50 protein-coding genes, 1 tRNA gene and 1 pseudogene (1 of these 52 cut by a window edge) are annotated in these 57151 nt (G+C 61.4%); 31 read left to right on the forward strand and 21 right to left on the reverse strand.

From position 1 onward, the window contains the following. Positions 1-108: 108 nt before the first annotated feature. Genes J3489_RS17305 through J3489_RS17315 form a run of 3 tightly spaced genes read right to left on the reverse strand, consistent with a single transcriptional unit; the run spans position 109 to position 982 of the window. Complete coding sequence (locus J3489_RS17305; RefSeq protein ID WP_206999978.1) at positions 109-456, reverse strand: hypothetical protein; 348 nt, start codon at positions 454-456, stop codon at positions 109-111. Beyond that, positions 453-761: a DUF6402 family protein gene (locus tag J3489_RS17310; protein ID WP_206999979.1), complete on the reverse strand. Its 309-nt coding sequence runs from the start codon at positions 759-761 to the stop codon at positions 453-455. Before J3489_RS17310 ends, J3489_RS17305 begins: the two co-directional genes overlap by 4 nt. Further along, positions 758-982, reverse strand: a complete 225-nt coding sequence (locus J3489_RS17315; RefSeq protein WP_206999980.1) for a hypothetical protein — start codon at positions 980-982, stop codon at positions 758-760. The genes J3489_RS17310 and J3489_RS17315 overlap by 4 nt, the downstream gene beginning before the upstream one ends. Positions 983-1153: 171 nt before the next feature. Between J3489_RS17315 and J3489_RS17320 the strand changes: the two genes are divergently transcribed. From J3489_RS17320 to J3489_RS17345, 6 genes are all read left to right on the forward strand, one after another. Next, a complete protein-coding gene (locus J3489_RS17320; RefSeq protein WP_206999981.1) occupies positions 1154-1339 on the forward strand; it encodes a hypothetical protein in 186 nt (61 codons plus the stop codon). Between the two features lie 11 nt (positions 1340-1350). Beyond that, the gene (gene dbpA / locus J3489_RS17325; protein ID WP_206999982.1) at positions 1351-2754 is read left to right on the forward strand and encodes an ATP-dependent RNA helicase DbpA; all 1404 of its coding nucleotides are present in this window, start codon (positions 1351-1353) and stop codon (positions 2752-2754) included. 216 nt (positions 2755-2970) lie between these two features. Beyond that, complete coding sequence (locus J3489_RS17330; RefSeq protein ID WP_206999984.1) at positions 2971-4125, forward strand: pyridoxal phosphate-dependent aminotransferase; 1155 nt, start codon at positions 2971-2973, stop codon at positions 4123-4125. A gap of 10 nt (positions 4126-4135) precedes the next feature. Beyond that, positions 4136-4993, forward strand: coding sequence for a carbon-nitrogen hydrolase family protein (locus J3489_RS17335; RefSeq protein WP_206999986.1), 858 nt, complete (start codon positions 4136-4138; stop codon positions 4991-4993). A gap of 104 nt (positions 4994-5097) precedes the next feature. Beyond that, on the forward strand, positions 5098-5877 hold the full coding sequence (locus tag J3489_RS17340) for an ABC transporter substrate-binding protein (RefSeq protein WP_206999988.1): 780 nt from the start codon (positions 5098-5100) through the stop codon (positions 5875-5877). A 25-nt stretch (positions 5878-5902) separates the two neighbouring features. Next, positions 5903-7327: an FAD-binding oxidoreductase gene (locus J3489_RS17345; protein ID WP_242540082.1), complete on the forward strand. Its 1425-nt coding sequence runs from the start codon at positions 5903-5905 to the stop codon at positions 7325-7327. Positions 7328-7583: 256 nt separating this feature from the next. Here the strand turns inward: J3489_RS17345 and cadR are convergent, their stop codons facing one another. Then, positions 7584-8015: a Cd(II)/Pb(II)-responsive transcriptional regulator gene (cadR, locus tag J3489_RS17350; protein ID WP_206999989.1), complete on the reverse strand. Its 432-nt coding sequence runs from the start codon at positions 8013-8015 to the stop codon at positions 7584-7586. An 81-nt stretch (positions 8016-8096) separates the two neighbouring features. On the opposite strand from cadR, the gene J3489_RS17355 reads away from it, so the two are divergent. Then, a complete protein-coding gene (locus J3489_RS17355; RefSeq protein WP_206999990.1) occupies positions 8097-10469 on the forward strand; it encodes a heavy metal translocating P-type ATPase in 2373 nt (790 codons plus the stop codon). Between the two features lie 101 nt (positions 10470-10570). Here the strand turns inward: J3489_RS17355 and J3489_RS17360 are convergent, their stop codons facing one another. Continuing rightward, the gene (locus tag J3489_RS17360) at positions 10571-11749 is read right to left on the reverse strand and encodes a porin (RefSeq protein ID WP_206999991.1); all 1179 of its coding nucleotides are present in this window, start codon (positions 11747-11749) and stop codon (positions 10571-10573) included. Between the two features lie 296 nt (positions 11750-12045). Here J3489_RS17360 and J3489_RS17365 point away from each other — a divergent pair, with 296 nt between their 5' ends. From J3489_RS17365 to J3489_RS17395, 7 genes are all read left to right on the forward strand, one after another. After that, positions 12046-12846: a GntR family transcriptional regulator gene (locus tag J3489_RS17365; protein ID WP_206999992.1), complete on the forward strand. Its 801-nt coding sequence runs from the start codon at positions 12046-12048 to the stop codon at positions 12844-12846. 243 nt (positions 12847-13089) lie between these two features. Next, complete coding sequence (locus tag J3489_RS17370; RefSeq protein WP_206999993.1) at positions 13090-14247, forward strand: M24 family metallopeptidase; 1158 nt, start codon at positions 13090-13092, stop codon at positions 14245-14247. 225 nt (positions 14248-14472) lie between these two features. After that, positions 14473-15894 carry an ABC transporter substrate-binding protein gene (locus J3489_RS17375; RefSeq protein ID WP_206999995.1) on the forward strand — a complete coding sequence of 474 codons (1422 nt, stop codon included), beginning with the start codon at positions 14473-14475 and terminating at the stop codon, positions 15892-15894. Between the two features lie 24 nt (positions 15895-15918). Next, complete coding sequence (locus J3489_RS17380) at positions 15919-16866, forward strand: ABC transporter permease (RefSeq protein WP_206999997.1); 948 nt, start codon at positions 15919-15921, stop codon at positions 16864-16866. Then, positions 16859-17683, forward strand: coding sequence for an ABC transporter permease (locus J3489_RS17385; protein ID WP_206999998.1), 825 nt, complete (start codon positions 16859-16861; stop codon positions 17681-17683). Before J3489_RS17380 ends, J3489_RS17385 begins: the two co-directional genes overlap by 8 nt. A 9-nt stretch (positions 17684-17692) precedes the next feature. Further along, positions 17693-19330, forward strand: a complete 1638-nt coding sequence (locus tag J3489_RS17390) for a dipeptide ABC transporter ATP-binding protein (RefSeq protein ID WP_207000000.1) — start codon at positions 17693-17695, stop codon at positions 19328-19330. A gap of 115 nt (positions 19331-19445) precedes the next feature. Continuing rightward, positions 19446-20561, forward strand: a complete 1116-nt coding sequence (locus J3489_RS17395) for a M20 family metallopeptidase (protein ID WP_207000003.1) — start codon at positions 19446-19448, stop codon at positions 20559-20561. Between the two features lie 109 nt (positions 20562-20670). On the opposite strand, the gene J3489_RS17400 is transcribed toward J3489_RS17395, so the two are convergent. From J3489_RS17400 to cuyB, 3 genes are all read right to left on the reverse strand, one after another. Beyond that, positions 20671-21993, reverse strand: coding sequence for a dicarboxylate/amino acid:cation symporter (locus tag J3489_RS17400; protein WP_207000005.1), 1323 nt, complete (start codon positions 21991-21993; stop codon positions 20671-20673). Positions 21994-22121: 128 nt separating this feature from the next. Then, on the reverse strand, positions 22122-23156 hold the full coding sequence (gene cuyA, locus J3489_RS17405) for a D-cysteate sulfo-lyase (RefSeq protein ID WP_207000006.1): 1035 nt from the start codon (positions 23154-23156) through the stop codon (positions 22122-22124). Between the two features lie 9 nt (positions 23157-23165). Next, positions 23166-23915, reverse strand: coding sequence for a cysteate racemase (gene cuyB / locus J3489_RS17410; RefSeq protein WP_207000008.1), 750 nt, complete (start codon positions 23913-23915; stop codon positions 23166-23168). A 336-nt stretch (positions 23916-24251) separates the two neighbouring features. On the opposite strand from cuyB, the pseudogene J3489_RS38845 reads away from it, so the two are divergent. Further along, a pseudogene (locus J3489_RS38845) lies at positions 24252-24374 on the forward strand (LysR family transcriptional regulator); the annotation flags it as partial. A gap of 165 nt (positions 24375-24539) precedes the next feature. Then, a complete protein-coding gene (locus J3489_RS17415; protein ID WP_242540084.1) occupies positions 24540-25205 on the forward strand; it encodes a LysR substrate-binding domain-containing protein in 666 nt (221 codons plus the stop codon). A gap of 385 nt (positions 25206-25590) precedes the next feature. Here the strand turns inward: J3489_RS17415 and J3489_RS17420 are convergent, their stop codons facing one another. From J3489_RS17420 to J3489_RS17430, 3 genes are all read right to left on the reverse strand, one after another. Continuing rightward, a complete protein-coding gene (locus tag J3489_RS17420) occupies positions 25591-25896 on the reverse strand; it encodes a helix-turn-helix domain-containing protein (RefSeq protein WP_207000013.1) in 306 nt (101 codons plus the stop codon). A gap of 1 nt (position 25897) precedes the next feature. Further along, positions 25898-27178 carry a type II toxin-antitoxin system HipA family toxin gene (locus J3489_RS17425; protein WP_207000015.1) on the reverse strand — a complete coding sequence of 427 codons (1281 nt, stop codon included), beginning with the start codon at positions 27176-27178 and terminating at the stop codon, positions 25898-25900. A gap of 419 nt (positions 27179-27597) precedes the next feature. Then, positions 27598-28272 carry a hypothetical protein gene (locus J3489_RS17430; protein ID WP_207000017.1) on the reverse strand — a complete coding sequence of 225 codons (675 nt, stop codon included), beginning with the start codon at positions 28270-28272 and terminating at the stop codon, positions 27598-27600. 1639 nt (positions 28273-29911) lie between these two features. On the opposite strand from J3489_RS17430, the gene traJ reads away from it, so the two are divergent. The 3 genes from traJ (at position 29912) to J3489_RS17445 (ending at position 33291) form a co-directional block, all read left to right on the forward strand. Continuing rightward, positions 29912-30286: a conjugal transfer transcriptional regulator TraJ gene (gene traJ, locus J3489_RS17435; RefSeq protein ID WP_207000019.1), complete on the forward strand. Its 375-nt coding sequence runs from the start codon at positions 29912-29914 to the stop codon at positions 30284-30286. An 843-nt stretch (positions 30287-31129) separates the two neighbouring features. Continuing rightward, complete coding sequence (locus J3489_RS17440) at positions 31130-31981, forward strand: DUF5131 family protein (protein WP_207000021.1); 852 nt, start codon at positions 31130-31132, stop codon at positions 31979-31981. Positions 31982-32019: 38 nt separating this feature from the next. Next, positions 32020-33291, forward strand: a complete 1272-nt coding sequence (locus J3489_RS17445) for a three-Cys-motif partner protein TcmP (protein WP_207000024.1) — start codon at positions 32020-32022, stop codon at positions 33289-33291. A 566-nt stretch (positions 33292-33857) separates the two neighbouring features. On the opposite strand, the gene J3489_RS17450 is transcribed toward J3489_RS17445, so the two are convergent. From J3489_RS17450 to J3489_RS17465, 4 genes are read right to left on the reverse strand one after another with little or no spacing between them, the layout of a single operon-like run. Beyond that, on the reverse strand, positions 33858-35402 hold the full coding sequence (locus tag J3489_RS17450; protein WP_207000026.1) for a ThiF family adenylyltransferase: 1545 nt from the start codon (positions 35400-35402) through the stop codon (positions 33858-33860). Further along, positions 35399-35905, reverse strand: a complete 507-nt coding sequence (locus tag J3489_RS17455; protein WP_207000028.1) for a hypothetical protein — start codon at positions 35903-35905, stop codon at positions 35399-35401. The genes J3489_RS17450 and J3489_RS17455 overlap by 4 nt, the downstream gene beginning before the upstream one ends. A 2-nt stretch (positions 35906-35907) precedes the next feature. Beyond that, a complete protein-coding gene (locus tag J3489_RS17460; RefSeq protein WP_207000030.1) occupies positions 35908-36345 on the reverse strand; it encodes a hypothetical protein in 438 nt (145 codons plus the stop codon). Between the two features lie 4 nt (positions 36346-36349). After that, entirely contained in the window at positions 36350-36829 is a 480-nt protein-coding gene (locus J3489_RS17465; protein WP_207000032.1) for a hypothetical protein, read from the reverse strand. A gap of 124 nt (positions 36830-36953) precedes the next feature. On the opposite strand from J3489_RS17465, the gene J3489_RS17470 reads away from it, so the two are divergent. Beyond that, complete coding sequence (locus J3489_RS17470) at positions 36954-37889, forward strand: WYL domain-containing protein (protein WP_207000034.1); 936 nt, start codon at positions 36954-36956, stop codon at positions 37887-37889. A gap of 163 nt (positions 37890-38052) precedes the next feature. On the opposite strand, the gene J3489_RS17475 is transcribed toward J3489_RS17470, so the two are convergent. Both J3489_RS17475 and J3489_RS17480 read right to left on the reverse strand, forming a co-directional pair. Next, positions 38053-39132, reverse strand: coding sequence for a tyrosine-type recombinase/integrase (locus tag J3489_RS17475; protein ID WP_207000037.1), 1080 nt, complete (start codon positions 39130-39132; stop codon positions 38053-38055). A 164-nt stretch (positions 39133-39296) separates the two neighbouring features. Continuing rightward, positions 39297-39372 (reverse strand) — tRNA-Lys (locus tag J3489_RS17480). Positions 39373-39587: 215 nt separating this feature from the next. Here J3489_RS17480 and J3489_RS17485 point away from each other — a divergent pair. Both J3489_RS17485 and J3489_RS17490 read left to right on the forward strand, forming a co-directional pair. Then, positions 39588-39992 carry a PaaI family thioesterase gene (locus J3489_RS17485; RefSeq protein WP_207000038.1) on the forward strand — a complete coding sequence of 135 codons (405 nt, stop codon included), beginning with the start codon at positions 39588-39590 and terminating at the stop codon, positions 39990-39992. A 103-nt stretch (positions 39993-40095) separates the two neighbouring features. Further along, positions 40096-40965, forward strand: a complete 870-nt coding sequence (locus J3489_RS17490) for a patatin-like phospholipase family protein (protein WP_207000040.1) — start codon at positions 40096-40098, stop codon at positions 40963-40965. 131 nt (positions 40966-41096) lie between these two features. Here the strand turns inward: J3489_RS17490 and J3489_RS17495 are convergent, their stop codons facing one another. Continuing rightward, positions 41097-42137 carry a D-2-hydroxyacid dehydrogenase family protein gene (locus J3489_RS17495; RefSeq protein ID WP_207000043.1) on the reverse strand — a complete coding sequence of 347 codons (1041 nt, stop codon included), beginning with the start codon at positions 42135-42137 and terminating at the stop codon, positions 41097-41099. Between the two features lie 345 nt (positions 42138-42482). Between J3489_RS17495 and J3489_RS17500 the strand changes: the two genes are divergently transcribed. After that, the gene (locus J3489_RS17500) at positions 42483-44339 is read left to right on the forward strand and encodes a phosphoenolpyruvate carboxykinase (GTP) (protein ID WP_207000045.1); all 1857 of its coding nucleotides are present in this window, start codon (positions 42483-42485) and stop codon (positions 44337-44339) included. A 342-nt stretch (positions 44340-44681) separates the two neighbouring features. After that, positions 44682-45791 carry a transcriptional regulator GvmR gene (gene gvmR, locus J3489_RS17505; protein ID WP_207000047.1) on the forward strand — a complete coding sequence of 370 codons (1110 nt, stop codon included), beginning with the start codon at positions 44682-44684 and terminating at the stop codon, positions 45789-45791. Between the two features lie 175 nt (positions 45792-45966). Here the strand turns inward: gvmR and J3489_RS17510 are convergent, their stop codons facing one another. The 3 genes from J3489_RS17510 to dprA form a co-directional block, all read right to left on the reverse strand. Beyond that, a complete protein-coding gene (locus J3489_RS17510; protein WP_207000049.1) occupies positions 45967-48627 on the reverse strand; it encodes a DNA topoisomerase III in 2661 nt (886 codons plus the stop codon). 208 nt (positions 48628-48835) lie between these two features. Beyond that, positions 48836-49213 carry a thioredoxin family protein gene (locus J3489_RS17515; protein WP_207000051.1) on the reverse strand — a complete coding sequence of 126 codons (378 nt, stop codon included), beginning with the start codon at positions 49211-49213 and terminating at the stop codon, positions 48836-48838. An 88-nt stretch (positions 49214-49301) separates the two neighbouring features. Beyond that, entirely contained in the window at positions 49302-50507 is a 1206-nt protein-coding gene (gene dprA / locus J3489_RS17520; protein ID WP_207000187.1) for a DNA-processing protein DprA, read from the reverse strand. 263 nt (positions 50508-50770) lie between these two features. On the opposite strand from dprA, the gene def reads away from it, so the two are divergent. The 7 genes from def to J3489_RS17555 form a co-directional block, all read left to right on the forward strand. Continuing rightward, positions 50771-51274: a peptide deformylase gene (gene def, locus J3489_RS17525; RefSeq protein WP_207000053.1), complete on the forward strand. Its 504-nt coding sequence runs from the start codon at positions 50771-50773 to the stop codon at positions 51272-51274. Positions 51275-51357: 83 nt separating this feature from the next. After that, entirely contained in the window at positions 51358-52350 is a 993-nt protein-coding gene (gene fmt, locus J3489_RS17530; protein WP_207000055.1) for a methionyl-tRNA formyltransferase, read from the forward strand. Between the two features lie 120 nt (positions 52351-52470). Next, positions 52471-53112, forward strand: coding sequence for a LysE family translocator (locus J3489_RS17535; RefSeq protein WP_207000057.1), 642 nt, complete (start codon positions 52471-52473; stop codon positions 53110-53112). A 104-nt stretch (positions 53113-53216) separates the two neighbouring features. Beyond that, positions 53217-54074 (forward strand): zinc metalloprotease HtpX, encoded by an 858-nt coding sequence (gene htpX, locus J3489_RS17540; RefSeq protein ID WP_207000059.1) that lies wholly within the window; start codon positions 53217-53219, stop codon positions 54072-54074. Between the two features lie 328 nt (positions 54075-54402). Further along, positions 54403-55851, forward strand: coding sequence for a 16S rRNA (cytosine(967)-C(5))-methyltransferase RsmB (gene rsmB, locus J3489_RS17545; protein WP_207000061.1), 1449 nt, complete (start codon positions 54403-54405; stop codon positions 55849-55851). Continuing rightward, positions 55848-56441, forward strand: a complete 594-nt coding sequence (locus J3489_RS17550; RefSeq protein WP_207000063.1) for a DUF4390 domain-containing protein — start codon at positions 55848-55850, stop codon at positions 56439-56441. The genes rsmB and J3489_RS17550 overlap by 4 nt, the downstream gene beginning before the upstream one ends. Beyond that, positions 56431-57151 carry the 5' portion of a sensor histidine kinase gene (locus tag J3489_RS17555; RefSeq protein WP_207000065.1) on the forward strand. The gene runs 1682 nt beyond the window's last position, so only the first 721 of its 2403 coding nucleotides appear in the window; its start codon is at positions 56431-56433; its stop codon lies off the right edge, out of view. The genes J3489_RS17550 and J3489_RS17555 overlap by 11 nt, the downstream gene beginning before the upstream one ends.

The raw sequence follows: 57151 nt of genomic DNA on the forward strand, positions 1-57151 counted from the left end.
GCGCGCCGGGTTGTTGCTGGCCAAGTGATCCAAAGCGACACGCGGCGCGCGACATATCAATGCGCGCGCGGCGCGGTCAAGACGGGCTTCGCGGGAGACGATAGCGCTTTACGGAAGTTTGGCGCGCAGCTTGTCTAACCACGTTGGGGGGAAATCCACATATCCTTTTCCTTCCGATGCCGAACTATCGTAAACCACGTTGCTGGCATTCCAGAAAAGGCGCGGATAGGGATTTTTATAGGTTCTTTCCGCTAGTAATTCGCCGCTTCTGCGGTCGTATAGCCGAAACAACATCCCGTCTTCATTTGATAAATAGCAGATCTCGCCGATATAAATATCAGATCCGACTTCTCTTTTGCAATCATGTGCGCTCATTCTGTGAGCTACATCACAACCGTAACCTAGGGAAAGCGCGGATATGGCAATGGCCGGCCACTTCAGCCACTTGAATTTCATAAGCTGAACTCCACCAAGTAGGGCTCTGGAAATTTAATGACTCTCCTGTCGGAGTACAGCACCAAATCGCCGCCCTGCTTATGCTTTAATTGCCAGTTCCTATAATTCTTGTTTCTTACCGGGTGGTAAACGGTGCTGTCAGAAATAATTCCATCTTTAGCCACAGCATATTTTAGCCAGTCAGCGGCCGAGATCTCGCCTAAAAGGACAGCGGCCGGGACAATGATGAAACCCGTTTTATTCCAATGAGTTCCCAGGCGAACCACTTGCGCATGACCTTTGCCGACATGGGCCACCCGATTCATTCCACTGCGTCCGGAATGTCTTGCAAATCAAATGGCTTGACTCGCGGCTTCTCCGGCACCGGGGTCGGCGGCGGTTGGTCGCGCAAGGGCGGCGCGAGTTTGTCGCTGGCGAGCGCAAACTCTTCGATGTTCAAAGGCGTGCAGCTCTCGTTGCGTTTCCACTTCCACGGTAACAGCAAGCCCCGCGTGTAGTAGGGAAGTTGTTCGTCGTTGCCAGCCACGTTGTCAGCCTCCGTTTCAGTCGATAGCCCTCCATCAGCGCCCACAGGGGCTTGGAAATAAATCAGCAAATTCCTAAATCAGAGCTGGATGTTCCCGTAAGTAGTCAAGTGCGAACGACCTGCTCGCGGTACTCTTGCGCCTCACGTATCCACTTCGTCGGAACATCAAGCATGTTTACCTGCAGAAACCAATCCTGCCAGGCTCAATGGGAGCAGTCGGACGTTGTCATCAAGAATGAGGGGCAAGGGCTCCTGTTCCGCTGCCCAATGTGCGGCGCGCGCAACTACGTCGAGCGTTTCGATGCCGAAGACGGAACGGTCGTCTACGAGCAGATCGAAGGCCGTCCGTTTCAATAACTGGATTCCCCATGACCGCCAAGCCCTCACCACAAGCCGCCCCTTTCAGCCAATTGCCGCTGCCCGCGGCCACGCTCGCGAATCTCGAACAGCTCGGCTACGTGAACATGACGCCGATCCAGGCAGCGAGCCTGCCGGTCGCGCTCGCCGGCCGCGATCTGATCGCGCAGGCGAAGACCGGCAGCGGCAAGACCGCGGCGTTCGCGCTTGCGCTGCTGTCGCGGCTCGACGCGCGCAAATTCGACGTGCAGGCGGTGGTGCTCTGTCCGACCCGCGAGCTCGCCGACCAGGTCGCGCAGGAAATCCGCCGGCTCGCGCGCGCCGAGGAAAACGTGAAGGTGCTGACGCTCTGCGGCGGCACGCCGATGCGTCCGCAAACGGTGAGCCTCGAGCATGGCGCGCATATCGTCGTCGGCACGCCGGGCCGCATCATGGATCACCTCGAACGCGGCAGCCTCGCGCTCGGTTCGCTCAATACGCTCGTGCTCGACGAAGCCGACCGCATGCTCGACATGGGTTTCTTCGACGACATCGCGACCGTCGCGCGCCAATGTCCCGAGGAGCGGCAGACGCTGCTGTTCTCGGCGACCTATCCGGACGGTATCGCGAAGCTGAGCCAGCAATTCCTGCGCAAGCCCCAGGAGATCAAGCTCGAAGAGCAGCACGACGACAGCAAGATCCGCCAGCGCTTCTACGAGGTCGACGAAAACGAACGGCTGCACGCCGTGGGCCTGCTGCTGAACCACTACCGTCCCGTCAGCACGCTCGCGTTCTGCAACACGAAGCAGCAGTGCCGCGATCTGCTCGACGTGCTGCGCGCGCAAGGCTTTCACGCGCTCGCGCTGCACGGCGAACTGGAGCAGCGCGAGCGCGACCAGGTGCTGATCCAGTTCGCGAACCGCAGTTGCTCGGTGCTCGTCGCCACCGACGTCGCCGCGCGCGGCCTCGATATCGCGCAGCTCGAAGCGGTGATCAACGTCGACGTGACGCCGGACCCCGAGGTGCACGTGCACCGGATCGGCCGCACTGGCCGCGCGGATCAGGACGGCTGGGCGCTCAGCCTCGCCAGCATGGACGAGATGGGCCGCGTGGGCGCGATCGAGCAGGCGCTGGGCCGCGAAGTGGAGTGGCAGCCGTTGGCCGAATTGAAGGCCGAAGACAACGCACCGCTCGTGCCGCCGATGGCGACGCTGCAGATCCTCGGCGGCCGCAAAGAGAAGATCCGTCCCGGCGACGTGCTCGGCGCGCTGACTGGCGAAGCCGGTTTCAGCGGCTCGCAGGTCGGCAAGATCAACGTGACCGAATTTTCGACTTACGTCGCCGTGGAGCGCGGCGTCGTCCGCGACGCGTTGCGCAAGCTTTCGGCCGGCAAGGTGAAGGGCAAGAAGGTGAAAGTCCGGCTGATGGACGAATAACGCGGCGAGCCGTGCCGCCCCGCCGCCATGCGTCCCGCTCCTGGCGGCTTCTCCCTCCAGCCATGACGTAAACGCATGCCCCGCATGACAAAGTTTCGATTGTGGCGGCGTTTTCGGTCGTGCTTAATTTGCATACTCGAACGAGGCTGCGCGCATTTTGCGGCCTGATAAGCAAGCACGCCGCGCGGCTCCGAGCCGCCCGCTGGAGGAGCGAATATGCAGAGCGCCTGGACACCACGCTCGAAACTGCCCGACGTGGGCACGACGATTTTCACCGTGATCGGCCAACTGGCGGCCGAACACGACGCCCTGAACCTGTCGCAAGGCGCGCCGAATTTCGCGCCGGACGCGAAGCTCGTCGACGGCGTGGCCGCCGCGATGCGAAAAGGACATAACCAGTACGCGCCGATGGCCGGCATCGGCGCATTGCGCGAGGCGCTCGCCGAGAAGGTCGAACGCCTCTACGGCGTGCACTACGACCCGGCTACCGAAGTGACCGTGATCGCAAGCGCGAGCGAAGGCCTGTACTCGGCGATCAGCGCACTCGTACATCCCGGCGACGAAGTGATCTACTTCGAGCCGTCGTTCGACAGCTACGCGCCGATCGTGCGTCTGCAGGGCGCGAAGCCGGTCGCGATCAAGCTGTCGCAGCCGCACTTCCGCGTGAACTGGGACCAAGTCGCCGCCGCGATCACCCCGAAGACTCGGATGATCATCGTCAACACGCCGCACAACCCGACCGCGACGATCTTCAGCGACGACGACGTCGCGCGCCTGAAAGCGGTGACGCGCAACACCGATATCGTGATCCTGTCCGACGAGGTGTACGAGCACGTCGTGTTCGACGGCGCCAAGCATCACAGCATGGCGCGGCATCGCGAGCTCGCCGAGCGCAGCGTGATCGTGTCGTCGTTCGGCAAGTCGTACCACGTGACGGGCTGGCGCGTGGGCTTCTGCCTCGCGCCCGCCGCGCTGATGGACGAGATCCGCAAGGTCCACCAGTTCATGGTGTTCTCGGCCGATACGCCGATGCAGTACGCGTTCGCCGACGCGCTCGCCGAGCCGCAAAGCTATCTCGGCCTCGCCGATTTCTATCAGAAGAAACGCGACCTGCTCGCACACGCACTTGCCGAATCGCGCTTCGAGCTGCTGTCGAGCGAAGGCAGCTTCTTCATGCTCGCGCGCTTTCGCCATTTCTCGGACGAAAGCGACAGCGACTTCGTGCTGCGCCTGATCCGCGACGCCCGCGTCGCGACGATTCCGCTGTCCGCGTTCTATACGGACGGCACCGACGAGGGCTTGATACGCCTGAGTTTTTCGAAGGACGACGCGACGCTGATCGAAGGCGCGCGCCGCCTTTGCTCGATCTGAGGGGCGGACGATGAGTGAAATGGCAGAGACATTGACGGCGGCCGTCGTGCAGATGAGCAGCAGCGCCGACGTCGCGCACAACCTCGGCGAAGCGCGCCGCTGGGTCGAGAAGGCGGCGCGGGAAGGCGCGACGCTCGTCAGTCTTCCTGAATACTTTTGCTGGATCGGCAACGACGAGCACGAGCGTGTCGCGCTCGCCGAGCCGTTCGGCGATGGCCCGGTTCAGCAGGCGCTCGCACACCTGGCGCGCGATGCCGGCGTGTGGCTGATCGGCGGCACGGTGCCGATCCGTCCCGAGCGCGGCAGCGCGCAAGAACGCACGCATGCGTACAACACGTCGCTGCTGTTCGAGCCGAGCGGCCGGTGCAGCGCGCGCTACGACAAGATTCATCTGTTCAGCTTCAACCAGGGCGCCGAGCAGCACGCCGAGGCCGACACGATGATGGGCGGCGCCGCCATCGGCACCGCGCAGGGGCCGTTCGGCAACCTGCGGCTGTCGGTCTGCTACGACCTGCGCTTTCCCGAGCTTTATCGCGCGGCGCCCGCTGCCGACGTGATCGCGGTGCCCGCCGCGTTCACGCACACCACGGGTCTCGCGCACTGGGAGCTGCTGCTGCGCGCCCGCGCAGTCGAGAATCAGGCTTACGTGCTCGCAGCGGGCCAGTGCGGCACGCACGTGAATGGTTGGCGCACGTTCGGCCACAGCATGATCGTGGGTCCGTGGGGCGACGTGCTCGCGCGCCACGACGACGAGCCGGGCATCGCGATGGCGGAGCTCACGGCGTCAGCGCTGCGCGAGGTGCGCGCTCGCCTGCCGGTGCTGACGCACAAGCGCATCGCGACCCCATCGGATGTCGCAGCTTTTTGACGCGCGCATCATTGAGACCGATAAAACCAACGGCTTAGCGGCACCGAAAGCCACCTAAAGACGCGTGTAGACGCGTCACGACACCCAAGGCAAGGAGATCCACGATGAAACGACTCAAAGTTCTGTTCGCATTCGCGTGCGCATTGGTATCGGCATCCGCATTCGCCGAGGCGACCTCGATGCGCTTCGGTCTCGAAGCGCAATATCCGCCGTTCGAATCGAAGGCCGCCGACGGCAGCCTGCAAGGCTTCGATATCGACGTCGGCAATGCCGTTTGCGCGGCGGCGCATCTCAAGTGCTCGTGGGTCGAGACGTCGTTCGACGGCCTGATCCCGGCGCTGCAAGGCCGCAAGTTCGATGCGATCAATTCGGCGATGAACGCGACCGACAAGCGCCGTCAGGCAATCGACTTCACGACCGTCATCTACCGCGTGCCGACGCAACTGATCGCGAAGAGCGACAGCGGCCTCGTGGCGACGCCGGAATCGCTCAAGGGCAAGCGCGTCGGCGTGCTTCAGGCCTCGATTCAAGAAGCCTACGCGAAGGCGCACTGGGAGCCGGCCGGCGTGACGGTGGTGTCGTATCAGGATCAGAACCAGGTGTACGCGGATCTCGTCGCGGGCCGGCTGGATGGGACGCTCGTGCTTGCGCCGGCAGGGCAGACGGGCTTCCTGTCGAAGCCTGACGGCAAGGGCTACGCGTTCGTCGGCCAGGCGGTGCGCGACGACAAGATCCTCGGCAGCGGCATTGCATTCGGCATCCGCAAGGGCGACGACGGCCTGCGCAATCAGTTGAACGCGGCGATCGCGAAGGTGAAGGCCGACGGGACCGTGAAGACGCTCGCGCTGAAGTACTTCGGCAATATCGACGTCTCGGCGAAGTAACGACGGGCAACGAAGGAGCGGGCCGATGATGGCGAGCGAGGGCGGGGCGCCGGTGGCGTTGAGCGAGCGCGATGCCGCGGCAGCGCTGCTGAGCGAGCTGGGTGAGGACCTCGTGGCGATCGGCGACGCCATCGACCCGCGCTACTTCACCGCCTACAACGAAGCGCCGGGCGTGCGGCCGCGCGCGCTGATCAGGCCGCGCACGGTCGACGATGTTTCACGCACGCTCGCGCTCTGCTCGCGCTTGAAGCAACCGGTCGTGCCGCAGGGCGGGGCAACCGGACTCGCGCGGGGCGCGGTCGCGCTTGGCGGCGAAGTCGTGCTCGCGATGGAGCGCTTCGCGGGCATCGAGGAAATCGACACCGCGGCGGGCACGGTCACGGTCCGCGCGGGGACGCCGCTGCAAACAGTGCAGGAAGCCGTCGATGAAGCGGGCTTCGCGCTCGGCATCGACCTCGGCGCGCGCGGCTCGTGCCAGATCGGCGGGAACATCGCGACGAACGCCGGGGGCAATCGCGCGATCTGCTACGGCGTGATGCGCGAGCAGGTGCTCGGGCTCGAAGCGGTGCTCGCCGACGGCACCGTCGTGGCGTCGCTCAACAAGATGCTGAAGAACAACGCGGGCTTCGATTTGAAGCAGCTGTTCATCGGCAGCGAAGGGACGCTCGGCGTTGTCACGCGCGCCGTCCTCAAGATGTATCCCAAACTCGCGCCGCCTGCGACCGCGCTGTGCCGGGTCGCCGATTACGGCGCGCTCGTCAAGCTATGGCATCGCGTGCGTGCGACGCTGCCGACGGTCATCAGCTTTGAGGCAATGTGGCCCGAGTTTTACCGCTTCGTCGCGGCGAACACGCCGGGCGTCACGGCGCCGCTCGCCGCGGACGAGGGGTTCGTCGTGCTGATCGAATGCGCGCCGAGCGACGCGGCGGCGTCTGCCACGAACGCGCATGCTGCGCTCGAACAATGCTTGAGCGCATGTTTCGAAGACGGCCTCATCGACGACGCCGCGCTCGCCGCCTCGACGCGCCAGGCGCTCGATATGTGGACGCTGCGCGAAGGTCTCGCGATCGACACGCTCCCGCACCTCATCAACTTCGACGTGAGCCTGCCGATCGGCGCGCTCGGCGTGTTCGCCGAGCGGTGCCGCGCGGCACTCGGCGCCCGCTGGCCGCATGGGGTCAGCCTGTTCTTCGGGCACATCGGCGACAGCAACGTCCATATCGGCGTGTCGCTTGCGGACCTGCCTGCGCATGGCGAGGACGCTGTCGATCGTGTCGTGTACGGCGTCGTGCGCGAGATGGGCGGCTCGATTTCGGCGGAGCACGGGATCGGCCGGCTCAAGCGTCCGTATCTCGGCTATTCGCGCAGCGCTGCGGAGATCGAACTGATGCGCCGCATGAAGGCGGCGCTCGATCCGCTCGGCATTCTGAATCCCGGCAAGGTGTTATAGGCCCGCATTGAACGCGCCGCTGGCGGGAGCGGAAACCAAACCCCGAGTGCGCTCGCCGGGAGCCGCCGCGTGGAGCTTCAATGCGCCGCCGCGGCGCTTTGCCTATCCGCGCCGCGAAACTTGCTTTCCGAATCGATCATCCGGCGTTTGAGCGCCGGCACGTTGTTGAGAGATCCCACGCGCAAATCGGCGCACACAAATTCGGGTGCCAGCCGCCGGTCATCTGCACTTGCTCGATTGCAACTTCCCAGGGGGATCAGCCGACGTGCGTGCGCTTCGCCGACGGCGCGACGGTCTCCATCGTCGTCAGGCCGTGGACGATGCCGCAGTCCTCGACGGTGTGCTCGCCCACGCATTGCTCGCGCAGCCCGGTCAATTGCGCTTTCAATTGCTCCAGCTCGGCGAGGCGGGCGTTCACGTGGCCGATGTGCTCGTCGAGCAGCGCGTTGACGGAGCTGCAGCGGTCGGTCGGCTGGTCGGTCAGGCGCAGCAGCGCGCGGATTTCGTCGTGCGTCATGTCGAGCGCGCGGCAGTTGCGGATGAAGCGCAGGCGCTCGATGTGCTCGGCCGAATAGCTGCGGTAGTTCGAATCGGTGCGCTGCGCGTCGGGCATCAGGCCCTCCTTTTCGTAGAAGCGGATGGTTTCCGTCGTGCAGCTCGCGGCTTTCGCCAATTCGCCGATTTTCATCTGAGGTTCCTCTTTTGCGCCTTGACCTTGTAGCGGCTTCAAGGTGTTAACTGTACCCCAACGTACACCAGGAAGCTCGACATGACTCAAATCAAGAATCCGCTCGAAGATCGCAGCGTCGCCCGGCAGCCGCATGATTGCGGCTGCGACCATAAGCACGATGACGCGCACGAGCACAAGCCAGCGCGCGGTGATGCGCATGAGCACGCTTGCGAGCACGAGCACGAGCACGAGCACAAACATGACCACGGCCACGCGCATGACCACGGCCGTCAGCACGCCCACGACAGCGCCTGCTGCAGTGCCCCCGCGCTTTCGCTGGCCCCGCTGCGCACCGCCGAAGTGACCGCCGACGGCGTGCGCACGCCGATCCGCATCATGCAGATGGACTGCCCGACCGAAGAAGCGCTGATCCGCAAGAAGCTCGGCAACATGCCGGCGGTTTCGCGCATGGAGTTCAACTTGATGCAGCGCGTGCTGACGGTGGTTCACGCTCCCGAGGCGCAACCGGCGGTGCTCGACGCGATTCGCTCGCTGGGCTTCGTGCCCGAGTTGCCCGACCCCGAGGCCGGCACGCACCAGGACATCGCGCCTCCGCCGAAGCGCGTGTGGCCGCTGCTGCTGGCGGGCGCCGCGGCGGTCGCATCCGAAGCCGCGGTGTGGTTCGGCATGCCGACGTGGCTTGCGGCGGCGCTCGCGGGCGCAGCGGTGGCCGTCTGCGGCCTGACGACCTACAAGAAAGGCTGGGTCGCGATCCGCAACGGCAACCTGAACATCAACGCGCTAATGAGCATCGCCGTCACCGGCGCGATGATCCTCGGACAGTGGCCCGAAGCCGCGATGGTCATGGTGCTGTTCACGCTCGCCGAGCTGATCGAGGCGAAGTCGCTCGACCGGGCGCGCAACGCGATACAGGGCCTCATGCGCCTCGCCCCCGATACTGCGACCGTCCGGCAGCCCGACGGCACCTGGGCCTCGGTCGACGCGCGTTCGGTCGCGCTCGGCGCGGTGGTGCGCGTGAAGCCGGGCGAGCGGATCGGGCTCGACGGCGAGATCGTTGCGGGCCGCTCGACGGTGAACCAGGCGCCGATCACCGGCGAAAGCCTGCCGGTCGAGAAAGCCGAGGGCGATGCCGTGTTCGCCGGCACGATCAACGAGTCCGGCGCGTTCGACTACCGCGTGAGCGCCGCCGCGAACAACACGACGCTCGCGCGCATCATCCACGCCGTCGAGGAAGCCCAAGGCGCGAAGGCGCCGACGCAGCGCTTCGTCGATCGATTTGCGCGCGTCTACACGCCGATCGTGTTCGCGTTCGCGCTGCTCGTTGCAATCGTGCCGCCGCTCTTGTTCGGCGCGGCGTGGCACGAGTGGATCTACCGCGCGCTCGTGCTGCTCGTGATCGCGTGCCCCTGCGCACTCGTGATCTCGACGCCCGTCACGATCGTCAGCGGTCTCGCGGCCGCCGCGCGGCGCGGAATTCTGGTGAAGGGCGGCGTGTACCTCGAAGAAGGCCGCAAGCTCGCGTGGCTCGCGCTCGACAAGACCGGCACGATCACGCAAGGCAAGCCGGTGCAGACCGATTACGAACTGCGCGCCGAAGTCGACCTCGATCGCGCGCGGCATCTTGGCGCGAGCCTCGCGGGTCGCTCGGATCACCCGGTCTCGCAAGCAATCGCAGCGGCTGCCGCGGGACGGATCGGCAAGGGCGCGCTCGACGTCGCCGATTTCGAGGCGATCCCGGGGCGCGGCGTGCGGGGCACGATCGACGGCTCGCCATACTGGCTCGGCAACCATCGGCTCGTCGAGGAATTGGGCCGCTGCTCGGCCGAACTCGAAGCGCGTCTCGACGCACTGGAGCGGCAAGGCAAGACGGTGGTGATGCTGATCGACGCCGAGCGCGTGCTCGCGCTCTTCGCCGTCGCCGATACCGTCAAGGAAACGAGCCGCGCGGCGGTCGCCGATCTGCATCGGCTCGGCATCCGTACCGCGATGCTGACGGGCGACAACCCGCACACGGCGCAGGCCATCGCCTCGCAAGTCGGCATCGACGACGCGCGCGGCAACCAGCTGCCCGACGACAAGCTGAACGCGGTCGACGCGCTGTCGGCGAACGGCGCGGTGGTGGGCATGGTCGGCGACGGCATCAACGACGCCCCGGCGCTGGCGCGCGCGGGCATCGGCTTCGCGATGGGCGCAATGGGCACCGATTCCGCGATCGAGACCGCCGACGTCGCGCTGATGGACGACGACCTGCGCAAGATCCCCGAGTTCGTGCGCCTGTCGCGCTCGACGCATTCGGTGCTCGTGCAGAACATCGCGTTCGCGCTCGTGATCAAGGCGGTGTTCCTCGGCCTTACGCTCGCCGGCATGGGTACGATGTGGATGGCCGTGTTCGCGGATGCGGGCGCGAGTCTGATCGTCGTGGCGAATGGGTTGCGGCTGTTGCGCAACTGATCTGCGTCGATCTTCGCCGCGCGTTCGAGACGCGTAGTTTGGAAGCTGTCAAGTCCGCAGCCTACAGGTTGGCCTCCGACTGCGAACATCGTCGATGTGATTTAGAAACGGTGACGGATCCCGACGAGGGCCACCGTCTGCCTGTCGCTATTCGAAGCAGTGGCACCTGCGATGGCTGCGACAGCGCCGTTGCCCGTCGAATCAACACCTGATGCCTTCTGGTAGACGACAAGGGCGTACAAGTCGGTACGCTTGGACAGGAAGTAGTCAGCGCCGAGGTTAACCTGGTTGTAGTCTGCCCCCCGGCTGCCGTTGTTACCAGCGTTCTTGGTATACGCGTACGAAACGCCGAAGCTCAGGCTGGGTGTCAGGTCGTATTTGACGTTCGCTTCGTACACGTTGAATGCGGCCGTTCCGCGATAGGCGTTTTGCGCCGCTGTCATGCCGGTGACGGCTTGCGTTCCAAGGCCTCCGAACCGAGTGTTGCTGTAGACGACGGATATCGTCGCTGGTCCGAGCACGTAGGAGCCACCGGCGGCAAAAATGTTCTGGGAAGCGGCGGTTGCGTAGCCGGAAATGACCGGACTCTTCATGTTGCTGCCAGTGGCGCTATCGCCCGCCTTATCACCGAAGAAGGAAAAGTTCGGATTGTGTGTTGACTGGTAGCCTGCCGCCAATTTAAAAGGTCCTACGGCATAGGATGCGGCGGCCGCCCAGATCTGGTTGGTTCCCACCGAGCCGGGTTTCCCTCCCAAACTGTACATGCCGCCGAACTGGAAGCCGCGATACGGAACGCTCTGATACTTGATCGTGTTGTTGACACGGTTAAAGCTGTCGAGGTTGTCGACATCGGCCGGGTGAGCACCATATCCGGCACCGGCCGCGGCCCAAGCGAGACCCGATTCGAAGGAGCCGACGAAATCATAAACGGTCGCGTATTGACGACCCAGCACCGCGCTACCGTACGTTTTCGACGCAAGGCCGACGTAGGCCTGACGTCCCAAAAAAGTGCCGTTCTGCCCGAGCGCGCCCGTTGTGCCGCTAAAGCCGCCTTCCAAAGTGAAAACTGCGGACAGGCCGCCACCCAAATCCTCCGAGCCCCTCAGGCCCCAACGGTCGCTGGACATGTTTCCGCTGGTCATCGCGTATTGCCTCGCTCCCGCGGCATTCGACGTATAGGTGAAGCCGGCGTCGACGATGCCGTAGAGGGTGACACTGTTCTGGGCCCATGCGGATGATGCAAACAGTCCAGCACCAGCAAAAAGCAAAATCTTCCTCATTAGTAGTCCTTATCCACAATGTGATGGGGTTGCAAGTGTTCTGTTCCCCGGCGCGTTCCCCAGGGCGCGACAACGTCGCGTAGCGTTCGGCATACCCAGGGCGCCGATTTCTTCGAGGGTCGGCGCTTACAGGGGTTACGGTAGATTACTATAAAGAATAGAGAAAAAAGAATTCTGACGGACTGGCACGTACTCGGGATTAACCCTGGTCCTGCACCGCTACGGCGAGGCAGCGGCGGGTTAAAAGGCGCGAAGAAGGCGGCATTTCCTGTAAACTATGTAGAAATGATTCAAGGATGAATGCAGTTATGACATTCGAGGGAAAGGCCGAAAAAGCAGAAAACCTGGAGTCCGTCGCACTGAAGCGACTGGACCAGGACGCCGCCGCACCGCTGTGGGAAGTCGTCAAGCGCCAAATTTCAGAATCGATCCTGTTGGGACGCTGGGCACCGGGGACCGTGTTGCCAGCCGAGGTCGCGTTGTCGCAGCAACTGGGCGTTGCGGTCGGAACCGTGCGACGGGCGCTTGGGGAGTTGACGAAAGAAGGCCTCATCAGCCGCCGTCGGAAGACAGGTACGGTCGTCACCGGGCGCAGCCCGCACCACAATCTTCGGAATTTCTATCAGTACTTTCGGCTGCACCGCCTGGACGGCGCGTTGCAGAGGTCGGAGCCGCGAGTAGTCGGCCTCGGCCGCTCAGTACCGACGAAAGCCATCAGGGAACGCCTTGAACTGGAGGAAGAAGACGAGGTCATCATGCTGGAGCGAATTCGCTCCGTCGATGGAAAGCCGGTGATTCGCGACACCCACATCATGCCGGCGGCACGCGTCCCTGACTTTCCAATGTCGCCCGCCGAAGTGCCGGAACTCCTTTACATCTTTCTCCTTGAACGCTATGGAATCCGGCTTTCAGCCGTTCGCGAGCAGCTCAGGGCGGTGCTCGCCACGGCGAAAGACTGCGAAGACCTGCAACTCGAACCGCCGGCGGCGGTGCTCGAGATCGAGGAGGTGGCCTATGACCAGTCGAACGTCCCGGTCATCTTCGGCAGGCGCCGCGCCTCGACCGAAAACCATATGTACGTCAACGAGGTCCGCTAGCGACCGCACCTGCTGAAGGCAGCGTCGACGATGCCGCACCCTCTGCCAGTCAGCCCTGGAAGGCCCCGCCCCGAACCTCGAGGCGGGGCCTTCGCACGTCTGCGCCCGGAAACCTAGGGTTCGCCCTAGAACTCTTTTCTGCCTATTTCTATATAGTTTAATGTATTTGAAGCGGACGGGCGCGCTCATCGCGCTCATGCCAGGTGCAAGGGCGAAATCCTGACGAAATGGGAAACACTGAGTATGGACATTCCGCGATTCACCTCCGAAGAGTTTTCTCATCGGCTCAGCCGACTACGTGACGCGATGTCCGAGCGTCGCCTCGATGTTGTAATCGTCGACGACGTCGAAATACTGGCGTACTTCACCGGCTACGAACGGTCTATCAGTTCATATCGCGCTTGCCTGCTGCCCCGCATAGGGGACCCGTCGATGGTTTTGCGCACGCTCGACGTGGCTCCGTTTCGTGAATGCTCGTGGTTTGCCGACTGCGTCTCGTACATCGACGGTGACAACGCCGTCGAAGTTGTCGCAAGGGCGCTCCGCGCAAAGGGCTATGAAAAGGCACGCGTCGGCGTCGACAAGCATAGCCACGGCATGACCGTCTCGACGTTCGAAGCGCTCACGCGGGCGCTTCCGGACGCCACGTTTGTCGACCTTGCCGGACTGCCGTGGGAGCTTCGGCTGGTGAAATCGGAACACGAAATTCAGCACATTCAAGCCGCTGCAACGATTGCCGACCGGACGCTAAGTGGCATTTTGGAAATTGCGAGGCCCGGAATCACCGAAAGGACGGTGAGCGCCTTTGCCGCTCGTCGCTACATCGAACTCGGAGCTTTACCCGACCATGTAGGACCCGTCACAGCCGGCCGAGGCTGGGATTTTCTGCACGGACATATGCACGACGATCCGATGCAGGAGGGCGATGTACTCCATTGTGAGCTGGTGCCGCGTTTTCGCGGTTACAGCGCCCGTCTCATGCGCAGTATCGTCATTGGACGAGCCAGTCCGGAACAGCGTGATGTTGCTAACGCGCTCGTCGAGTTTCAGGACAGGCAATTCGAGATGATGAAGCCGGGTGCGCTCGCGTCTGACGTCGACGCGGTTCTGCGTCGTGAAGTCTTAGGTAGCGGTCTGCGCGATACCTACGACAACATCACGGGCTACACGCTTGGGTTCTATTCGCAGCAACCCATCCGCTCGAGTGATTTCACTCGCACGTTCAGTCCCAGGTCTCACTGGAGGCTCGAAGCCGGTATGGTTTTCCACATGTACACGTCAGCCCGCGGGATGGCCATCAGCGAGTCCGTCTTGGTTGATAAAGACGGCGCGCGACGCTTAACGCGCCTGCCACGTTCTCTTTTCGAGACTTCGACGGGCTTTCCAGCGGCCGCCGCGTGACAAACGAAACGCTGGCTAATCAGCTAAAGGGAGGGTCGGCTCACCGGCCCATATTGAACCTGCATCTTGTGAGTATCAGGTATGCCTAGTATTAGCGGAATCAACCGCCGACAGTTCATCGTCGGCACCGCGGCTGCGGCAGCTGCCTTCAGCCTGAGTTCCGGATTCGCGTTAGGCGCGACTCTGAAGCGAGGCGGCACGCTGCGGGTCAGCGTCGACCAGGCTATGGCCAAGCTCAATCCTCTGGTTGCGCGCGTCGGACCTGAATACCTTCTATCGGAGCTTCTATATTCTGGCTTGACGCGTCTGGGCGAGGGCATGTCGCCGGTGCCAGACCTCGCGGAATCGTGGCGTTCCAATCCGGAGCTGACCGTCTGGACGTTCAAGTTGCGTCAAGGCCTGGTGTTCCATGACGGGTCCGCATGTACGTCGGTCGACGTGGTGGCATCTTTTCTGGCGATCCGCGATGCGAAGACAGGCTCGCCCGGGCGACAGAACGTGGGTCCGATCGACAAGGTACGTGCGATCGATGTCAACACAATCGAGTTCACGCTATCGGCCCCTTATGTCGATTTCCCGACCGCGCTTGCGTTCCCGAACGCAAAAATTGTCCCTGCGGCCGTGCTGAAGTCGAACCCCGCCGTGCTTGCTCACACTGCAATTGGTACTGGCCCCTTCAGGCTCACATCGTTCCACCCTGACCGCGTGGTTACGCTGGCCCGGAACGACAGGTACTGGGACCCGAGCCGTCCCTACCTCGAAGGCATCGAGCTGCACGTGTACCCGGACCCGACGGCGGAAGGTTCAGCGCTTCTGTCCGGGGACATCGACCTGATGACACTGGTGCAGCCTACCGAGTTTGCGCGGCTTAAGGATGCGCCAGACGTTCAGGCCCTGCGGATGCCTTCTGGTCAGTTCTGCAACGTGAACATGGGCTGCAACCAGAAGCCGTTCACTGATGTGCGTGTACGTCAGGCACTCGCCCTGACGGTCGACCGAAGAGTGATGGTCGATTTTGTCGCAGAAGGATACGGGCAGCCTGGTAACGACAGTCCGATCAGCAGCGCATTCAATTTCTACGCACCCTCGCAACTCAAGACGCCCGACATCCCGAAGGCCAGGCAACTTCTCGCGGACGCGGGCTATCCGAACGGCGTGGACCTCACGCTCATCGCCTCTGACAGCGCTGCCATTCGCACGCAGATGGCGGTCGCAATGGCGGAGATGGCGCGGCCCGCTGGCTTTCGTATCACCGTCCAGACGATGCCCCACGCGACCTATCTCGAGCAGGTCTGGAAGAAAGGTGCTTTCTACGTCGGCTTTTACACGATGCAGCCAACGGTCGACTCTGTCTTTTCGCTGCTTTACACCTCCACAGCAGCGTGGAACGAAACGCACTGGAACAACAAGGCTTTTGACCGGGTTGTGTTCGAAGCACGCGGAACCGCTGACACTGCAAAGCGCAAGCAGTTGTATGCGCAAGCACAGGAGATGATGACTGACGACGTGCCTTCCGTCATTCCTGTCTTCTTCGACATTTTGCGTGCCAAGCGGCCGAACGTTCAGGGCTACAAGATTCATCCTCGTGGCCTCGTGTTCCGTCTTGACTATGTTTGGCTCGACGACAGCGCGCCCGCTCGCGGTTGACGCCTGAGTTGCGAGGAGAAAGCCTTGTCCACCAGCTATCTTTTCAAACGTCTGGGACTGAGCCTGTACACGCTCTTCCTGGTTTCTGCGATCGTGTTCTTGATCACGCAGGTGCTGCCAGCGGACCCGGCGGTGATGCTGCTCGGGGAAAACGCCACGCCTGACGCGCTCAATGCCATCCGCCAGGAAATGGGTCTGAACCAGCCCGTGTACGTCCAGTACGGCACATGGCTCATGCAAGTCCTGCACGGCAACCTCGGCATTTCGATGCGTACTGGGGAACCTGTCGCGACCATGATGTTCGATGCGCTCGGCCGCTCGCTCACCCTGGCGCTGCTGTCTATCGTCTTCATGCTTATTATTTCGGTGCCACTGGGCGTCGTCGCCGCCGTGCGTCGTGGCCGCGCTGCTGATTTCTTGGTCAGCATTGTCTCGTACGCCGGCGTCTCATTGCCCGAGTTTGTCACCGCGTCTGCCTTCACATTACTGCTCGCCGACTACCTCCACCTGTTGCCGGCGGCCGGCTACGTGTCAGTGTTTGATGACCCGGCACGTGCCCTGGCGCGGCTGATTCTGCCCGTACTCACCATCTCGGTGATCCTGGTCGCCCACGTGTCCCGCATGGTCCGCTCCGAGCTGATCGACGTGTTGCACACCGACTACATTCGTGCAGCCCGCCTCAAGGGTCTCTCTCACCGCACGGTCCTCTTCAAGCACGGGTTGCGGAACGCACTGCTGCCGACAATCACCATCGTGGCACTGGACGTCGGTTATCTGCTTGGCGGCGTCATTGTCGTTGAAGAAATCTTTGCAATTCCCGGAATCGGGCGCCAGCTCATCGTCGCCATCCAGACTCGCGACCTGCCGGCAATTCAGGCCGGTGCGCTAATCATGGCGGGCACGTACTGCATCGTAAATCTCGTAGCCGATATGGCCTACGCAGCCCTCGACAAGAGGATTCGCTATGAATGAGTTTCTCGCACGCATGAAGCGGTCCCCGCAGGGACTCGCCGGCCTGATTCTGATCTGTCTGGTTCTTGTCCTGGTTCTCTTTGGACCGTTACTGGCGCCATACAGCCCCGATGCGATGTCAGTGTTCACCCGCTACAAGGCTCCTGGACTGCATCACCTCTTCGGAACCGACCAGTATGGCCGCGATATCTTGAGCCGCATCATGTATGGAGCCCGTGCAACGGTTTTGCTCGCGCTCATCGCGACGATGCTCGGAACCCTCGCAGGTGCCCTGGTCGGAACGACATCGGCATTTCTCGGTGGGCGGTTCGATGAATACATCATGCGCACCATTGATGCTGTGATGTCTATCCCGAGCCTGCTGTTCGCACTGCTAATCGTCAACTTGCTGGGCAAGAGCAGTTTGAATGCTGTTTTGGCCGTCGGTATTGCGTTCGCACCCGGCATGGCACGTATTACCCGCTCGGTTGCGCTGTCCGTGCGCAAGCAGGACTTCGTCAACGCGGCGATTGCCCGCGGTGAAAGCAGCTGGTACGTCATCGTTCGCGAGATGCTGCCGAACATCGTCGCTCCCATTGTCGTTGAGACGACCATCCGCGTCGCGTTCGCCGTGATGCTGTTTGCAACGCTCAGCTTCCTGGGCCTGGGCGCCCAACCGCCCGCAACGGAATGGGGCTTGATGGCTGCGGAAGCACGAGCATACATGCACCTGAGCATCTGGATGATTGTGTGGCCCAGCGCCGCCGTTGCGCTTGTCGCCGTCGCCTTCAACCTGCTTGGCGATGGTCTGCGCGATGCGCTGAATCCCCGCACCTGAGGAACATGTATGAGTCCGGTCCTTGAAATCAAAGATTACTCTCTCGATTACGAGACTCCTCGTGGGGCGCACCACGCGCTGCGCCAGATAAATCTCACCATCAATCGCGGTGAAGTACTCGGTCTGGTAGGTGAGTCGGGTTCGGGGAAAACCTCGCTCGCGTGGGCGATCATGCGCTACCTCGCGAAGAACGCACGCGACGCCGGCGGCACGATTTCGCTGGGCGGCGACAACCTGCTGACGAAGTCCGAGGCTGATATTAACTCGCTGCGTGGCCGACGCATGGCCATGGTCTTCCAGGACCCGAGTACCTCGCTTAATCCGAACCTTTCGTTGGGGGAGCAGCTCTCCGAAGTGCTCGTCCGGCACCGTGGTCTGGCGAAGGCGAAGGCCTGGGAAGAGGGCATCGCGATGCTTGAGCGCGTTGGGCTGAAAAGCCCGTCAAAGATGATGCGCCGGTATCCGCATGAGGCGTCGGGCGGTGAGAAACAGCGCGTGGTCATCGCAACGGCGTTTGCCTGCAAGCCCGAATGCATCATCTTCGATGAACCCACGACGGCACTCGACGTCCTTACCTCGCGGCAGATTCTTGAACTCTTCGAGGTGCTCCAGGCTGAGACGGATGTGGCCTCGCTGTACATCTCGCACGACCTCACGCTCGTTTCAAAGGTCGCAGATCGTGTGTCCGTCATCCACAAGGGTGTGATTGTGGAGCAAGGCGATGTGAAGCAGGTCTTCACTCGCCCGGAACACGACTACACGAAGCGACTCATCGGCGCGGTTCCCCGGGCGGACCACCGCCTTGTTGCATTGGATTCTGCAAAGCCGGAAGAAGTGCCTCTACTTCAGGTCAAGGATGTCAGCGTTCACTACGGACGTAGCTCCGCCCTGTCGCGCCTCTTCGGCAAGGCTGACAACCGGGTGGTCGGTAACCGGAAGGTCAGCATCGAGATTAACGCTGGCGAGATTCTAGGCATCGTTGGCGAGTCCGGCTCAGGAAAGTCGACACTTGCCAAGGCGCTTACCGGCCTGAACGATTTCGAGGGTGACGTTCGCCTCGAAGGAAAGCGTATCAACGGCATCAAGTCGATGGGCAAAGAGTACCGTCGGGACGTCCAGATCATCTTTCAGAACCCGGATTCCTCGCTGAATCCGCGTCAGCGTATCGGCGAAATTCTGTCGCGCCCGCTAAAGCTGTACACAAGCCTGTCGAAACGTGAGCAGCAGCAGCGCGTCGGCGAGATGCTAGGGCAGGTCCGGTTGCCCAGGGAGTACGTCAGCCGGTTCCCTCACCAGCTCTCCGGTGGTGAAAAGCAGCGCGTGGCGATTGCCCGTGCCTTTGCGTCGCGTCCGAAGCTGGTCATCTGCGACGAGATCACTTCTGCACTCGACGTATCCGTGCAGGCTTCCGTTGTCGAGTTGCTTGTTGAGCTCCAGCGCAGTTACGGAACCGCCTACATGTTCATCACGCACGATCTGAATCTGGTGCGCCAGATAGCGCATCGCGTCGCAGTTATTTACCGCGGTGACTTGGTCGATATGTTCTCAATGGGCAGCCTCACGCAGCCAGATCGACATCCGTACACGCGTTCGCTGATGGATGCCGTTCCAACGCCAATCGGAAATTTTGAAGCAATCCCGCTCTGAGAGAAACGCAATGGATTTCGAAGCAGTTTTGAAGCAAGTCGACGAGAAGGAATGCCTCGGCTTCCTCAGTTCAATGGTTCAACACAAGAGCTACTCGGAGACCGACGGCGAGAAAGTGCTGGCCGCCTACATGGTCGACGAAATGCGCAAGCTCGGCCTGACCGCGGACCTGACGCCCGTCCCTGGTCAGCGGGTCAACGCTATCGGCACATGGAAAGGCACCGGCGACGGCGACAGTCTGCTTTTCAACGGACACCTGGACACGAATCCAGTCTCCGAGGGGTGGACTGTCGACCCGTGGGAAGGCAAGGTCGATGACGAGTTCATCTACGGCATCGGGGTCTCGAACATGAAAGCGGGTGACGCAGCCTACTTCTGCGCGGTGAAGACGCTGATGAAGGCAGGCGTCAAGCTGAAAGGCGACGTTGTCCTTACCTTTGTCGTTGGGGAACTGCAGGGCGGCATCGGCACGCTTGCGGCAGTCAACCAGGGCGTCCGCGCGGACTATTTCATCAACAGTGAGCCGACTGACCTGGCGGCGCTCACGATGCATGCGTCGTCCGTATCGTTCGTCATCGAGCTGACGGGTATCACGCGTCACCTATCGAAGCGCGAAGAAGCGGTCGACGCCATCATGGCGGCTTGCACGCTGATTCCTCGCATCAACGCGATGTCGTTCAGCGGCGCGCGCAGCGACGAGCATCGGTCGATTAACCGTGCGCACGTGGGCATCGTGCATGGTGCGCTCGGTCGCGAGCTGCAGGAATGGCGGCCGCCGCAGGTTGCTGACTTCGTGAAAATCAAGGGCTCGGCCCGGTTCGGCCCGGGCCAGAGCGCCGAAGGCGCACTTCAGGACATTCGGGACCTTCTCGACCAACTGGAAGCGGATTTCCCCGGTCTGAAGGCGACCGCGCGCAAGGAAGCTATTGAAGGCCGTCCCGTCATGCCCCCCTTCGAAGTAGCCAAGGACTCGCGCATCGTCCGAAGCCTGAACGCCGCGTACAAGGCGGTGCGCAACCAGACCCAACCCACGGGCGCCGTCACTCCGCCAGGCTTCTACGGCACCGACGCGGGTCATCTCTACGAAGCGGGTGGCATGGAAGGTGTGGTTTGTGGCCCCGGCGGCCGCTACAACACCATGCCGGACGAGCGTGTCGACATCAACGACTTCATCGACATGGTCAAAATCTATATGGTCACCATGATGGACATCTGCGGCGTCGAGGCATAAGCCACCGTCGCCGTGGAGGCGACGGGGTTAAAGTGAGCTTGCGAAGCGCTTTGACCGGATCTCGGCCTTCGCCGCCGAAGTGTCGGGATCTGCTCACTCTGGCTAGCGGCTACCGTTCGGCCGGCACGACAACAGACGGCTCAGGCAAATCGTAGCGTGCCTGCACCAAATCATCTGCGACCGAATGCTCGCGCCCGTTCCACGGCTCGAGCGCGTTCTCCCACTTGGCGATTACAGCCGCGGCAATGCTGTTGCCGACCACGTTGGTCGTCGTGCGACCCATATCGATGAATTGATCGACCGCGAGCAACAAGACCACTCCCTCGACCGGCAGCCCGAACAGTGGAAGCGTGGCCGCAATCACCACTATTGCTGCCCGCGGGACGCCGGCCACGCCCTTGCTCGTCAGCATCATCACCAGCAGCATCGAAAACTGCTGTCCTATCGATAGATGGATGTTGAAGGCCTGCGCGACGAACAGAGACGCAAACGCCTGAAACATCATCGAGCCGTCGAGATTGAAGGAGTAGGCAAGCGGCAGCACGAATGTGCTGATGCGTGTCTTGACACCAAAACGGGTCAGTTGGTCGATCGTCTTCGGAAAGGCCGCCTCGCTGCTCGACGTGCAGAACGCGATGATCATCGGCTCCCGAATCAGCTTCATCAGCGCAAATACAGGCTTGCCGAGCGCGGCGTAGCCGGCCAGCAGCAACACGCCCCACAGCACTATCATGCCGAAATACACCGCGCCAACGAACTTGCCGTAGGTTACCAGCACGCCGAGTCCCTGCACGGTGATCACCGCCGCGATTGCGCCGAACACCCCAACCGGTGCGAACCACATCACATATCCGGTGATCTTCAGCATGATCGAGAAAAGCGCCTCGATTGCCGAGAGCAGCGTCGGAGGTATCTTGTCCCTCAAGGCGCTCATGGCGGCGCCGAAGAAGACTGCGAACACCAGGATCGGCAGGATTTCGTTTCGGGCCATCGCCTCGAAAATGCTGGCCGGAACGATGTGAATGATGAAATTATGCAGGTTGAACGCCGAAGTACTGACGGCAGCTTGTGCGCCCGCCGCCGGTAGCGGAAGGTTCATCGAGTGCCCCAACTGGAAAAGATTGGCCAGCACCATGCCTATCAGCAGCGAGACGAGCGAGGCACAGAAAAACCAGCCGAGCGACTTCAGGCCCGCGCGCCCGATTGTCTTCGCGTCGCCCATGGCGGTCAAACCCACCACCAGGCCGCTGAATACCAACGGCGAGATCACCATCTTAATGAGCCGCAGAAAAATGTCCGTGACGAGCGAGAAATCGTTTGCAATCGCTTTCGCGGCCTCAGGGGTCGGTGCCATCGCATGGCCTGCGTAGCCAGCGGCCGCACCGGCCACCATGCCGACGATGATTGCCAAGCCCAGCAGATTCTGCTTCATTCCTGTCTCCTCCGCCACGACGCGCCTCGATGAGGCAGTAAGCCTTCGAAGCCGGACGCAGTACTGTGCCGGGCGCTTTGCGCCCGTGCGATTATCGAATGAAAAACCTAGGTGCCGCTCAGGTCACGCTAGCGGGTGTCGCGAGTATCAAGGCTCGGCGGCAAAGTCTTGTCGAACGCATCCATGTAGCCGAACAACGCCGCACTGCCGCCGGTATGCACAAACACGACGGTCTCGTCACGGCGGAAGCGGCCCTTGCGGATCAGATCGATCAGCCCGGCCATGCCCTTGCCCGAATAGACTGGGTCGAGCAGGATGCCCTCCGTCCGCGCGAGCAACGACACCGCCTCGACCATGCCCGCCGTCGGCAAGCCGTAACCATCGCCGACGTAATCGCAATTGGCGACCACACGCTCGCGACGCACCACGCCTGGCATGCCGAGCCGCTCAGCCGTCTCGCAAGCAAGCCGAAATACGCTGGCCTCCTGCGCCTCGCGCGCAGCCCGCACGCCGATTCCGAGCACACCAATCCCGCTATTGGCTCCCTCAAATCCAGCCACGAGGCCGGCCTGCGTGCCCGCGCTGCCGGTGGCGTGAACGACTTGATCGACAACGATTTGCCGATCGTTTGCCTGGGTCAGGATTTCCAGCGCGCAATCGACGTAGCCGAGCGCGCCGATGCTGTTCGAGCCGCCGCCCGGAATGACATACGGCTTGCCGCCGCCGGAGCTGACCTCCCTTGCCGCCGCCTGCATGGCCTCGTTCATGTCCGTGCCGCCGGCATAGGTGCGCGTCGGCGCGCCCATCAGGCGTTCAAGGAACACGTTGCCCGAGTAACGGTAGCTCGCATCCTTGTTGCCGGTACGGTCCTCGAGCAGGATGATGCAGCGCATGCCCAACCGGGCGGCGGCGGCGGCTGTCTGGCGTGCGTGGTTCGACTGCGTGGCGCCTTGCGTGATCACCGTATCGGCGCCTTGCGCCAGCGCGTCCGCCATCAGGAATTCGAGCTTGCGGGTCTTGTTGCCGCCGGTGGCAAGCCCCGTGCAGTCGTCCCGCTTGATGTACAAGGTCGGTCCGCCGAGAAGTTCGCTCAAACGCGGCATGGGTTCCAGAGGCGTGTTGAGATGGCCGAGCCTGATGCGGGGATGGTTCGAGAGATGCATGACAAACCTTCAGTGGGTGGGGAATGAAGAGGTGGGGAGCGGTTCGAGATGGCGCGCGTATATGACGCAGCGTTGCGCGAGATTGGAGGTGGTGTCGACGATAGGACGCGTGAGATCGCCCTCCTGCAGCACCAGCGGCACTTCCGTGCAAGCGGCGACGATCACGTCCGCGCCCGCGGCGATCAGTGTCTCGCCGAGCGCCCGCATCTCGGCGCGGACATCAGGTGAAAGATCGCCCTGCTTGATCCGGTAGAGGAGCGCCATGAACCGTCGCTGGTCCGCTGGCGCGAGGATGAGCGCTTCGCGCTCGCGCCGCGCAAGCTCTTCCTGGTACAAGCGCGCGTCGAGACACCCTTGTGCCGCCAGTAAGCCGACGCGCCGTACCTGCGGATACGCACGTTCGCAGGTGTCGCATGCCTCCACGATCATGCTCACGAACGGCACCGTGACGGCCGCCCGAATGGTCGGCTCGAACGCGTGCGCCGTGTTGCAGGCCATCACCAGAAAATCGACGCCCGCATGCTGCAGTCCGACGGCCATCTCGGCGAGTACAAGTCCTGGCGAGCCTCCCAGGCCCGCCAGTGCCTTGTTGCGGTCCGGCACTTTCGGATTTGAATCCACCCGCACCCGGAGATGTTCTTGCTCATGCGCGACCGGCGTCGCCGCGACCAGCTTTGCGAGAAAATCGGCGGTCGCTTGCGGCCCCATGCCGCCTAGCACGCCGATCACAAGGTCATCGGCTAGCGCATCGTTGTTCATGACGTCTCGGGTTGGTCAAGTCGGTATGCAGCGATTCTAGAAGTCCGCGCGGTGAGACGCCAATGCCGTTTCGGGTGCAAACTATGCGAGCGCGGAATAGTTTCCGGTGGCCCGTATCGAAGACGATCAAAGATCGCAGGCTGTGTGGACCGAGGAGCGGATCGCCAGTTCTATGCCGCTTGATGGCAGAATGCGGCCGGCAAAAAAATTCCGGGCCATGAGGAGCGTTCGGGCCGGCGAAATGAGCCATCAGTGCTTACCGGGACGGTAGCTTAGGTGAGTGCCGTGCCCGTGCCACGCCTAGCCGTCAACGTCCGGAAACACGGGGGATAGTGCATGGAACTTAAATGGCTTGAAGACTTCGTTTCGGTTGCGAAACTGCGCAATTTTTCCCACGCGGCCAAGGCGCGCCACACCACGCAACCGGCGCTTAGCCGGCGCGTCAAGGCGCTCGAAATCTGGTACGGGACGACGCTTTTCGACCGAAGCACCTATCCGGTAACGCTGACGCCCGCGGCAGCGGCGTTCCTTCCGCTGGCCGAGCAGATCGTCGCGGACCTTTACCGCAGCCGCCGCGAGGCGCGCGCTGAGCTTGGCGCATCCGGACGCACGATCAAGTTCGCGATGCCGCATTCCCTGGCCGTCTCCTTCTTTCCAAAATGGTGGCGCCGCCAGGAAGGGCATCATCACCTGACGGCCACGGTCATCGCCGCCGATTTCGACGAATGTGTCGAACTGTTGCTCAGCGGCGTCTGTCCGTTTCTTTTCTGTTATAGGCATGACGCCGTGCCCGACGGCCTCGAAAGCCACGGCGTGCGTGGGGTGCAGGTTGGACACGACCGGCTAGCGCCGGTATCCGCGAAGGACGCCGCCGGAAACGTCCTGTTCGATCTGCAGGCGCGGGAGACATCGGCGACACCGCTTCTCGCCTACACGAAGACCTCCTTCCTCGGAAAAATAGCGAGCATGCTGCATGCGCGACTGGAAGCCCATGCGAATGTCACGTTGCGTTATGAAAGCGCGCTCGTTGAAGCCTTGAAAGCCGAAGCACTGGTCGGGGAAGGCGTCGCATGGCTGCCGGAAGCGATGATTCAGCCTGAACTGCACGCGGGTAGACTGCAAATCGTCGGCGACGCCTCGCTTACGGCTGCCCTGCAAATATGGCTGTACCGCCCCTCGACGTCGTCGTCCGCACTTGCAAGCGAATTGCTGGATTTGATATGGGATCAGGATCCGTCGACGACGAGGGGAGCGGCTTCCGCTTCGCCGTTCAGCCGGGCTTGGCGCTGAGTCGAGTTTGGCTGCGCATTCGTACGAGATTCAGTCGCACACCTCGGGCGGCCAAATAGTTCGGGGCATTGTGCGGCCGGAATTGGCACGTGTGCGAACGACGAACGCATTTATGAACTCATGAGCCCTGATCACCTGGAGGAAGCGCGTCGCTACCTGAGGTTGTCAAAGCCCGTGGGCAAATCTTTGTCGTCGTTCAAGTATTCGAGCCAATGAACAGACAAGTAGCCTTCATCCTTGACTGGCTCAAACGCCTGCGGAGTGATTTGCCCGTTCTGGATATGCTTTGGACGGCAGATCCGATGATGAAAGGACGTCGGCTCTCTGTAGAGAAAGCGCAGAAGCGCTTGCTCTGGAGACGTCGTCTGGCACCATTTGATAGCTACTAGCTTGAGGTCGGCGAAGATGGTTCGTTCCGCCTGATCGGGACGAATCCGACCTGCAGGCCGAAGAGCTTTGCGACGCTGTTGAGCGAGTCGACGGTCGGATTTCCGGTCCCGCGCTCGATGTCCTGGATGACCCGGCGGCTGACGCCCCGGTGCGAGGCGAATTCCGCCTGGGTCAGGCCCGTCATCTTGCGCATCGCTTTCATGGCCTCAGGAATGGTCATATCGCCCCGGGCGATCCTTTCGTAGAAAGCGCGGCGCAGGGCGTTCTGCTCTTCACGGGTGGGTCGAATCCGACGGGGCATGCTAGATGGCCTCTAAGGGTTGAAGGGCTTTCAGTTGTCGGACCTGCGTATCGATGTACTGCGACAGGAACTCGATGATGTCGTGATCGACCCCCTGCGCTGCCATGGTGTCGGGCAGGCGTTCGACCTGTACGGCAAACCGGCTCAACTTCCCGGCGAGCATCCGGCGTTCTTGGTCGGGTACACGCAACGACGCGAGCACGTCGGCCCAGTCCGTCAGCTCAGCGCGGGTGTCTGGCCGATACCACCTCAATGCACGTGGAATCAACTCCGGATCGAGGTACATCGGCGCGAAGTCAAACAGGGGCGTGAGCTGGACTCTGCCTTCGACCAGTTGCACGGCCGTATTTCGCGCGTGATTGTCCGTGTTGCGCATCGCCAGATTGAGCACGTCCCGCTTGATGAATTCGAGCGTTTCGGCTGCTGGATCGCTCACAACCTTGCGGATCCCGGCCACGACCTCGAAGAGGCTCGGCCGCAGGTCAAAGCCGGCCAGCCCCAGAATGGATGCCACGCTTTCCTGATGGAGGCGTGCGACTTTCCCGTCGCGCGCGATCCGGTCAAAGCGCGGAATCAGCAGTACGTCGCCGTGAAGGGTCGGCAAATCCGGATGCGTGCGGATTTCCAGCGCGGCGGCCACCCGCATATAAGCCGCTTCATTGCGCAGGACCTTTTCATCGGCCGCGCTATTGCCGCGCGGCAGTTTCGCGATCAGGTGCTGCGTGACATCGGCATCAGGCAGGATGGCATCACCATGCAGCAGGCCCGCGCGATCTCGGGTTAGCAGGTATTTCGGCGCCGCACCTTGAACCCCCGTGGTGCCGGTGCCCAGCATCCCGTGCAGGAACATTCTTTCCGCGAAATCCACGCTGCGCACGACGACTTCGTCGATCGGCAGCCCGGGCAGACCACGCGCGTCCGGGTGCCGCCTCACGTGCGCCTCAAAGTAGTTGACGGCCTCGGCAACGCGGATCCGGCCGATCGGATTGAAGGCGCCCGCGCAGATCAGCGGAAAATCCGCGTCAGGACCATCCGATAGTTCCAGCTCGCCCAGCAGGAAGCGACGACCGGCCCCCTGTGGGACGAGGTCATAGAGGAACGCGGGCAGGGTCCGGGCTTCGCGGATCTCAAGATCTACAGGCTCAGCCAGTGACACTGGGGCGTCTGGGTGTTCGATGGCGTACTCAACCAGGTGATTCCACTGGCAAAGGCCGCCGTTGAGTTCGATCTGCGCGCAGTCGACCCAGCGATCGTCGAGGAATATCTGCAGGGTGCAATCCATGAGGCAACTCCTTATGCCTCATAAATGTAGCATGATAAGGCGATGAATTGCCTATACGCTTCTTATAAGAGTTTTTTGGCCGAATCAGGGGGCTGGATTGCTTGGTGTGGCACTGGCTTCCACCCAGTAGTGCGAGCTTCTTTCGAACTCAGCTCGAAACCGAAAGCTTTGTCGGCGATCGCGAGCTGGCTCGCGACAGAACAGATCGTCGTCGCTACGTTAGTCGCTCAGTCGCACGTACTCTGGCTCTCTACGGCTACGAAAGTGCGTCGACAATTCGTTGACACAAAACAAAAAGGGTTACAAGCAATCGCTTGTAACCCTTTGAATTCTTTGGTGGGGCGTGAGTGGCTCGAACACTCGACCTACGGATTAAGAGTCAAACCAAGCGCCTTGTACGTTACCGGACATCACTTGATTTAACAAGGAAAACCGTAACGGCGGGCCTCCTCCAGTAACTCAACATAACTAGGCATTTCCGGCAAAATTCCGGCACCTGCGGCATCAGCCATTTTCTTGCGGGCCTGCACGTGCGCAGCGGTTAAGCTGGGTAAGAATTCTTCGACGGGCATGTTAGCTGGAACACCCAAAACGTCCCGCCTCCAAGGATAGGGGACGAGACCTCGGTCCCAGAGGATGCCCCATTGCCAAAGGTAATGCTCCATTACCGATCGGGCCTTCAGCCGGCGAAAGGTTGGCCAATCGTACTCGTAAGCCAACTCAAGATCGGACCAAGCGAGATCGCTGAAGTCGATTAGATCGCCAGGGGTACCGACGATCTCGTCTCTATCTTGGCTTGTGGCTTTGTTATTTCGAACGACGATCTTATGTGCGCGACGCTTAAGAAGCGTCGCTATACGATTCTCGAGTTGCTGGATGGATGCCGCCTGCGGCGCCCTCGTTTTTCGGGTGCGTGGATAGAGTGAGTAACGGTAGGACTGCCCATCCGGCAGGCCGAGCGCGGCATCCAAATCCGAATAAGACAGCCCCGTCAAAGTGCGTGCTTCATCGATAAGAATCGCGGCAAAGCGGTTCAGAGCGCCACGTAGTATCCGTCCTCGATTGGGTCCAATGTTGGCCATCGGCGTCGTCAAAAACTGGCCCTCCACTAAGCGAGGGCCGGCAAATAGAGTAGCCGCATGTTACTACACGTGATCGGGGGTGATTATCTATGACGAGAGCGCAGGAAGATTTCCGTGCGGCATTCGCTCGAATGGCGGCTGAGACGGTCATAAATCGCATTGAACTCGCGTCGTTGCTTGCGACGACTCCGGGCGCCGTCACACAGATGGCATATCGCGGCGAGCTTCCTCCTAGGGCATTTCCAGCGAAGCGGAGAGCTTGCTGGTTTGTTGGCGACATACGACGTTGGCTTACCGAAGCGGCTGCGGAGCGTGCGAAGGCGACGTCCCAACAGGTGAGAAAGTCCGCGCCCGCGCGGATCGGTCGGCCGCGCCTTCCCGCTAGTGTTTGAAAGGGCGGGAAATGAGCAAAAGCGATTTTCCGAACCACGAAGGTGGTGTCATCCGAGTGAATCATTCGGAGCGCTGGGGCGCTGTGCCGGAAGCCTTGTTGGAAGACGAACGGCTTGGGTTAGACAGCCGCGCAGTAGCATCATGGCTCGCGATAAAGCCGTCAGGCTGGCAGATCATTGTGAGTGTTCTGCGTCGCCGCTTGAGGACGGTAGCGCTATCCGAAGCAACAGGCGACGTTGTCTGCCGTGAATTGACGAATGATCGCTGGCGACGCATCGCCAAGGAACTTGAAGCTGCTGGCTACCTTACGCGGGAGAAAATCCATGGACGTTCTGGCCGTTGGACCTGGCATATCACCTTCAACCCAAGACCGCCTTTGCATGGCGTGACCGTAGCTGGATTTTCCAGTGACGGTGAAGCCGGCGCTGGATCAGCCAGCGCTGGTCGGCCCAGCGTAGGGAAAACCAGCGATAAAGGTAAACCACTGAAGAAAAACACCACTGAAGCTACAACCACTACAGAGGCCTCTCAAAAGCGATCGGCCACTAACGATCGAGCGGCAGCTTTAGCGGCAGAGGTTGTGGTCAGCAAGTACGCGGAAAGGCATCGGGATGTTCTGTTGCGATTAGCCGCAGGCGCAGCGCTAACGCACACAGAGACCCAAGAGATCGCGGACGAGCTGTCCGGCGCGCTAGAAGCAGTTGCTGAGGGTAGGCACCCGGGGATACGAAATGTGCGCGGCTGGATCACAAAGATGATAACTGGGCTGCGCGACGGCGGGTTCGCTCCCGACTTTGGTATCCGCGTAGTGGCCACGCGGAACGCTCCCGCCGCTAGAAGCGATGCCCCGCCAACTCAGGGGTCGGAGTTCGGCAGGGAAAGTGCGCGCCACTTGCGGCGCGTATTGCGGTACGTTGGGCCGCCAGAGGGGGGTGACGAGGGTGCCCCGTGACGCAACTTTGGTTCCGTTTCGACAGAATTTCGATTCCGTCTTGATTAAATTGCGAAAATTTCTGCCTATGTTGCGACAATTTATTGCCTATGTCGCGGTAATTTCTTGATTGCGGAAGATAACGAATCGATAGTATTGCGATGTAGGTCCGGGCAAGACAGGTGAAGTTAGCTAACCGGACAGGCCGGTTATCTAACTTCACTTCCCCTTATTCGCACAGGTGCTCAACGGGGGGCTTGCTCTGCGAGGCAAGTCGGCTACCGCCGACAACTACAGCGGCCGAGACCGCGTTTTGATTGGACGCCAATGGAGAAGAAGAATGCAGCGACCCGCAAAAGCGGGCGGCATTTGCGGGTGCCAGTGCTTCCCGAAGAAGAGGAAGCAATCAAGGCGAAGGCGAAGCAAGCGGGTCTGTCGGTTGCCGCTTATCTGCGCAATGTCGGAATGGGTTACACGATCCACGGCGTCATCGACGCGGAGTTGGTGCGGCAACTCGCGAAGATCAACGGCGATCAAGGCCGGCTAGGCGGATTGTTGAAGCTGTGGCTGACGAACAGCGAGAAGCTGGGAAGCGAGGACCCGGACCACATGCGTCGTCTCATCTATGGCGTTCTCGATAGGATCGTCACGATGCAGGGTGCCATGCTCAAGCTCGTGAACGAGTGGAAACCAAAAATTTAGCCGCTAAACATGAGCCGCGACGGGAAATTTAGCCGCTAAATTTTTCTCAACTGCGGGATGTGCCCGAGCACCACAGAGAGAACAATGGAGACGACGCTTTTTGAGGAGCTGGTGGTAAGTTTACGGCAAGCGGCAGACGCAGCCCGAGCAAGTAATCGCAAGCGGCGAACCCGTCGACGAGTAGCCGAGCGTATCCGTGAAGAACGACAGGCGCTGCAGATGATCGGCCCTCGGGCCTTCAAAAGGAAACGGCCGCAGCCGAAACACCTGCGTGTCAGGGAGCTGTCAAAGCGGGTCGTCATACGAAGGAAGGTCATAAAGAGGTAGGCATTCGATAACCAGCCTCCAAATCGCTGCCATAGACTGGCGCAGCCGTTAGCGGCACATGGCAAGGTGGTCAGTATGGCACTGCTCAACTGTTTCAACGGATTTTGTAGGGCGCCCCGGTAGTTCTTCAGTGCAGCATCACAGTCCCCACCACCGGCGCCGAAATGACCATCCCAGAGTTGCGCAAGTTGGTATGCGGTAAGGACGCGAGAAGCTTGATCCTCGGCGCCGACGCTAAAATTTATGCGATGTGGATTCAACGGGCTACCGCAGTGTTTGACAGAACCTTGACCTTCTTCGCGCACTGTACAAATATACAGTATTGCACGCACATCATGAGCTGTTTCGGCGTATGAGTATCGCCTGGCGACGGCGCACTACTTTTGCAGAGCTGGAAATGGCACGCAACCGTAACGCCGCGATGTGGATGGGCGGATGACCATAATGCGAGTCGGGGGCACCAGAGTAGCTGCGCTGGACCACGTACAATATCGGAAAGCATAATAGGCGGCTAAAATGGGAAAGGATTCGCGAATCGAATGGACACATCACACTTTCAACCCATGGTGGGGGTGCGTGAAAGTGTCGGCCGCTTGCGATAACTGCTACGCGGAGACTTGGGCCAAGCGGCTCGGAGAAAGTGTTTGGGGGCCCAAAACGGAACGCCGGTTCTTCGGAGACTCGCATTGGAAGGAACCCGTCAAATGGAACAAGGAAGCGTTGGCGAGCAAGTCACGCCGACGGGTATTTTGCGCGTCCATGGCGGACGTGTTTGAGAATCGAGAAGATCTGATTCCGCATCGAATGCGCCTACTCCGGCTGATCGAAGACACGCCGCAACTCGATTGGCTTTTGCTGACAAAGCGCATTCACCTTGTTCGCAAGCAGCTCCCGAAGGGATATGTGTTCCCGAAAAACGTTTGGTTAGGCGCAACTGTCGAAAATCAGGCGTCGGCGGGTAAGCGAATAAAGCACCTGCTAGAATTCACGTCGCCTGCTGTAAGATTCCTTTCGTGCGAGCCGCTTTTGGGACCTTTGGATATACGCGAGCATTTAGTTCGCGGTGAAAATGGCTCCCGGGTCGATTGGGTTATCGCGGGCGGGGAGTCGGGGCCGGGGTCACGGCCGATGGATCCGGCGTGGCCAGCTGATCTGCAAAAGCAGTGCTCCAAAGCACGGGTGGCGTTCCATTTCAAGCAATGGGGTCATTGGGCGCCGTTGGAGCAAGTAACGGATTTGGTGACAAAAAGAACGCCTATTCAGGTGGTGCGGCGAGACGGGACAGAGATCTCACTGGCAGCCATTGGAAAGGGTAAATCCGGCCGGATATTATCCGGTAAACATTGGGACCAATTTCCAACGGTATAGCAAGCTTGGGGCGGTCCAACAACTAGCTGGGCACCAACGTGTCAAAAAGGCACTACAACTGGGACGAGGGCCCAGCGATTATCGACGAGCACAGCATTACTAAACACCAAGTCCTCGTCGACTATCTGATTCGATACTTTGATCAGCGCACACGAAACTCGCGCGGACGAGAGATTTTTAAGCTGACACTCGTCGATGGATTCTGTGGCGGCGGCGAGTATTACTTACGAGGGACGAAAACTCTCGTTCTCGGGTCTCCGCTTCGAATTATTGAAGCCGTGGAGTCGGCGAAACAATTGGTCAACTTGGATCGAAAGAAGCCGATCATTTTCGATATCCAGTTCGTCTTCATCGACAAAAATGCTGGAGCAATAATGTATTTGCGAAAGGCACTCACGGAGCGCGGTTTCGGCGCTGCACTCGATAAGACGATTCACCTCTTGCACGCCGAGTTCGCTGAGACGGCCGACGCCGTCCTCTCTAAGGTGCGCTCGCATACGCCGCGTGCACACAAAGTCCTGTTCTTTCTTGACCAGTACGGCTACCGGGAAGTGCCAGCCTCACTAATCCGCAAGATTTTCTCGCAGGCGAACAACGCGGAGATCGTCCTCACTTTCCATGTGTCATCATTTGCCACCTATACCAACGACGAGTTGGCGGCAAAGGTATCGAAGACACTCCAGATTGACATCTTCGACCGGCTCGGCGGCCGCTCGATTGAAGACATCAAGGAAAGCGATGCGGATTGGCGCCGGTTCATCCAGGCCGCGCTCTACGACGCACTAGTCGTCGGCTGCGGGGCTTCCTTCTTTACGCCGTTTTTCATTCGAGGCAAGGGCGCAGGGCATGGAGAGTACTGGCTTGTTCATCTTTCTCAGCACCACCGCGCTCAAGACGTCATGAAGAGCGTTCACTGGAAGCTCAGCAATCACTTCGTCCACTACGGCGGCGCCGGTCTGAACATGCTTGCACCGCACACTATGGGTTTCCTCCAGGACTTCGATGGAGGCTTCCGGTTCGACGACGTGGCACGGGGGAAGTCCGACGAGGCCCTTACTCAGCAACTGGCAGAGTTTGTCTTCGCGAGGGGCGCGATGAAGTTTTCCGCCATATTTTCGGAGACATGCAATGGATCCCCGGCGTCGGCCGAAATGTACAAGGACGTGCTTGAGAAGCTCATCAACAGTCGTGACATTGAAGTTCAATCGGTGGAGGGGAAACCTCGATACTTAGCTCGGTACATCGTGGACACGGACGTTGTGCGGCCAGCGAGGCAGCTGAAATTGTTCCTACCATCTCAAGACCTCTAATCGTATTTAGCAATAGAGTATGTTGGCGCAACCGAATGGCGCCTCGACTGCGTCCAACGATCGCGCGGGGCGCGCACTGGAAGGCGTCAGCCTTCCCACTCTTGCAAGCCGTTTTTGAAACGTGCCCGGCAGGGCCGGGCAGCGCAGAGCCAAATTCACAGTCAGCGGCTGAAAACTTGCGATGGCGCAGGAAATACGGTTGGTTTGATTTGAAGGCAGGATAGGCTTTAGCCGGGTTTTATCATATCTGCCTTGAATGATCGCGATAGTCTTGGGTGTCGATCTTGTGTCAACGATTGCGGCCCCTGTTGCCGCGATGATCGGTGTGGGCTCTGTGTCGGCCGCCGATGAGGCTGGCGACGAGCTAAAGCCTTTGCGTTGGGAGAATATTCGACGAAAGCATCGGGCGGCGTTTGCTCCGAATTAACCTGTCCTTGCGCTTATCCGATCTGTACACCGGTCGAAAGAAACGAGTCGTCCGGAGGGGCACTGACCCCTTCGGACGACTCTCGCTGCATCACAAATCAGATTGGCCGTGGTTACTAAAGCTGCAGTGCGTTAGTCATCTACGTGCGGCGGACGGGTTCAATTCGCTTACCGCCGCGGCGCGCAATGAGCATATCGATCAGGCCTGCATTTTTGGTGCATTCGCATTCAGAGTCCGCGCGCCGGCCGACTGCCGTTGAAGTGCTAGGCCCCCCGAACACACTGCCAAACTGAAACTCGTGAACGAACCTCTGTTCAGGCCAAAAGAGATTTCGCAATACTTGCGCAGCGACGAGTGCTGCAGACGCGGTTGCAACGAACGGCACCGACGGTCGGAACCCTTTGGCGAGCTTTAAGCCTAGGTTTTCGGCCACCCCGGTGGAGACAGTTGAGCAGATGGTTTTCCCCTGGCGTTGTTGCTCGCGTAACCACTCGCGCGCAGATTCGTCGGCTGCGGCAATGTCCGTATCGTTAATCAATCGATTCGGATCGCCCTCCAGGGAGCTTTTGTGCAGGCCAGTGGCTTCAACCTGCTGTGCGATGTAATCCTCATTCGGCTCCCGAAAGGTACAGCGCAGACACGCAAACCTGCGATGACTGATGCTATAGGTGACTACCGCAGCACCCGCCGAGTTGATTGCGCCGTCCACGAGAAGTGAAGGCCACAACTTTTGCACGGCTCTACGCGCACCGACATCATCGAGACCGTTTATGACGAGGTCAATGTTGTTCTTTAATGTAGGGGTGCCTAGAGCGTCTTCGATAGTGGACGAATCACCCTCTACGTTGAGGGTACTTCTGGTCCTAAGCCACTCCGCCAACATTTTTGCTTTTGAATTACCGATCCAGTCGGTCGAGTCGAGCAGGGCGCAGGTGCCGAAATTCTCGGTGGCAAAGTCCTGCTTATCCATGAGGAGCACGTTGCCTGTCAGGGGGAGTTGCGAGAGCACCAGGACTAACCCGTTACCGATCGCGCCGGCTCCCAGGATGAGAGTTTCGGGCAACGCTATCGTATTCGGAAGCGGTGGCCCGCAGTCCTTGAACGTGCAGCTCAGCTCGAACAACGAGAAGGCGGCGTCTTCCATCGGAGCTGCCTTGTCGACGGGTATAGCGTAGATCCGCTTGAACACTTCGGTCACGCCGAAAGATGCGGCCAACATACACGAGAGCGGGTTGTCCTGGCCGGTTTCGGCTGGCAGCGGGCGCGATCCCGATGTACACCTTGCTACCCAACCGTTGGCTAAAATAGAGGTCCAAGGTAGATCTGGGCGGACCTCTGAGCCAATATTCAGAATGGCGGAGGCGCCGAGAAATGTATTGTCTTCGACGCGAACGCGCCGGATTGTTCCTTGCGACCACAAACTAGCGACGATCTCGTCCACCTCACGTTGCAGATCCTCCGAGGCGTCAGGAACCACCACATCCAGGATGCCAACAATTCGCGATAGCAGACGCAGGCTGTTCTGAAAGCACAAGTGACCGTTGCGGGTGCTAAGCGCTGGAAGCTCACCCGTCAGAACAACGCGCTTGGCGTAGACGGATGCAGCATTCAACTCGGATGCGCCAAGTTCCACCGCGACGCCAAGCGGCCTACTAGCGGCAAGCAATTTCTCTTCTTGGTTCACACCAACACCTCCACCGGCACAATTTCTAGGGTGCGATCGTTCACGGTTATGCGCGCGTCTACTTCGAGATTGGAGAGCCGCCGGTATCGGCCGTCGTCGTATACGTGCACCCCGCATTCATTGACAGTGCGAATGTCCCGCTGGGCATAGTGAGGACAGACAAGCGACAGATAGTCCTGCACTAGGACTCCCATTCGGCAGTCAACCTCCGATAGGTCCAGCATGAACCCGGGATGGCTATGTATCTGGCCTGCCCAATAACACTCGATTTCCCCTGCGAGCCGTGTGATGCGAGACATTGCGCGCATGGAGAGACTCAGGTGCAGCGGGTGCGTCACCAGGCCTGGCCCGTGGGGCACAACCAGATGCGTGATGGACACCGTTCCGGCCTCTTCGTTTCCGAACCACAGGCAGAGCCCCTCATGACCTATGGCGCCATAAGGGCGCATCGCCTCGACCGACTGCGGCAAGAGTTGACGCGGTAGGCTCCAAGTCGTACCCATAGTCACCCTCTCCCTAGGTAGGTGTTATCCAACAAGTGTTGAATCTGAAGGAGCGCGAAGACGAGTGGTTCGTCGGGCGTTTTATACCGCGTCGCGGCTGATCGCGCCCACTCCGGGTGGTAGCTGTTGCCCTCCGTAGTGAACGGCGCACATAGAAAAAGGCTGGACGGCCGGCTACCCTCGATGTTGGGCCAAGCGTGCTGGTCATTCTCGGCGCCGCTCACCACGTTGATGAACTTCAAGGAAAAGGGCATCGAGTAATCGGTCCAGCGCAGCCGGACCTTGTACAGTTCGGACGGCGCGGTGCGGGGATGCATCGTGCAAAAGACCTCGAGAGGGCTTGAGTCATCCCTCTCGAGGTTCCAGCGCTTTGCAACCGGCAACGCGAGGGCCGCCCAGAAGTGCTGTTCGAACAGCATCAGGTCGAACTCGGTTGCCATATTGCTAGCCTTGAACGAACTGTTCGATGAGCAGCAGTTCCAGTTCTTTTCCGTGCGTCACGAGGCTACTGAGGGTGACGCTCATGTTTGACTGGATGATGTCGTCGAACGACAACTGATACGTTTTTGTACCGCCGTCCACTGCCCCTTCAGTAAGGTGGAAGTGATTCAGTGCTGCGACCTTCACCTCCGCGAGCGTCATGGAGACGTTCGCATGCGGATCCACGTACGGCGCCTTAACGGGTGCGTAACGCACGCGCAGCACGACGGTTTGTTTTTCGAGGGCGCTGCTTTCGCCCGGATTTGATGCGTTCATATAGGTACTCACTTGCAAAAATAGGGTTTGCCCGCCGGCCATTTGGGCGTTGGGGATACCTTGACGGCCAGGGTGAGTGCCAACATAATCGCGGGTGCTAACCGACGCGTTCGCTTTGGCGACGTGTACCCCAGCGGTCGAGGATTCTGTTCTCGGCCGCTTTTTCATTTGTACGTGGTCATCATTCTCCTAGAGGTACCATCGATTTTTGGTAAATGTAACATGATCAATTTGATCGTGTCAAGCGATCACGATGGTTTGCAAATCACCTCGGAAGGAGTATCATTTCAACATGCACGAGACCGAATCAACCCCTCAGCGGCCCATGATCGACGACCTTCCCCGCCCGCAACGGGAGCGGCTAGCGCACATTGACTTCGCGTTGTACTTCCTCGGGGAGCTAAGGCGTCTTGACTTGGCCGGTAAATTTGAAACCGGTCCCGCAGGTGCAACAAGGGATATCGCGGTGTACCGCGACTACGCCCCAGAAAACTGTGAGCTTGATCCGGCTCAGAAGGTGTACCGGCCGTTACCCACGTTTAAGCCTCTATTCAGGCATTCGTCTAGGCGCGTTCTCACCGCACTGTCGGAGGGTTTTGGCGAAGGGCTAGGAGATGAGCTCGAACCTCTTGTCAGGTGCGACATACCATCGCCCTTAAGCGTTCCGGACACCTCGATCATTGCGCCTATCTCACGCGCGATACACCGCGGGCTGGCGGTCCGCCTACATTACACGTCCGTTCAAAGCGGGCGTACGGAAAAGACCCTTGTGCCGATCGCATTAGTGGATAACGGTATTCGTTGGCACGTCCGCGCTTTTGATCGTGAAAAGCAAGAATTCCGAGACTATGTACTCACTCGTATGGAGAACCCGGTTGTGCTCGAGGATAGTCCTGCGAAAAGAGACGAGAGCGCGGAGAATGATCCTCAGTGGAGTCGGATTATCCAATTAGATCTTGTTCCTCATCCAACCCATCCTCGGCCTGAATTGGTTAAAATGGATTACGGGATGCTGGACGGTGTTTTCAGGCTGAAGGTGCGAGCCGCTACAGCCGGCTACATGTTGAGACGCTGGTCAGTCGATTGTTCTCCGAATCATGAATTACCCTATATCGAGCATCCGCTGTGGCTGCCCGATCCGCTGGCGCTGTACGGCGCGAACAATGCTCAACTTGCGCCTGGATATATTGATCCAAAGGAACTCGCCGAAAAAATCAAGGCTCTATAAGCTACGATAATGTATTCGGCGTCCGCCGCACGATGTCGAGTTTGATTTCAGATAACACACGGATGCAGTCGACGAAAATTCCGTCACATCCGTGCGAAGCATCCAATGATGATTGAACCTTGCACGACTAGTCTGTCGCCCACGACAATAGTGTCGACGAGCATCACCCTAGTTTCAGCAATAGGCTTTCGGGGCGCAGATGCGTGTACCGTTTTAGCATCTGCATGGACTTGTGCCCGGTAACGCTTGCAACTTCCATTGGGTGCAGACCTTTTTCAAACAAACGACTCGCAGCCTCGTGACGTAGGTCATGCCATCGAAGGGTGCTCACCTCGGGGGCGTCGAGGCTGGCCCTCTTGATTGTTCGTTTCCAGACGCAGATCACTGCGTTGACACTCGTCCCGAACACCCGTCCCGTCAGCCTCTGAGGGATCACGTCCGCAGGGCCGAACCGCGAACGGGTCATGCGGGCCTCCGGGCCTTCTGCGATAGCTGCAAGGTGGCGAAATACAGCGACGGCTCGGCTGGACAGCGGAAGGATAGGGGGTACGCCCTTGTTCTCCGTGCCACGGGCAGTCGGTGGGAAATGAAGGAGACGACGTGCAAGATCGAGCCATTCCCACTGCACACTGAAGAGAGCCCCTTGTCGCAGGCTCGTTTCGATTGCCAACTCGAACGCAAGCGCTGCCCACAGATTGCCGCTAGCCGATAGGCGCGCGTGCAGCATCTCGAATTCGCCGGGACGTAAACGGCGATCCCTTGCCTCGCTGCCGGATGGCTTTCGGATGTTCTTCAAAGGATTCGTCAGCGCTTCCATACCCCATTCCTTTCGGGCGATTTCGAAAAGGTGGCTGACGACCTGAAGTTCGAGCCGAATAGTGTTTTCCGCGCGCCCGGCTGCCCTGCGTTCGTCTCGATACTTCGCGAAATCTGCGCCGCGCAAGTTGGCTAGAGTTCGATGCGACAGATCGTTGTCGATCCAGCGTTGGATGCGCCGGTTTTCCTGATACGGGTGGCGCTTCTCGGGGACGATCTCGCGGCGGTACCGCTCCAAGGCTTGGCGGAGCGTGGTTCGCTCAGCTTCCGTACGATCGACGTACGCCCCGCTGTCCATCTCCGACTCCACCCGCCTCGCCCATTGCTGCGCTTGCTGCTTCGTGTCGAACGACCGATAGACGGGTTTGTAACCGCGTCGGCGGACTTCGGCGCGCCAGTAGGCGCCGCGCTGACTGATGTACGCCATTTCCAGACTCCATGCGAAAGGGTTGAGATCGCTTGGTCTGGATTCTTCCGTTCCGGCAGTTTTCCGGCAAAGGCCAGTTTTTGACGCCTGCACACGCAGGCTGCAGACGAAAAAAAAGCACCGCGATCGCTCGCAAGTGCTTGATTTTCAACTGCAGAATTCGGTGGTGGGGCGTGAGTGGCTCGAACACTCGACCTACGGATTAAGAGTCCGCTGCTCTACCAACTGAGCTAACGCCCCCAACAGACTGCGAAGTATGCAGGATTTTTCCGACCTTGCCTAGCCCCTTTCGCAATTTCCTTAAAAAAATTCTCGGCCCCGGCCGCTCCGCCGGAGCTCGAGGCACGCGGCACTTTCCCGAGTGCTCCCTCTTTGATGCACTTTTCGCGGTCCCGGTATGATGACGCCACCGCAACGCCCCGCGATCGTCGCGAGGCCGGCCCCGGAGGCAAATCATGGACGAAACCGAGGTTCTCGCGCTGCTCGACCGAGTGCTCGCGCCATGGGTGCGGGCGCTCGGGCTGAAACCGGTCTCTGTCACGGACGAAGGCGCCACGCTGCGCCTGCCGTTTTCGGGCGAGTTGCGGCATTCGGGCGGCGTCATCTGCGGGCAGGTCTTCATGGCGGCAGCCGACACGGCGATGGTCATCGCGATCTCCGCCGCGCTCGGCGAGTTCAAGCCGATGACGACGGTCTCGCAGAACATCAGCTTCATTCGCGCGGTCCGCAACGGCGACGTCCTGGTCACGGCCCGCGTGCTGCGCCTCGGGCGCAACCTCGTGTTCGGCGAAGTCGAATTGACCGACGAAGACGGCAAGTTGGCGTGCCACGCCACCACCACCTACGCGCTTCTCAATTAAGCCGGTGCGGAAATCCAAACACAGCTGCGGCACGTCTGCGCCTGTCTCGGAAACAAGCGCGGCAGGAGACAACGTACGGCGCGCCTGAAGGAAAACGGAAAGCATGTTCGATCAGGTCGTATTCGCGGGAGGCGGCAACCGCTGCTGGTGGCAGGCAGGCTTCTGGGACGTGGTGCAACCGGAAATCGGCCTCGAGCCCCGTGTGATCACGGCGATCTCGGCGGGCGCGGCAACCGCCTGCATGCTCTACACGCGCGACGCCGACTGGGTAATGCGCTATTACGACGACGTGCTGCGCCACAACACAAAAAACGCCTACTGGGGCAATCTCTTGCGGCGCGGCAAACCTGTCTTTCCGCACTATCGGATCTACCGCCAGGCGCTGCTCGACATCTACGGCGAGTCGTTCGCGAAGCTCGCGGATGCGCCGGAGATTCGCGTCGGCGTCTCGCATTTGCCGCGCTGGCTCGGCGCGCGCAGCGCGGTGGCCGCCGGGCTGATCGCGTACAACATCGAAAAGCACGTGCGCAAGACGCTGCATCCGACGCTCGGCCGCTCGCTCGGCTTTCATCCGGAATTCGTTCGCGTACAGGACTGCGCGCGTGTTGAAGATCTCGCCGATCTGATCCTGCAGTCGTCGTGCACGCCGCCGTTCACGCCGGTTCTGCGGCGCAACGGCCGTCCTGTGCTCGATGGCGGGATGGTCGACAACGTGCCCGTCGGCGCGCTCGACGCCGCGCCCGGCCGCGTGCTGGTGATGGTGACGCGGCTCTATCCGCGACCGCAGACTTTCACGGTCGCGCACGGCGAGCAGCAACGCGTCTACGTACAGCCGTCGCGCAAGGTGCCGATTTCCAGTTGGGACTACACGAGCCCGGCGCAAATGCGGCCGGCGTACGATCTCGGCCGCGCCGACGGCGAGCAGTTTCTACAACGCTTACCGGAAATGTTGGATGCCGCAGCGCGCGTTTGATATTCAACGCGCGATGGCAGGCCATCGCGCGGCAACGCTGGTCGAACGTCAGCGCGGTTCGGCAGGGCTTGCAATAAGAAAGCGGCGCCGAGCGTTGCTCACGCTCGGCGCCGCCATCCTGATCCGCTCATTCAGCGCGAGTCGCGTTCGCGTTGCCGGTTATGGCGGCGCGCGCCGGAAATTGCCTCGGGATTCGCGACGCTCGTCGTATCGCCGCGATCGAACGCGAGGATGTTGTTGAACGCCGCGCTGAAATACAGCTCGTAGCTTCCCCGCTCGACATAGCCGATGTGCGGCGTGCAGATCACGTTTTCCATCCGCAGCAGCCCGTAGCCTTGCAGGATCGGCTCGCTTTCGTAGACGTCGACGGCCACCATCCCCGGCCGGTTGCGCGCAAGCGCGGCAGCAAGCGCACCCTCGTCGAACAGCTCCGCGCGGCTCGTGTTGACAAGCAGCGATGTCGGCTTCATGCGCAGCAAGTCGTCGAGCTTGACGATGCCGCGCGTGTCGTCGTGCAGGCGCAGATGCAGCGTCAACACATCGCTTTGCTCGAAGAACGCTTCACGGCTTTCAGCGACGTCGTAGCCGTCGGCCTTTGCCGCTTCGACCGAATGCTCGCGTCCCCAGATCATCACCTTCATCCCGAAGGCCTTGCCGTAGCCCGCGACGAGCCGGCCGATCTTGCCGTAGCCCCAAATGCCGAGCGTTTGCCCGCGCAGCACTTGCCCGAGCCCGAAATTCGGCGGCAGCGCCGATGTTTTCAGTCCCGACTGCTGCCACGCGCCTTGCTTCAGGTTCGCTACGTATTGCGGAATGCGCCGCTGTGCGGCCATGATGAGCGCCCAGGTCAGCTCCGCCGGCGCGATTGGCGAGCCGACGCCTTCGAGCACGGAAATGCCGCGCTCGGTACACGCTTCGAGATCGATATGGCCCGCGATTTTTCCGGTTTGACTGATCATGCGCAGATGCGGGCATTTGTCGAGCAACTGCGAGGTGATGCGCGTGCGTTCGCGAATCAGCACGAGCGCATCGACTTCCGCGAGACGGCTCGCCAACTGACCGAGGCCGCGCACCGTGTTGTTGAATACTTTGACTTCGTGATCCGCAAGCAATTGAAAACAATCGAGCTTGCGTACCGCGTCCTGGTAGTCGTCGAGAATGGCAATCTTCATAAGCAGGTGTGTTTTGCAGCGCACGATGTGCGCATTAAATGGAGTGATATCCTTGACGCTCCAACCTGTGGTGTGAAGCACAAGCTGGCATGAGCGATGCGACGCCAGTCATCACGATGCTCATTACTGTGGATAGACAGGACTCTCACTTTTTAACAGCTTGTTGCGTCAAGACGCAAGCCATGAGCAACAATGGCCGCTGCCCGCAAGCTGAATGGCTCCTGACGTCATGCAATTCGGCACGCACAGGGGTTTCCCCAATGCCGTGCGAACGCGCCTCTCGCCCGCAGCGTCAGCGAGCGCCTACCGTTTCACTTTTCACAATCACAAAACGGAGACAGCTCAATGAATCATGCCGCCTTTGGAGGCCAATCCACACTTGAAGCACCTGCCTACATCAAGCATCGCCGGCTGATCGAGTGGGTCCAGCGCATCGCTGCGTTGACGAAGCCCGAGCACATCGTCTGGTGCGACGGCTCGCAGGACGAATACGACCGCCTGTGCGCCCAAATGGTTGCAGCCGGTACGCTGAAAAAACTCAATCCGGAAAAGCGGCCGAACTCTTATCTCGCGTGGTCCGATCCGTCGGACGTGGCGCGTGTCGAAGATCGCACTTTCATCTGCGCGCAGCATCGCGAAGACGCTGGGCCGACCAACAACTGGATCGAGCCCGAGCAAATGCGCTCGACGCTCAACGGCCTGTTCGACGGCTCGATGCGCGGCCGCACGATGTATGTCGTGCCGTTCTCGATGGGGCCGCTCGGTTCGCCGATCGCGCACATCGGCATCGAGCTGACCGACAGCCCCTACGTCGTGACCAACATGCGGATCATGACGCGCATGGGCCGCAAGGTGTACGACGTGCTGGGCGCCGACGGCGCGTTCGTGCCGTGCGTGCATTCGGTCGGTGCGCCGCTGGCCGAGGGTGAAGCCGATGTGAGTTGGCCGTGCAACGACACGAAGTACATCGTCCACTTTCCCGAGTCGCGCGAAATCTGGAGCTTCGGCTCGGGCTACGGCGGCAACGCGCTGCTCGGCAAGAAATGTTTCGCGCTGCGCATTGCGTCGGCGATGGGCCGCGCCGAAGGCTGGCTCGCCGAGCACATGCTGATCCTCAGCGTGACGTCGCCGGAGGGCCGCAAGTACCACGTCGCCGCGGCATTCCCGTCGGCGTGCGGCAAGACCAACTTCGCGATGCTGATTCCTCCGCAAGGCATGAGCGGCTGGTCGATCTCGACGATCGGCGACGACATCGCGTGGATCAAGCCCGGCAAGGATGGCCGTCTCTACGCGATCAATCCGGAGGCCGGCTGCTTCGGCGTCGCGCCGGGCACGAGCGAGAAGACCAACTTCAACGCGATGGCGACGTTGAAGGCGAACGTGATCTTCACGAACGTCGCGTTGGCCGACGACGGCGACGTCTGGTGGGAAGGCATGACCGACGAGCCGCCCGCACACCTCGTCGATTGGCAAGGCAACGACTGGACGCCCGCGATCGCGAAGGAAACCGGCCGCAAGGCGGCGCACCCGAATGCGCGCTTCACGGCGCCGGCGTCGCAATGTCCGTCGATCGACGCCGACTGGGAGAACCCGGCCGGCGTCGCCATCGACGCGTTCATCTTCGGCGGACGCCGCTCCACCACGGTGCCGCTCGTGACCGAGGCGCGCACCTGGGTCGAAGGTGTCTACATGGCGGCGACGATGGGCTCGGAGACGACCGCTGCGGCCGCGGGCCAGCAAGGCGTCGTGCGCCGCGATCCGTTCGCGATGCTGCCGTTCTGCGGCTACAACATGAGCGACTACTTCGGGCACTGGCTGAGCGTCGGCGGCAAGCTCGAGGCGCTTGGGGCAAAGCTGCCGAAGATCTTCTGCGTGAACTGGTTCCGCAAGGGCGCGGACGGCAAGTTCGTCTGGCCCGGTTTCGGCGAAAACATGCGCGTGCTGCGCTGGATGATCGGCCGCATCGAGTCGCGCGCTGTGGGTACCGATCACGCATTCGGCGTCTCGCCGCGTTACGAGGACATCGACTGGCAGGGCCTCGAGTTCACGCGTGAGCAGTTCGAAGAGGTCATTTCCGTCGACGATGCTGCCTGGCGAAAGGAGCTGGCGCTGCACGGCGAGCTTTTCGAAACTTTGCGTCACCGCTTGCCGGAGGCGCTTACACAAACCAAGATCGCGTTCGAGAGCCGCCTCCACGTGTAGGAGTGGGGATCGTCGCGTTGTCGGAAAGGCCGCCTTCGGGCGGCTTTTTAAATTTCGCGGGGCAATTTCTTCAAATTAGAGGGCAGCAACAAAAAATCCAGTTCGACCCCGTCGGCACTTTTAAGCGTTTCTCGCCTGGAGTACCGAGCCGCGTTTAATTGTCGATTGTTTCTTAAAACGGAATGATCGATAGCCTCCGCATGCACCAAAACAAACAATCGACAAAAGCCCACAAGAAATCTGCTCTCGTTGAGCAACTCTGCACGAATTCTCCAGTCGTAGGACAATTACTTATTGTGTTTCTCACGTTTCCGTACCCTGAAGCCGCTGCAGGAGTTGTCAATGGATCATTTGCAGTCAATGCGCGTGTTCGTCAAAGTGGCGGATCTCGGCAGTTTCGCTCGCGCCGCCAGCGCGATGGACATCTCGAACGCAGTCGCCACCCGTCATGTCGCCGACCTGGAAGGCCGGCTGGGCACGCGTCTGCTTAATCGCACCACCCGCAGCCTCTCGCTTACCGAATCCGGTCAGGTTTATCTCGAGCGCGCGCGGCAGATTCTCGACGAGCTCGAAGACGTCGAACAGATGGTCGTCGCGCGCAATCACGAGCCGGTCGGCACGCTGCGCATCGTCGCGCCCGTCGTGTTCGGGCTGCATAACCTCGCTCCGGTGCTGCAGACGTACACGGAGCGCTATCCGAAGGTCGTTCCCGATGTGACGCTGGTCGACCGGCAGGTCGATTTGGTCGAAGAGGGTTTCGACGTCGGTATCGTGATCGCGCGTCAGATGCGCAGCGCGAGCATCGTCACGCGCCGCCTCACGACCGGCTGCCTGACCGTTTGCGCGACGCCGGCCTACCTCGAGAAGCATGGCGTGCCGACGCGCCCGGAGCATCTGCTAGAGCATCCGTGCTTGAGCCTGCCGTCCGAGTATTGGGGCGACGAGCGCGTGTTCACGGGGCCGGATGGCGAGATGCGTGTGCGTCCGGCGAACGTGATCATCGCGAACAACACGGAGATGCTGCGCCAGTTCGCCTTGCTCGGCATGGGCATCGCGATTCTGCCGAGCTATCTGATCGGCAGCGACATGACGCGCGGCCGCCTCGTGCGTCTCCTGGGCGATTACCGCTTGCCGCAGGTCGAGATCAACGTCGGGTATCCGAGCCGCCGCCATTTGCCGGCGAAGGTGCGCACGTTCATCGATCACCTGGTCGAGCATTTCAGCCAAACGCCCAACAGCCAGCTGGGCGAACAGTGGATCAAGGGCGGCATGGTGCGGCCGGTCGCGGCGGTGCCGGCAGCTGTCGAATTGCGCGCGGGCAAGCCGGGGTTCGCGCACGGCGATGGCGGTGAGCGCCCTGAGTTGATCGATGCCGAATTGGCGCCGAAAGTGGCGAAATCGCCTCGCACGCGTGCGCCAGAGCCTTGGCCGCTGTACGCGAATGAGCACTGAAAGGCGCGGCGGGAAGCCGGCACTTGGAAAACAAAAGCGCAGTCAAGGCTGCGCTTTTGTTTCGGACGTACTCTTTATTGGGGCATTCAGATGCGCAGGACGTTGAGCGCCCGTTAGGCCTTGGGCATCTCCCCGCCGCCAGCAGCCGGCAGAAAACCGGCTGCCCACTAGACAGTTATGAGCCGGTCTTCCGCGCCGGCGTCTTTCTTGCCGCCGTCTTGGCCGCCGGTTTTTCGGCAGTGCTCTTGGCCGTCTTCGCTGTGGCCCTCACCGCGGTTTTCTTGGCGGGCACGGCAGCTTCATCGGCGTCTGCGCCCGCCGCTTCAGCAGTCTTCGCCGCTGTTTTCGACGCAGTCTTCGCAGCCGTTTTCGCCGACGGCTCCTTCTTTTCGAATTCGAAGCCGATCTTGCCGTCGCTCTGCTTGACGAGGAACGCCTTGAAATTGCGACCGGTTCGGGACGACTTGAAGTTCGTCAGCAAATCTGTGCGGCCTTCGTCCAGCAATTTTGCCATCTGCTCGCGGGCGATCTCCTGCTGAAGGATGACCTTGCCCGAGCGGAAGTCGCAGGTCTTGGGGCTCGCCACCGAGTTCTCGCAGACGTAGCTCATGCCGTGCTCAAACACGCGTGCCTTGCACTTCGGGCACGCGCCGACCGACTGTTGCTCCGAGAAATCCGGCGCGTCGCCGTCCTCGCCGCCTTGATCCTGGCCGAAATCGAACTCGAGCTTGTGGTTCTTCGTTTCATCGTCGAATGCGAGCTTGAGGATGGCCGAGAACGGCCGGCCCATCTTGCTGCGGAAGCCCGACAGCGGGCCGATTTCCTTCTTCTGCAGCAGCTCTTCGACTTCCTCGATTTCGAACTGGCGGCTGCCCGGGATCTTCGAAATCGAGAATTCACACTTCGTGCAAGCGAAGCGGCGATAATTTTCCTTCACTTGGCCGCCGCAGTTCGGGCACGGCGTGGTGAGCGTCGCATAGTCGCCGGGGATCGTGTCGGAGTCGTATTCTTTCGCCCGCTTGACGATGGTCTGCGTCATGCGGGCGATCTCCTGCATGAACGCATCGCGCGGAAGATTGCCGCGCTCCATTTGCGAGAGCTTGTATTCCCATTCGCCCGTCAGTTCCGGCGCCGTCAGTTCCTTCACGCCGAGGCCGCGCAAGAGCGTCATCAACTGGAACGCCTTCGCCGTCGGAATCAGGTCGCGGCCTTCGCGCAACAGGTATTTTTCGCCGAGCAGGCCTTCGATGATCGCCGCGCGCGTTGCCGGCGTGCCCAGACCCTTCGCGGCCATCGCCTCGCGCAGTTCGTCATCCTCGACGAGCTTGCCCGCGCCTTCCATGGCCGACAGCAAAGTCGCTTCGTTGTAGCGCGCAGGCGGCTTGGTGGTGAGCGCGTGAGCTGCGATCTCGTCGGTCTTGACCTTCTCGTTCGGCTGGACCGGCACTAGGTTCGCGTCCTCGCCGCTCGTTTCGCGGCCGTAGACCTGCAGCCACCCCGGCTCGACGAGCACCTTGCCTTCGGTCTTGAAGCGATGGCCGGCGACTTCGGTGAGCCGCGTCGTCACTTTGTACTCGGCGGCCGGGAAGAACACGGCGAGAAAGCGCTTCACCACGAGGTCGTAGAGCTTCTGCTCGGGCTCCGATAGCGCCTTCGGCGCCTGCAGCGTCGGGATGATTGCGAAGTGGTCGCTGATCTTCGAGTTGTCGAAGATGCGCTTGTTCGGCTTTACCCAGCCCTTGTCGAGCACCTGCTTCGCGAACGGCAGGTAGTTGTTGCTTTCCTTGAGCATGTCGAGCGTGCTCTTGACGGTGCCGAGGTAGTCCTCCGGCAGCGCGCGTGCGTCGGTACGCGGATAGGTGAGCACCTTGTGCTTTTCGTACAGCGCTTGCGCGAGCCCTAGCGTGTTCTTCGCAGAGAAGCCGAAGCGGCCGTTCGCTTCGCGCTGCAGGCTCGTCAGGTCGAAGAGCAGCGGCGAAAGCTGGGTAGACGGCTTCGATTCCTCGGTGACGGTGCCGATCTGCTCGCGGCACGCGGCCACCACGGTTTCGGCCGCGGCGAGGCTCCAGAGGCGTGAGTCGCGCTTTTCCGGATCGAACTCCTCTTTCTTGAACTTCGGATCGAACCAGCGGCCCTCGTAGAAGCCGCCGGCGCAGACGAACTGTGCGCGCACTTCCCAATAGTCGCGCGGCACGAAATTGCGGATTTTCTCTTCGCGTTCGACGACGATCGACAAGGTTGGCGTCTGAACGCGGCCGACTGTCGTCAGGAAGAACCCGCCGCCCTTGCTGTTGAACGCGGTCATCGCACGCGTGCCGTTGATGCCGACGAGCCAGTCCGCTTCCGAGCGGCAGCGCGCCGCATCGGCGAGCGGCCGCATGTCCTCGTCGCTGCGCAGATGGGCAAAACCGTCGCGGATCGAGGCGGGGGTCATCGACTGCAGCCACAGGCGCTGCACCGGCTGCTTGGACTTCGCGTGCTGCGCGATCAGGCGGAAAATCAGCTCGCCCTCGCGCCCCGCGTCGCATGCGTTGATGAGGCGGTCGACGTCCTTGCGCTTCATCAGCTTCGTCAGCACCTTGAGCCGCGATTCGCTTTTCGCGATCGGGTTCAAGTCGAAATGGGGCGGAATGACCGGAAGGTGCGCAAAGCTCCATTTGCCGCGCTTTACCTCGTATTCCTCGGGGGCAGCGATCTCGAGCAGGTGGCCGACCGCGGACGAAAGCACGTAGTCGTCGCTCTCGTAGTACTCGTCATGTTTGGTAAAGCCGCCCAGCGCCCGCGCGATGTCGTTCGCGACAGAAGGCTTCTCCGCAATAATCAGTGCTTTGGACATGACTGGATGTGAGGTGTGTGGAACGGGGTCAAAACCCGGATAGTGGTCTCATTAACGACCGCTTTATAGCACACGGCGTTCCGCTTGTTTAAAAACGCGCGCAATGTTAAGTGCGGGCCGCGCTGAAGACAAGCAAGCCGACAAGCAAGCGGCGCTCGGCTCCCAGCCGGTGCTGAGAGCGGCCGGGGCAGAAGGGGGCGCTTGCGAGTCAGGCTGCGGCGAGCGCCGGGCGCAGCTTCGGCGCGCCGATGGAGTTCGGCAGCGCGGTCAGATCGGACAGCATGCGCTCGACGATCGACAGGTGCGGCAAGACGGTGCCGAAAAAGCGCGTGGTGACGCCGTCTTCTATCAGGATCGTCGGGAAGTTCTCGACGTCGAGGTCCTCGAAGCGGTCTGCGTGGGTTTCGACGTCGATCCAGGCGAAGCAGATGTCCGGGTGCGCGTCGGCGAGGCGGTCGAAACCCGTGCGGTAGTCGCGGCAGGTTCCGCACCATTCCGCGCACAGGCAGGCGACCAGGAGGGTATCGGTGTCGTTGATGCGCTCGGCGATCCGGTCTGCGTCGGTGTCGAGATTCAGCGCTGGCATTGTGTTTCCTTGCGTTCTTTTCTGAAGTGCGAACTGCTTGCGGCGACTGTAGCACGGCTCTCGCGGGGCGGCGCGTTCGTCGGTACGCTTAGCCGCGCTCGATGCGCGCGAAGCGCCCGCCCGGCAGCGCCGTCAGCCGGCCGGCGAGTTCCAGTTGCAGCAGCGTGCTTTGCAACGTCGAATTTTCCATCTCGGTTCTGGCCGCGAGGATTTCGAATGTCGCGGGCGCATGGCCGAGGGCGGCGAGCAGGCGCTCGGCTTGGGCGTCCAGCGGTGGTGGGAGCGTGCTTGGCGTTCCTGCGGGCGCGGGTGCGGCTTGGAGATTCGCCGAAGCGCCTGACGACCGGCGCTTTGCTGGCGCACCGGCCCGCGCGATGGGCAACGAACGTTTTGTCCCAACGCCGACGCCGAGTTCGTCCAACACCTCCTCCGGCGTCTCGACCAGTTTCGCCCCTTCCCTGATGATGCGGTGACAGCCGCGCGAAAGCGGCGCATGGATCGAGCCGGGAATCGCGAATACATCGCGCCCCATCTCGTTGGCGAGGCGCGCCGTGATCAGCGAACCCGAGCGCAGCGCGGCTTCAACGATCAGCACGCCGCTCGAAAGCCCCGCGATCAGCCGGTTGCGCTGCGGAAAATGGGCGGGCCTCGCGACCGTTCCGAGCGGCCATTCCGACAGAATCACCCCTTCCGCGGCGATCCGATGCGCGAGTGCGTGATGCTGGGCCGGATAGACGATGTCGGCGCCGGTGCCGATCACGGCGGTCGTGCTGCTGCGCCCGGCCAGTGCTCCGCGGTGCGCTGCGCCGTCGATGCCGATCGCGAGACCGGAGACGACGCTCAAGCCGGCATCCGACAGGGCGCGCGCGAATCGGGTGGCGTCTTCGAGCCCCTGTGGCGTCGCATTGCGGCTGCCGACGACAGCGACGCTCATTGCGTGCAGCAAATCCATACGGCCTTTTACATATAGCAGCGCTGGCGGATCGGGCATCATGAGGAGCGCCGGCGGGTAGGCCGGATCACCTAACGTGACGATCTCGTTGCCGGACTGCGCGCGCCAGAGCGCCGTGTCGGCGAGCTGCTGAGCAAAGCCCGGAGGCGGTTCTGCGAGCACGGCTTGCGCAACGGCCTCTCCGGCGATCGCCGCCAGCGCGTGAAAAGGCGTGGCGAGCACGGCTTCGGGCAAACCGAACGCGTCGAGCAGTGCGCGCAGCGCGGTGGGCGAAAGTCCGCGCGCAGTGGCAAGCCGCAGCCACGCGGCGAGTTCGGTGTCGGTCATCGGCAAGGTCTGCATGGCGGGTCGGGCCTCGAGCGCCGCCTGCGGGCGTCCAGGCAGCATGCTAAAATTTTCATCATCCGAAATACAATGCAGCGCCGCGCAAGGTCGCGGGTGTCCGTGGCTGCGTCCAAACAAGGTGAGTTGAATCTGCTGGGTTCAGTCGACATCTTCGAGACGCGTCGCTGAGCCCGCAAGCTGACCGATCGGTCTATTGCCGTATCCGGCGTTTTTCGTCACGGTATTGCTTTGCGCGACTGCATCCGACCACTTTCAAGATCATGGCCTTACTCAGCATCCTCAATTACCCCGATAAACGCCTGCATAAAATCGCGAAACCGGTCGAGGCCGTCGACGATCGCATCCGCAAACTCGTGGCCGACATGGGCGAGACGATGTACGCGGCGCCCGGCGTCGGCCTCGCCGCAACGCAGGTCGACGTGCATGAGCGCGTCATCGTGATCGATGTGTCGGAGACGCACGATCAACTGATGGCGTTCATCAATCCGGTGATCCTTTGGTCGAGTGACGAGCGCAAGATCAACGAGGAAGGCTGCTTGTCGGTGCCGGGCATTTACGACAGCGTCGAGCGCGCCGAAAGGGTGCGCGTGCGGGCGCTGAACGAGAAGGCTGAAACGTTCGAGATCGACTGCGACGGGCTGCTGGCGGTCTGCATCCAGCATGAAATGGATCACTTGATGGGGCGGGTGTTCGTCGAGTACCTGTCGCCGCTCAAGCAGACGCGCATCAAGACCAAGATGAAAAAACTCGCGCACGCGATGTAACACCCTGCGCCGGGTTTTGCCCGGGTTTTGCCCGGGTTTTGCCGTTAACGCGCTCACTTGCTGTTTATTCGAATCTCACCCCTATGGCTCCCACGTTGCGCGTCGTTTTTGCCGGAACGCCGGAATTCGCAGCGGCTGCACTAGCCGCCGTTCATACAGCCGGATTTCCGGTGCCGCTCGTGCTGACCCAGCCCGACCGGCCCGCCGGCCGCGGCATGAAGCTTCAGGCGAGCGCCGTCAAACGCTACGCGCAGGAACACGGGCTTGCCGTCTCGCAGCCGCCGTCGCTGCGCCGCGCGGGGAAGTATCCCGCCGAAGCGGCCGCCGCGATCGATCAGCTTCGCGCGACGCCGCACGATGTGATGGTTGTTGCCGCATACGGCCTGCTGCTGCCGCAGGAAGTGCTCGATATCCCGCCGTACGGCTGCATCAACATTCACGCTTCACTCTTGCCGCGCTGGCGCGGTGCGGCGCCGATTCATCGCGCGCTCGAAGCCGGCGACGTCGAAACCGGCATCACGCTGATGCGCATGGACGCGGGCCTCGATACGGGCGCGATGCTGACCGTGGGCCGCGTGCCGATCGAATCGAACGACACGACCGCTACCTTGCACGACAAGCTAGCGGCTGAAGGCGCGCGTCTGATTGTCGATGCGCTCGCTGAGCTTGAAATGAGCGGTACGTTGCAAGAAACGCCGCAGCCCGAAGAGGGCGTGACGTACGCCGAAAAAATCGGCAAGCACGAAGCCGCGCTCGACTGGCGCCGGCCAGCCGCCGTCTTGGCGCGGCAGGTTCGCGCGTTCGATCCGTTTCCGGGCGGCGTCGCCACGCTCGGCGACGGTACGGCGCTGAAAATCTGGGCGGCAGAGCCAGTCGCTGTACGCGGTAACGGCACGGCCGAGCCTGGCGCGATCGTCGAGGTTTCCGCAGACGGCGTCGTCGTCGCTTGTGGCGAAGGCGCGTTGCGCTTGACTCAATTGCAGAAGCCGGGCGGCAAGCGTCTGCCGGTGCGCGAATTCCTGGCCGGCGCGGTCCTCTCGGCGGGACAGCGCTTCGGATTGCCCGAGTCGCAATGAGCGTTACGTCGGGGAGGCGGACGCAGCACCTAGCCCGACCGGCCAGGTCGCGCGGCGGCTGCGGCGCGCGTTAGAATCGTCCGTGCGCCTCGTTCTCAAATACGCCACTCAAGGTTCGCCATGTTCGGCATCGTCCACTTCGCGTTTTTTATCGCCGCCGTCTTCCTGCTCAATGTGACGCCGGGGCCGGATACGGCTTACATCGTTGGCCGCAGCGTGGCGCAGGGGCGCGGCGCGGGCTTGATGTCGGCGCTCGGCATTTCGGCTGGCTGCTGCGTGCACTCGCTCGCATGCGCGTTCGGGTTGACTGCGCTGCTGGCGGCATCGGCAACCGCTTTTACGGTCATCAAGTTTGTCGGTGCGCTGTATCTGATCTATCTCGGCGTGCGCCTCATCTTCGCGAAACCGGAGAAAGCGGAGGCTGCGGGCAACGCACGCGCAGCGGGCGGTCCGAAGTCGTTGAAACAACTCTTCATGCAAGGCTTCTGGACCAACGTCCTGAATCCGAAAGTCGTGTTGTTCTTCGTGTCGTTCTTCCCGCAGTTCGTCGCCGCGGACAGCGAGCACAAGACGCTCGCGTTCCTGTCTCTCGGCGTCGTGTTCGTGCTGATGAGCATGGTGTGGAACAGTTTCGTCGCGTGGATCGCCGGCAGCGTCACGCAACGGCTGGGCGGCAAGCCCGCGGTGAAGCGGTGGCTGGATCGCGGTGTCGGCAGTGCGTTTGTCGGGCTCGGCATCAAGCTCGCCACCACGCGGCACTGATTGAATTTTTTGCGCTCGCCCTGATCTAACAAAATCCTTGCAATTCTCTGCTCGCCAATTGGGCGGAACAAGGCGTGGTGCACGCAAACAGGTTAGGAGCAAGCATGTTCAATTGGGTCAAAACGGCAATGCTGATGGCCGCGATCACGGCCCTCTTCATTGTGATCGGCGGGATGATCGGCGGGCATCGAGGCATGATGCTGGCGCTCCTCATCGCGCTCGGCATGAATTTCTTTTCGTACTGGTTCTCGGACAAGATGGTCCTGCGCATGTACAACGCACAGGAAGTGGACGAATCGAGTGCGCCCCAGTTCTACCGGATGGTCCGCGAGCTGGCCACGCGTGCGCAATTGCCGATGCCGCGCGTCTATTTGATCAACGAAGACGCACCGAACGCGTTCGCCACGGGCCGCAATCCCGAGCACGCGGCTGTCGCCGCCACCACGGGTATTTTGCGCGTGCTGTCCGAACGCGAGATGCGCGGAGTCATGTCGCATGAGCTCGCGCACGTGAAGCATCGCGACATCCTGATCTCGACGATCTCCGCGACGATGGCCGGCGCGATCTCGGCGCTCGCGAACTTCGCGATGTTCTTCGGCGGTCGCGACGAAGAAGGGCGGCCGAGCAATCCGATCGCGGGTATTGCCGTCGCGCTGCTCGCGCCTATTGCAGGTGCGCTGATACAGATGGCGATTTCGCGCGCGCGTGAGTTCGAAGCGGACCGCGGCGGCGCGCAAATCTCCGGTGATCCGCAGGCGCTCGCCTCGGCGCTCGACAAGATCCATCGCTACGCGCAGGGCATCCCGTTTGCGGCTGCGGAAGCGCATCCGTCTACGGCACAGATGATGATCATGAATCCGCTGTCGGGTGGCAGTATCGCGAATCTCTTCTCGACGCACCCGGCAACAGAAGAGCGGATTGCCCGCTTGATGGAAATGGCGCGCACCGGGCGATTCGATTGACGCGTGATATCAGGCGCAATGCGCACGCTCGTAGCTGAGCCGTAGCCGAAAGGGCGAGTCGAGAGGCTCGCCCTTTCGCTTTGTCGGCCGGAGTTAGTGCTTCAGCACTTACTCCGGCCCCATGCAGAACACTTAACCCGGTCCCATGCAACGCTATCGACCACGCCGTTCAATCGCGGGCCTCGGCTAGCGGTGGCAACAACGGGCGCTCGACCGTCTTCGCCGATGGTCAACCATCCGACGGATCGCCCGCCTCGCCACGCTACAATGTGACGTTTGCCAAGCGGGTGTGCCGCGCCATTTCGATGCGGCAGCTCGAAGCTCCTCCATGACTCAAAAATCCGCCGCACGCCGCCAGTCGAAACAGCCCGCAGCGCCGAATTATGCGGCGCGACAGGCGCGCCTGTCGGCACTTCGCCTCGTGCCTGATTCGCTCGGTTTTGCGCTCGATGGCGCTGCGCAGGCCGTCGGCGCCGTCCGTTCAGGTACCGCGCTGCCGGCGGCGCTTGCCGCCGTGCACGCCTCGACGAGTGCGGCTCACATCGCGTCGGCGCGCGGCGCCGTGCAAGACATTGCCTATCGAACGCTGCGCCGTCTCGCGACCGCCGACTGGCTCGTCGCGAAGCTGGTCCGCAAGGCGCCGCCTGCGCATGTCGGCAACGTGCTGTGTTGCGCGCTCGCGCTACTGTCCGATGACATCGATACGGCCGCTTACGCGCCGTTCACGGTCGTCGATCAGGCCGTCGACGCAATCGGCGCGAGACGCGAATTCGCCTTCGCGAAAGGTCTCGTCAACGCCGTGCTGCGCAACTTCCTGCGCGAGCGCGATGCGCTGCTGAATGACTCCCGCGCGGACCGCGTCGCGCACTGGAACTATCCGGCATGGTGGATCGACGCGGTCGAACGCGCGTGGCCCGATCGCTGGCAGGACATTCTGGAATCAGGCAATCGACAAGGGCCGTTGACACTGCGCGTCAACGCACGCCATTCGACGGTGGCGGCGTACTTGGAAACGTTGCGCGCACATCAAATCGACGCGAGGCAGGCAGGCGTTCACGCGGTGCGGCTGGAAACGCCGATGCCTGTCGAGCGCGTCCCGGGCTTTTCCGATGGCGTCGTGTCCGTTCAGGACGCCGGCGCACAACTCGCTGCGCTTTGGCTCGGCGCGCGCGACGGCATGCACGTCCTCGATGCGTGCGCGGCGCCCGGCGGCAAGACCGGACACGTGCTCGAGCTGGCCGACGTCGACCTCGTCGCGCTCGAAAGCGACGCATCGCGGGCGGCGCGCATCGGCGAAAATCTCGCGCGCCTCAGACTCAGCGCAGACGTGCGCATCGGAGATGCCGGCGATCCCTCGCAATGGCACGACGGCGCCGCGTTCGACCGCATACTTGCCGACGTGCCCTGTTCGGCGTCGGGCATCGTCCGGCGCCATCCCGACATCCGCTGGCTGCGGCGCGAATCGGATATCGCCGCGCTCGCCGCCGAGCAGCGGCGCATCCTCGCCGCACTATGGCCGCTCGTAAAACGTGGCGGCGAATTGCTTTACGTTACGTGCTCGATCTTTCCTGAAGAAGGCGAGTTGCAGGCACAGTGGTTTGAAAGCGCGCATGAAGATGCGGTACGATTGGACGCACCGGGACAACTGGTGCCGGTTCTCGCCCTCGAACAAGCCGGAGCGACGGCCGAACTTCCGAGCGCAACGCAACTCGGGCAGCGCACCGGTTCAGACACAGACCACGACGGATTCTTCTACGCGCGCTTTCAGAAACGGTGACGATCAAACGCTTTCTTCCGCTCCGGCTCGCGGCCGCGCTCTGGATTGCGCTGGCCCTTTGCCTTGCCGCCGCAGCCGGGCCCGCGTGCGCAGATCCGATCTCCGTGCAGCGCGCGTCGCTGCAAGCGGACGGCAGCGGCTGGAATCTGGACGCCCGCTTCGACTTCGAGCTGAACAGCAGTCTCGAAGAGGCCGTCAACAAGGGCATCCCGCTTTACTTCACAACCGATTTCGAACTGAGCCGTCCGCGTTGGTACTGGTTCGATGAGCAGCCCGTGTCCGTTTCGCAGACTATCCGCCTGTCGTTCCAGCCGCTCACGCGCGAATACCGCGTGTCGAGCGGCGGCTTGCAACTGGGCTTCACCTCGCTCGGCGAAGCGCTTGCGGTCATCAAGCACGTCACCTCGTGGCACGTGATCGACCGCAACCAGGTCACGCCGGGCGAAACGTACAACGCGTCCGTGCGGATGCAGCTCGATACCGCGCTGATGCCGAAGCCGTTCCAGGTCGATGCGGTCAACAACCGCGACTGGGCGCTCGCCTCCGACTGGAAGCGCTTTACTTTTACGGTGGCCGAACGTGCTAAATAGAGTCCGCCAAACCGTGGGAGCGAAGGGCCTCGTCGTGCGGCTGCTCGTGTCGACGGTCGCCGTCACCGCGATCCTGCTGCTGGTCCTCCTGGCCGCCGCGAGCGCGAACACCGAATTCTTCGATCGTTACTACTCGTGGCTTTACGCCGCGAATATCATCGTCGCGCTGATTTTCCTCTTGGTCGTCGTGACGCTGGTCGTCATGATTCTGGCGCGCCTGCGAAGGGGCAAGTTCGGCACCCGGCTGCTCGCGAAGCTGGCGATCTTTTTTGCGCTCGTCGGCGTCGTGCCGGGCGGGATCATCTACATCGTGTCGTACCAGTTCGTCTCGCGCAGCATCGAGTCGTGGTTCGACGTCAATGTCGAAACCGCGCTGACGTCGGGGCTGAACCTCGGGCGCGGCATGCTCGACGCCTCGCTGTCGGACTTGCAGACGAAAGGCCGGATGATGGCCGAGCAGCTTGCGAGCACCGATCCCTCGAGCATGACGCTCACACTGCTGCGTTTGCGCGATCAATTCGGCGTGCAGGACGCAACGCTCGTCGAAACGGCGCGCACGGTTTCGGGCGCGGCGCCGGAGCTTCACGTCGTCGCGCAAGCGACGAGCAACTACGCCGCGCTCGTGCCCGACGATCTGCCGACGCAACTGATGCTCAACCAGGCGCGGGGCCGGGGCTACGCGGCGATCGAGGGCGAGGTCGACGGCGATG

It is taken from the genome of Trinickia mobilis (genome assembly GCF_017315705.1).
GTDB classification, from domain to species: Bacteria; Pseudomonadota; Gammaproteobacteria; order Burkholderiales; family Burkholderiaceae; genus Trinickia_A; species Trinickia_A mobilis.

What these genes read in the sequence shown, in the direction of transcription:
- J3489_RS17440 (WP_207000021.1), top strand. Translation starts at nt 31,130, where the DNA reads ATGGGAAAGGATTCGCGAATCGAATGGACACATCACACTTTCAACCCA.
- cuyB (WP_207000008.1), bottom strand. Translation starts at nt 23,915, where the DNA reads ATGAACAACGATGCGCTAGCCGATGACCTTGTGATCGGCGTGCTAGGC.
- J3489_RS17310 (WP_206999979.1), bottom strand. Translation starts at nt 761, where the DNA reads ATGAATCGGGTGGCCCATGTCGGCAAAGGTCATGCGCAAGTGGTTCGC.
- fmt (WP_207000055.1), top strand. Translation starts at nt 51,358, where the DNA reads ATGGCTCCCACGTTGCGCGTCGTTTTTGCCGGAACGCCGGAATTCGCA.
- J3489_RS17470 (WP_207000034.1), top strand. Translation starts at nt 36,954, where the DNA reads ATGCACGAGACCGAATCAACCCCTCAGCGGCCCATGATCGACGACCTT.
- J3489_RS17500 (WP_207000045.1), top strand. Translation starts at nt 42,483, where the DNA reads ATGAATCATGCCGCCTTTGGAGGCCAATCCACACTTGAAGCACCTGCC.
- J3489_RS17375 (WP_206999995.1), top strand. Translation starts at nt 14,473, where the DNA reads ATGGCCAAGCTCAATCCTCTGGTTGCGCGCGTCGGACCTGAATACCTT.
- J3489_RS17385 (WP_206999998.1), top strand. Translation starts at nt 16,859, where the DNA reads ATGAATGAGTTTCTCGCACGCATGAAGCGGTCCCCGCAGGGACTCGCC.
- gvmR (WP_207000047.1), top strand. Translation starts at nt 44,682, where the DNA reads ATGGATCATTTGCAGTCAATGCGCGTGTTCGTCAAAGTGGCGGATCTC.
- J3489_RS17365 (WP_206999992.1), top strand. Translation starts at nt 12,046, where the DNA reads ATGAATGCAGTTATGACATTCGAGGGAAAGGCCGAAAAAGCAGAAAAC.
- J3489_RS17475 (WP_207000037.1), bottom strand. Translation starts at nt 39,132, where the DNA reads ATGGCGTACATCAGTCAGCGCGGCGCCTACTGGCGCGCCGAAGTCCGC.
- J3489_RS17425 (WP_207000015.1), bottom strand. Translation starts at nt 27,178, where the DNA reads ATGGATTGCACCCTGCAGATATTCCTCGACGATCGCTGGGTCGACTGC.
- J3489_RS17465 (WP_207000032.1), bottom strand. Translation starts at nt 36,829, where the DNA reads ATGAAAAAGCGGCCGAGAACAGAATCCTCGACCGCTGGGGTACACGTC.
- J3489_RS17420 (WP_207000013.1), bottom strand. Translation starts at nt 25,896, where the DNA reads ATGCCCCGTCGGATTCGACCCACCCGTGAAGAGCAGAACGCCCTGCGC.
- dbpA (WP_206999982.1), top strand. Translation starts at nt 1,351, where the DNA reads ATGACCGCCAAGCCCTCACCACAAGCCGCCCCTTTCAGCCAATTGCCG.
- J3489_RS17360 (WP_206999991.1), bottom strand. Translation starts at nt 11,749, where the DNA reads ATGAGGAAGATTTTGCTTTTTGCTGGTGCTGGACTGTTTGCATCATCC.
- J3489_RS17390 (WP_207000000.1), top strand. Translation starts at nt 17,693, where the DNA reads ATGAGTCCGGTCCTTGAAATCAAAGATTACTCTCTCGATTACGAGACT.
- J3489_RS17345 (WP_242540082.1), top strand. Translation starts at nt 5,903, where the DNA reads ATGATGGCGAGCGAGGGCGGGGCGCCGGTGGCGTTGAGCGAGCGCGAT.
- cuyA (WP_207000006.1), bottom strand. Translation starts at nt 23,156, where the DNA reads ATGCATCTCTCGAACCATCCCCGCATCAGGCTCGGCCATCTCAACACG.
- J3489_RS17370 (WP_206999993.1), top strand. Translation starts at nt 13,090, where the DNA reads ATGGACATTCCGCGATTCACCTCCGAAGAGTTTTCTCATCGGCTCAGC.
- J3489_RS17515 (WP_207000051.1), bottom strand. Translation starts at nt 49,213, where the DNA reads ATGCCAGCGCTGAATCTCGACACCGACGCAGACCGGATCGCCGAGCGC.
- J3489_RS17320 (WP_206999981.1), top strand. Translation starts at nt 1,154, where the DNA reads ATGTTTACCTGCAGAAACCAATCCTGCCAGGCTCAATGGGAGCAGTCG.
- J3489_RS17510 (WP_207000049.1), bottom strand. Translation starts at nt 48,627, where the DNA reads ATGTCCAAAGCACTGATTATTGCGGAGAAGCCTTCTGTCGCGAACGAC.
- def (WP_207000053.1), top strand. Translation starts at nt 50,771, where the DNA reads ATGGCCTTACTCAGCATCCTCAATTACCCCGATAAACGCCTGCATAAA.
- cadR (WP_206999989.1), bottom strand. Translation starts at nt 8,015, where the DNA reads ATGAAAATCGGCGAATTGGCGAAAGCCGCGAGCTGCACGACGGAAACC.
- J3489_RS17490 (WP_207000040.1), top strand. Translation starts at nt 40,096, where the DNA reads ATGTTCGATCAGGTCGTATTCGCGGGAGGCGGCAACCGCTGCTGGTGG.
- traJ (WP_207000019.1), top strand. Translation starts at nt 29,912, where the DNA reads ATGGAGAAGAAGAATGCAGCGACCCGCAAAAGCGGGCGGCATTTGCGG.
- J3489_RS17415 (WP_242540084.1), top strand. Translation starts at nt 24,540, where the DNA reads ATGCCGCATTCCCTGGCCGTCTCCTTCTTTCCAAAATGGTGGCGCCGC.
- J3489_RS17460 (WP_207000030.1), bottom strand. Translation starts at nt 36,345, where the DNA reads ATGGCAACCGAGTTCGACCTGATGCTGTTCGAACAGCACTTCTGGGCG.
- J3489_RS17455 (WP_207000028.1), bottom strand. Translation starts at nt 35,905, where the DNA reads ATGGGTACGACTTGGAGCCTACCGCGTCAACTCTTGCCGCAGTCGGTC.
- J3489_RS17355 (WP_206999990.1), top strand. Translation starts at nt 8,097, where the DNA reads ATGACTCAAATCAAGAATCCGCTCGAAGATCGCAGCGTCGCCCGGCAG.
- J3489_RS17330 (WP_206999984.1), top strand. Translation starts at nt 2,971, where the DNA reads ATGCAGAGCGCCTGGACACCACGCTCGAAACTGCCCGACGTGGGCACG.
- dprA (WP_207000187.1), bottom strand. Translation starts at nt 50,507, where the DNA reads ATGCAGACCTTGCCGATGACCGACACCGAACTCGCCGCGTGGCTGCGG.
- J3489_RS17335 (WP_206999986.1), top strand. Translation starts at nt 4,136, where the DNA reads ATGAGTGAAATGGCAGAGACATTGACGGCGGCCGTCGTGCAGATGAGC.
- J3489_RS17485 (WP_207000038.1), top strand. Translation starts at nt 39,588, where the DNA reads ATGGACGAAACCGAGGTTCTCGCGCTGCTCGACCGAGTGCTCGCGCCA.
- J3489_RS17340 (WP_206999988.1), top strand. Translation starts at nt 5,098, where the DNA reads ATGAAACGACTCAAAGTTCTGTTCGCATTCGCGTGCGCATTGGTATCG.
- J3489_RS17305 (WP_206999978.1), bottom strand. Translation starts at nt 456, where the DNA reads ATGAAATTCAAGTGGCTGAAGTGGCCGGCCATTGCCATATCCGCGCTT.
- J3489_RS17495 (WP_207000043.1), bottom strand. Translation starts at nt 42,137, where the DNA reads ATGAAGATTGCCATTCTCGACGACTACCAGGACGCGGTACGCAAGCTC.
- J3489_RS17400 (WP_207000005.1), bottom strand. Translation starts at nt 21,993, where the DNA reads ATGAAGCAGAATCTGCTGGGCTTGGCAATCATCGTCGGCATGGTGGCC.
- J3489_RS17535 (WP_207000057.1), top strand. Translation starts at nt 52,471, where the DNA reads ATGTTCGGCATCGTCCACTTCGCGTTTTTTATCGCCGCCGTCTTCCTG.
- htpX (WP_207000059.1), top strand. Translation starts at nt 53,217, where the DNA reads ATGTTCAATTGGGTCAAAACGGCAATGCTGATGGCCGCGATCACGGCC.
- rsmB (WP_207000061.1), top strand. Translation starts at nt 54,403, where the DNA reads ATGACTCAAAAATCCGCCGCACGCCGCCAGTCGAAACAGCCCGCAGCG.